This window comes from Lysobacter sp. Root690 (genome assembly GCF_001427785.1).
Classification (GTDB): domain Bacteria; phylum Pseudomonadota; class Gammaproteobacteria; order Xanthomonadales; family Xanthomonadaceae; genus Lysobacter.
The window spans coordinates 950394-999427 of record NZ_LMHM01000013.1; the positions used below are offsets into that span (position 1 = coordinate 950394).

General features: G+C 66.1%; 43 protein-coding genes and 2 tRNA genes. 38 read left to right on the top strand and 7 right to left on the bottom strand.

The features are described from left to right. Window positions 1-181: hypothetical protein (locus ASD86_RS27905; RefSeq protein ID WP_235567774.1), on the top strand; the 181-nt coding region annotated here is incomplete at its 5' end. A 107-nt stretch (window positions 182-288) separates the two neighbouring features. Here the strand turns inward: ASD86_RS27905 and ASD86_RS16130 are convergent. Then, a complete protein-coding gene (locus ASD86_RS16130; protein WP_056112529.1) occupies window positions 289-2148 on the bottom strand; it encodes a sulfatase-like hydrolase/transferase in 1860 nt (619 codons plus the stop codon). Window positions 2149-2428: 280 nt separating this feature from the next. Here ASD86_RS16130 and ASD86_RS16135 point away from each other — a divergent pair, with 280 nt between their 5' ends. Further along, window positions 2429-3364: a 2-oxoglutarate and iron-dependent oxygenase domain-containing protein gene (locus ASD86_RS16135; RefSeq protein WP_056112531.1), complete on the top strand. Its 936-nt coding sequence runs from the start codon at window positions 2429-2431 to the stop codon at window positions 3362-3364. A gap of 116 nt (window positions 3365-3480) precedes the next feature. On the opposite strand, the gene ASD86_RS16140 is transcribed toward ASD86_RS16135, so the two are convergent. The 3 genes from ASD86_RS16140 to ASD86_RS16150 form a co-directional block, all read right to left on the bottom strand. After that, entirely contained in the window at window positions 3481-4158 is a 678-nt protein-coding gene (locus ASD86_RS16140; protein ID WP_056112855.1) for a DUF6445 family protein, read from the bottom strand. 405 nt (window positions 4159-4563) lie between these two features. Continuing rightward, the gene (locus ASD86_RS16145; RefSeq protein WP_056112534.1) at window positions 4564-5727 is read right to left on the bottom strand and encodes a hypothetical protein; all 1164 of its coding nucleotides are present in this window, start codon (window positions 5725-5727) and stop codon (window positions 4564-4566) included. Window positions 5728-6277: 550 nt separating this feature from the next. Next, window positions 6278-6820, bottom strand: a complete 543-nt coding sequence (locus ASD86_RS16150) for a DNA-deoxyinosine glycosylase (protein ID WP_056112858.1) — start codon at window positions 6818-6820, stop codon at window positions 6278-6280. Window positions 6821-7001: 181 nt separating this feature from the next. On the opposite strand from ASD86_RS16150, the gene tpiA reads away from it, so the two are divergent. From tpiA to ASD86_RS26875, 32 genes are all read left to right on the top strand, one after another. Next, on the top strand, window positions 7002-7754 hold the full coding sequence (tpiA, locus tag ASD86_RS16155; RefSeq protein ID WP_056112537.1) for a triose-phosphate isomerase: 753 nt from the start codon (window positions 7002-7004) through the stop codon (window positions 7752-7754). A 73-nt stretch (window positions 7755-7827) separates the two neighbouring features. After that, a complete protein-coding gene (gene secG, locus ASD86_RS16160; RefSeq protein ID WP_056112540.1) occupies window positions 7828-8364 on the top strand; it encodes a preprotein translocase subunit SecG in 537 nt (178 codons plus the stop codon). A gap of 125 nt (window positions 8365-8489) precedes the next feature. After that, window positions 8490-8574: transfer RNA gene (locus tag ASD86_RS16165), tRNA-Leu, on the top strand. Window positions 8575-8742: 168 nt separating this feature from the next. Continuing rightward, complete coding sequence (locus ASD86_RS16170; RefSeq protein WP_036108557.1) at window positions 8743-9099, top strand: NADH-quinone oxidoreductase subunit A; 357 nt, start codon at window positions 8743-8745, stop codon at window positions 9097-9099. Further along, on the top strand, window positions 9090-9677 hold the full coding sequence (locus ASD86_RS16175) for an NADH-quinone oxidoreductase subunit B (RefSeq protein WP_056112542.1): 588 nt from the start codon (window positions 9090-9092) through the stop codon (window positions 9675-9677). Before ASD86_RS16170 ends, ASD86_RS16175 begins: the two co-directional genes overlap by 10 nt. Continuing rightward, a complete protein-coding gene (locus ASD86_RS16180; protein WP_056112546.1) occupies window positions 9674-10423 on the top strand; it encodes an NADH-quinone oxidoreductase subunit C in 750 nt (249 codons plus the stop codon). Before ASD86_RS16175 ends, ASD86_RS16180 begins: the two co-directional genes overlap by 4 nt. Window positions 10424-10443: 20 nt before the next feature. Continuing rightward, window positions 10444-11733 carry an NADH-quinone oxidoreductase subunit D gene (locus tag ASD86_RS16185; RefSeq protein ID WP_056112862.1) on the top strand — a complete coding sequence of 430 codons (1290 nt, stop codon included), beginning with the start codon at window positions 10444-10446 and terminating at the stop codon, window positions 11731-11733. 151 nt (window positions 11734-11884) lie between these two features. Continuing rightward, the gene (gene nuoE, locus ASD86_RS16190; protein ID WP_056112548.1) at window positions 11885-12412 is read left to right on the top strand and encodes an NADH-quinone oxidoreductase subunit NuoE; all 528 of its coding nucleotides are present in this window, start codon (window positions 11885-11887) and stop codon (window positions 12410-12412) included. Between the two features lie 11 nt (window positions 12413-12423). Further along, window positions 12424-13794: an NADH-quinone oxidoreductase subunit NuoF gene (gene nuoF, locus ASD86_RS16195; RefSeq protein ID WP_036108553.1), complete on the top strand. Its 1371-nt coding sequence runs from the start codon at window positions 12424-12426 to the stop codon at window positions 13792-13794. After that, a complete protein-coding gene (gene nuoG, locus ASD86_RS16200; RefSeq protein ID WP_056112552.1) occupies window positions 13791-16022 on the top strand; it encodes an NADH-quinone oxidoreductase subunit NuoG in 2232 nt (743 codons plus the stop codon). The genes nuoF and nuoG overlap by 4 nt, the downstream gene beginning before the upstream one ends. 15 nt (window positions 16023-16037) lie before the next feature. Beyond that, window positions 16038-17102, top strand: a complete 1065-nt coding sequence (nuoH, locus tag ASD86_RS16205) for an NADH-quinone oxidoreductase subunit NuoH (protein WP_056112555.1) — start codon at window positions 16038-16040, stop codon at window positions 17100-17102. 17 nt (window positions 17103-17119) lie between these two features. Then, complete coding sequence (nuoI, locus tag ASD86_RS16210; RefSeq protein ID WP_036108548.1) at window positions 17120-17608, top strand: NADH-quinone oxidoreductase subunit NuoI; 489 nt, start codon at window positions 17120-17122, stop codon at window positions 17606-17608. Window positions 17609-17616: 8 nt separating this feature from the next. Then, a complete protein-coding gene (locus ASD86_RS16215) occupies window positions 17617-18261 on the top strand; it encodes an NADH-quinone oxidoreductase subunit J (protein WP_036108546.1) in 645 nt (214 codons plus the stop codon). Beyond that, entirely contained in the window at window positions 18258-18584 is a 327-nt protein-coding gene (gene nuoK, locus ASD86_RS16220; RefSeq protein WP_036108545.1) for an NADH-quinone oxidoreductase subunit NuoK, read from the top strand. The genes ASD86_RS16215 and nuoK overlap by 4 nt, the downstream gene beginning before the upstream one ends. A 6-nt stretch (window positions 18585-18590) precedes the next feature. Then, on the top strand, window positions 18591-20756 hold the full coding sequence (gene nuoL, locus ASD86_RS16225; protein ID WP_056112557.1) for an NADH-quinone oxidoreductase subunit L: 2166 nt from the start codon (window positions 18591-18593) through the stop codon (window positions 20754-20756). A 19-nt stretch (window positions 20757-20775) separates the two neighbouring features. Then, window positions 20776-22293 carry an NADH-quinone oxidoreductase subunit M gene (locus ASD86_RS16230; RefSeq protein ID WP_056112562.1) on the top strand — a complete coding sequence of 506 codons (1518 nt, stop codon included), beginning with the start codon at window positions 20776-20778 and terminating at the stop codon, window positions 22291-22293. A gap of 158 nt (window positions 22294-22451) precedes the next feature. Next, a complete protein-coding gene (nuoN, locus tag ASD86_RS16235) occupies window positions 22452-23897 on the top strand; it encodes an NADH-quinone oxidoreductase subunit NuoN (protein ID WP_056112565.1) in 1446 nt (481 codons plus the stop codon). Between the two features lie 646 nt (window positions 23898-24543). Next, window positions 24544-24620, top strand: a tRNA-Met gene (locus tag ASD86_RS16240). A gap of 304 nt (window positions 24621-24924) precedes the next feature. Beyond that, window positions 24925-25545: a ribosome maturation factor RimP gene (gene rimP, locus ASD86_RS16245; protein ID WP_056112568.1), complete on the top strand. Its 621-nt coding sequence runs from the start codon at window positions 24925-24927 to the stop codon at window positions 25543-25545. Window positions 25546-25647: 102 nt separating this feature from the next. After that, complete coding sequence (gene nusA / locus ASD86_RS16250) at window positions 25648-27135, top strand: transcription termination factor NusA (RefSeq protein WP_056112571.1); 1488 nt, start codon at window positions 25648-25650, stop codon at window positions 27133-27135. Window positions 27136-27347: 212 nt separating this feature from the next. After that, window positions 27348-29990 carry a translation initiation factor IF-2 gene (gene infB / locus ASD86_RS16255; protein WP_056112574.1) on the top strand — a complete coding sequence of 881 codons (2643 nt, stop codon included), beginning with the start codon at window positions 27348-27350 and terminating at the stop codon, window positions 29988-29990. Between the two features lie 107 nt (window positions 29991-30097). Next, entirely contained in the window at window positions 30098-30499 is a 402-nt protein-coding gene (rbfA, locus tag ASD86_RS16260) for a 30S ribosome-binding factor RbfA (RefSeq protein WP_056112576.1), read from the top strand. Between the two features lie 343 nt (window positions 30500-30842). After that, window positions 30843-31775, top strand: a complete 933-nt coding sequence (truB, locus tag ASD86_RS16265; protein ID WP_056112580.1) for a tRNA pseudouridine(55) synthase TruB — start codon at window positions 30843-30845, stop codon at window positions 31773-31775. Window positions 31776-32044: 269 nt separating this feature from the next. Then, window positions 32045-32305, top strand: a complete 261-nt coding sequence (gene rpsO, locus ASD86_RS16270; protein ID WP_036108532.1) for a 30S ribosomal protein S15 — start codon at window positions 32045-32047, stop codon at window positions 32303-32305. A 260-nt stretch (window positions 32306-32565) separates the two neighbouring features. Continuing rightward, window positions 32566-34674 (top strand): polyribonucleotide nucleotidyltransferase, encoded by a 2109-nt coding sequence (gene pnp / locus ASD86_RS16275; protein ID WP_056112583.1) that lies wholly within the window; start codon window positions 32566-32568, stop codon window positions 34672-34674. A 371-nt stretch (window positions 34675-35045) separates the two neighbouring features. Further along, window positions 35046-37298, top strand: a complete 2253-nt coding sequence (locus tag ASD86_RS16280; RefSeq protein ID WP_162253680.1) for a DUF11 domain-containing protein — start codon at window positions 35046-35048, stop codon at window positions 37296-37298. A 939-nt stretch (window positions 37299-38237) separates the two neighbouring features. Then, window positions 38238-40760, top strand: a complete 2523-nt coding sequence (locus tag ASD86_RS16285) for a DUF11 domain-containing protein (RefSeq protein ID WP_162253681.1) — start codon at window positions 38238-38240, stop codon at window positions 40758-40760. Between the two features lie 27 nt (window positions 40761-40787). Beyond that, window positions 40788-40931 carry a hypothetical protein gene (locus ASD86_RS26870; RefSeq protein WP_157476728.1) on the top strand — a complete coding sequence of 48 codons (144 nt, stop codon included), beginning with the start codon at window positions 40788-40790 and terminating at the stop codon, window positions 40929-40931. A 10-nt stretch (window positions 40932-40941) separates the two neighbouring features. Further along, the gene (locus ASD86_RS16290; RefSeq protein WP_162253682.1) at window positions 40942-41688 is read left to right on the top strand and encodes a CPBP family intramembrane glutamic endopeptidase; all 747 of its coding nucleotides are present in this window, start codon (window positions 40942-40944) and stop codon (window positions 41686-41688) included. Window positions 41689-41888: 200 nt separating this feature from the next. Continuing rightward, entirely contained in the window at window positions 41889-42302 is a 414-nt protein-coding gene (locus ASD86_RS16295) for a hypothetical protein (RefSeq protein ID WP_157476730.1), read from the top strand. Between the two features lie 34 nt (window positions 42303-42336). Further along, complete coding sequence (locus ASD86_RS16300) at window positions 42337-42852, top strand: hypothetical protein (RefSeq protein WP_157476732.1); 516 nt, start codon at window positions 42337-42339, stop codon at window positions 42850-42852. 93 nt (window positions 42853-42945) lie between these two features. Next, window positions 42946-43248 (top strand): hypothetical protein, encoded by a 303-nt coding sequence (locus ASD86_RS26875; protein WP_157476733.1) that lies wholly within the window; start codon window positions 42946-42948, stop codon window positions 43246-43248. Window positions 43249-43338: 90 nt separating this feature from the next. Here the strand turns inward: ASD86_RS26875 and ASD86_RS16305 are convergent, their stop codons facing one another. The 3 genes from ASD86_RS16305 to ASD86_RS16320 all read right to left on the bottom strand — a co-directional run bounded on the left by ASD86_RS16305 (window position 43339) and on the right by ASD86_RS16320 (window position 45835). After that, window positions 43339-44451: a hypothetical protein gene (locus ASD86_RS16305; RefSeq protein ID WP_056112601.1), complete on the bottom strand. Its 1113-nt coding sequence runs from the start codon at window positions 44449-44451 to the stop codon at window positions 43339-43341. 56 nt (window positions 44452-44507) lie between these two features. Continuing rightward, window positions 44508-45038, bottom strand: coding sequence for a hypothetical protein (locus tag ASD86_RS26880; protein ID WP_157476735.1), 531 nt, complete (start codon window positions 45036-45038; stop codon window positions 44508-44510). Between the two features lie 146 nt (window positions 45039-45184). Beyond that, the gene (locus ASD86_RS16320; protein WP_056112610.1) at window positions 45185-45835 is read right to left on the bottom strand and encodes a TetR/AcrR family transcriptional regulator; all 651 of its coding nucleotides are present in this window, start codon (window positions 45833-45835) and stop codon (window positions 45185-45187) included. Between the two features lie 101 nt (window positions 45836-45936). On the opposite strand from ASD86_RS16320, the gene ASD86_RS16325 reads away from it, so the two are divergent. From ASD86_RS16325 to ASD86_RS16340, 4 genes are all read left to right on the top strand, one after another. After that, complete coding sequence (locus tag ASD86_RS16325) at window positions 45937-46596, top strand: hypothetical protein (protein ID WP_056112612.1); 660 nt, start codon at window positions 45937-45939, stop codon at window positions 46594-46596. Next, window positions 46589-47593 (top strand): NAD-dependent epimerase/dehydratase family protein, encoded by a 1005-nt coding sequence (locus tag ASD86_RS16330; protein WP_056112864.1) that lies wholly within the window; start codon window positions 46589-46591, stop codon window positions 47591-47593. The genes ASD86_RS16325 and ASD86_RS16330 overlap by 8 nt, the downstream gene beginning before the upstream one ends. 165 nt (window positions 47594-47758) lie before the next feature. Further along, window positions 47759-48409, top strand: a complete 651-nt coding sequence (locus ASD86_RS16335) for a DUF5671 domain-containing protein (protein WP_056112614.1) — start codon at window positions 47759-47761, stop codon at window positions 48407-48409. Beyond that, a complete protein-coding gene (locus tag ASD86_RS16340; protein ID WP_157476737.1) occupies window positions 48406-48846 on the top strand; it encodes a hypothetical protein in 441 nt (146 codons plus the stop codon). Before ASD86_RS16335 ends, ASD86_RS16340 begins: the two co-directional genes overlap by 4 nt. The last annotated feature ends 188 nt before the right edge of the window (window positions 48847-49034 follow it).

The following is a 49034-nucleotide window of genomic DNA, read 5'->3' on the forward strand; positions in this document are numbered from 1 at the left end:
AGGGGGGATTCGCTTTTCCTCCAAGCGCACCGCGTCGTGCGCGAAAAACGAATCCCCCGCGCTCCGATTCTTCGCATCCAAACGAACCGGCGCCGGGCGCTCGCCCCCTTTTCCAAAGTGGGCTATAGAGTTCGCGGATCGCCGCCATTACGCCGACGTGCAACGGGCGTCGTTCAATTGAGCGATAGACGACTCACGTTCGCAGCGCACCGATCGAAAACTCCACAGCGCACCGCTCGAAAACATCGAGCACGCAGCTCCAGCGCCCAAGGTTTTGAACACCCAACCTCAGCGCTGCTGAAACCGCGTCAACATCTCCCACGACTGACTCACCGCCGCCGGATCGACCTTCGCGTCCGGCAGCGGCCGGTAGTTGCGATCCACCACAGTCGCCGCGCCGTAGTTGTCGAACAGATAGATCCGGTCGCCCTGGCGGATGCCGCGCTGCGACCAGCTTTCGACCAGCAGCGGCCGCGCGTTCTGGGCCGGGCCGAACAAGTCGCGGCCGGTGCTGTAGTCGTTGGGATCGTTGCGGCAGCCCAGTGCGTGCTGCATCACGGTCGGCACGAAATCCTGATGCGAGGTGGTGTGGCTGAATTTGCGCGGCGGCTTGCCCGGCCAATGAAGCACGAACGGCGTGCGCAACTGGTAGTCGGAAAAATTGCCGTTGTGACCCCAGTAGTTCTGCTTGAGGTCGTTGAACTCTTCGCCGTGATCGCCGGTGATCAACACCACGGTGTTGTCGGCGAAAGGACTGGCCTGCAGGCTCGCCAGGAAATCGCCGATCAGCGAATCGCTGTAATGCACCGCGGTGCGGTAGCGGTTGAAGTCCGGGATCGGGTCGTGGTCCGGGCCGAACTCCAGCGGATTGATCGAGTCGGCCATCGGCTTGAACAGCGGCGGGTAGCCCTTGGGCATGTAATAGGGCTGGTGCGGCGAATCCAGGAACACGAAGCCGAAGAAGCGCTGGTCGGGCCGGGTCGCGGCGAGGTCGCCGCGCAGGCGGTCGATGATGGCGCGGTCGCGTTCGGCGCTGTGGCGTTCGCGCGGGCCGTTGACCACGTGATTGCGCACCTCCGAGAACACGGTGCGGTCGAACTCCGGGTTGTACAGCGGCGCGCTACCGTAGATGTGCATCGCGTAGCCGTCTTTCTTCATCTGGCCGATGAAGGCCGAGCCGCGCTGTTCGGCCAGCATCGGGTGCCAGTAACCGCCGGGCAGGCCGTACAGCAGGCCGAACAGGCCGAACCGGGTCGCGTTGCCGGTGCTGTAGTGATCGTCGAACCACTGCGATTGCTGGGCGTAGCGCCAGGTGTTCGGCATGACGGTCGGATCGAGCGCGTCGTGGCGCAGCGATTCGAGCAGGATCACCACCACGTTGAGCTTGGGCGCGGCCTGACAGTCCAGCGGCTTGCGCGGATACGCCAGCAGGCCCGAGCCGAGCACGGGCAGGGCGGAGTTGGGATTGCTCTTGACCCCGAAGCGGTGCAGCGAATCCTTCAAGGTGATCGGCTGCGCCCACGGGATGTACGGCAACTGCGACAACACCGCGCGATCGCCGCGCGCATCGTAGTAGGCGATCATGGCCTGGCCGAACAGCATCACCGCGAGCGCGACCCACCAGGCCCGCAGGATCTTGACCGCGCCCGGGCGCCGCTCGATCCAGCGCCAGCACAGCCACGCGGCGGCGATTTCCAGGGCCAGCACCGTGCCGATCGCCAGCGCGATCAAGCCCCAGACCGTGCCGGAAAACACCACCTGGTCCTGCATCGCGCCGCCGAACACCATGTTGGCGACCATCGCGTTGAGGTGGAAGCGGTACAGCGCGAACACCTTGGCGTCGGCGACCAGCAGACAGATCCAGGCGGTCTGCAGGATCACCGCGGCGACCGTCATCCAGCTCGCGCGCCGGCTCAAGCGCCCCAGCAGCAACGGGATCAGGCCGAGCAGGGCGCCGAAGAACACGAAGTGGCCGGGCAGGGCCAGGGTCAGGAAGAACGCCGCCTTCCAGTGCTCGGCGAGGTGGGCGAAGGGGATGTTCGAGGCGGCGATCGCGATCGCGACCGCCGCATTGCCCAGGGTGAAGCCGGTCAACCAGGCCAGGGCACGGCGTGCCGGGGTGGCGGGGCGAGCGGCGGGGTCTTGCATGCGGTGCGGGCCTCGGCGGGCAGTGTTGCAACCGGCGGGTATCGCCGGGTCGGGGGCGCGACTTTAGCCTGTCGCACAGCGCTAAAACACCACCTTTGGACGGTCCGTCCGATCTGTTCACGGCTTATGTGCCAACTGGTTCAGGCTCGGGCGATTTCGTTCATCCTCGGGCCGCCCAGCCGACCGCTTTCGATGTGCCGCCAGGTCGGGCTTGCGCGCCGATGGCGGCTTTGAGCGAAGATAGCGGTCTATTCGGACGAGACACCAACAGGACAATCACGTGAGTCAGATTCCCACCCTGGACATTCGCCGCTTCGACACCGACCGCGAGGCGTTCGTCGCCGAACTCGGCGCGGCCTACCGCGAATGGGGCTTCGCCGGCATCAACGGCCACGGCATCCCGGCCGAGCAGATCGATCAGTCCTACGACGTGTTCAAGCGCTTCTTCGCCCTGCCCGAAGAGGTCAAGCGCAAGTACCACGTCGCCGGCGGCGGCGGCGCGCGCGGCTACACCCCGTTCGGGGTCGAGACCGCCAAGGGCGCCAAGCACTTCGACCTCAAGGAGTTCTGGCACGTCGGCCGCGAGATCCCGCGCGACTCCAAGTACGCCGCCGAGATGCCGGCCAACCTGTGGCCCGACGAGATCCCCGAGTTCCGCGAGCAGGCCTATGGCCTGTACACCACGCTGGATAACCTAGGTTCGCGCGTGCTCAGCGCATTGGCCCTGCACATCGGCTTGCCGCAGACGTATTTCGCCGACAAGACCGATTCGGGCAATTCGATCCTGCGCCCGATCCACTACCCGCCGATCACCGCCGACGACATCCCCAACGAGCGCGCCGGCGCGCACGAGGACATCAACCTGATCACCTTGCTGGTCGGCGCCAGCGCCGCCGGCCTGGAAGTGAAGTCGCGCAAGGGCGAGTGGGTGCCGTTCACCGCCGACGCCGACACCATCGTGGTCAACATCGGCGACATGCTGCAGCGCCTGACCAACCACGTGTACCCGTCGACCACCCACCGCGTGGTCAACCCGCCCGGCGAGAAGGCGCGCCAGCCACGTTATTCGACCCCGTTCTTCCTGCACCCGAATCCGGATTTCCTGATCGACGTGCTGCCCTCGACGATCAGCGCCGACAATCCCAGCCGTTATCCCGAGCCGATCACCGCCCAGGGCTATCTGGAAGAGCGCCTGCGCGAGATCAAGCTGAAGTAAGCGTCCGCAGCGATTGCGTTCGTCGCGAAGCCGGCCTTGCGCCGGCTTCGTCATATCCGGCCCCGCGTTGTCCGGCCCCGCGCGAAGCCGCTCGCGGCCGGCTCATCGCGCCCGGCTCAGACCATCCAGAAGAACACCGCGGCCATGCGCATGGTGTCCAGGGTCCGACCCCAGTAGCCGCTGGCGCTGTGGATCAGATTGGCGCGGTACAGCAGCAGCCGGTTGTAGCGGTGCGGGACCACCACGTCCTCGACGAAGGCGTCGGGCGCGACAAAACGCGTGCCGAGGGCTTCGACCAGGTTGGCGTGCGGCGGCGACACGGTGTTGCCGCCGCGCTGGCCGTTGCCCAGGCGCTGGCGATAGAAACCGGTGCCGCAGTGGTCCGGCACCGACGGGTTCAGGTACAGCACCGCCGCATAGCGGCACATCGTGCGCGAGTCGGTGTGCGGGCGCGGCTCGCATTCGTCGATGCCGACCACCTGCACGCAGTTGTGATTGAGGGTCTGGCCGTCCGGCGCGGCGCCGACCCACAGGCGGGTCGCGCCGAGCGCGTCGCGCACCCGGGTCTCGACGATCGCCAGTTCGTCGTCGCTCAGGCCGGGCATGGCGCGCTGCCCGGGCCAGCTTTCGGGTTTGTACGGGTAGCCCTGACTCCAGTCGGTCTTGGCCAGGAAACGGGCGCGCACGCCGTCGGGGTCGGGCAGGACGTCGTCGACGACCCAGTAGTCGCGGCCCGGTGTCGGCTTGCGATAAGGCAGGATCGGCAGCAGCGGACGGGGCGGGGTCGGTTTCATGCCGCCCACTGTAACCACGCCGCCTACCGCCGCTCGCTGGATCGGCATTCTATTTGCGCCGATATTGCGACGTAGCGCCGCATCCTTTGTACGCAGCGTCGGCCGCGGGCGTGTCCGGCGTGTGGATCGTCGGTGACCGCAGTGCTCTTGCCGATGGTCGGGCGCTATGGCCACGAGGCCACCGGACTTCACCGCCGCGGACATGATGAAGCCGGCGCGGTGGCCGGCTTCGTCGAGGTATGGCGGGCATCCTTGCCCCAGCCCGCGGCCTCGATAGTGGGCCGCGCGGCGAGCCCGTCTCCGGGGCCCGATGAGTCGGCCGATCCCTCGGCCGCAAGCGCGATCGTCGCGATGGCGGCGGGCACGATTCCTCGCGCCCGCCGCCACGAGGCGGTCACGCCGCGATCAGCAACCGATCGCGGTGCACAGCGCGACGATGTTGTCGTCGTTGAAGCGAGCGCCCACCCAGGCGGTGCCGAAGGCGCCGATGTGCGGGCCGCTGACCACGCTGTTGACTTGATTGCCGGCGCTGGAGTTAGGCGTGTAGTTGATCAGCCACGCGCCGCCGCTGGCGCCGTAGGTCATGTCGCAGCCCTGCACCACCACGTTGGTGCCTTCCGACGCCGAGTCGTAGGTCTGGCCGGCGCAGATGTTGGTGTACTGCGTGCTCAGGTTGCTGGCGTAGCCGTGCGAGTAGGTGAACAACGAATACGGCTGATTCCAGGCGCGGCCGAGCCAACCGACATAGCTGGTCACCGGAATGCCGCTGACCTGCTCACCGGTCAGCTTGATCACCGCCACGTCCCAGCGGCGGGTGCCCTGGTTGATCCAGTTGGTCGGCACGCGCGCGGTGCTCCAGCCGAACTTGCCGTACGGCGCCTCGCCGTAACGCTCGGCCGGCACGAACAGGAAGTTGGAGTTCCAGCCCGAGCCGAAGGTGTAGACGCAATGCGCCGCGGTGGTCAGCACCGCGGTGCCGCTGGACACCTGCGCGGTGCAGTACGAACCGCTGCCGTCGGGCTTGGTGAAGTACAGCTTGCCGATCTTGTTCCACGGCGCCGCCTTCCACTGGGTGGTGTAGTAGTTGCCCAGGGTGCGGGTGTAGCCGTAGTGCGCGCCGTCCTTCTCCTGCGAGATCGAGACGTCCGGGGCGGCGCCCTGGCGCGCATCCAGCGCGTCGAGCTTGTCCCAGGTGGCACGGAAATGAGTGCGTGCGAGGTAGTTGCCGAACGCCGGCGCGTCGCCGCCCGGCGCGCTGCCGGCGGTACGGATCAGCTTGTCGGTCAGGTCGGCCGAAGCGGCGGGGCCGGCCTTGCTGTCGCGGTCGACCCAGATCACCGGCTTGGCCGCGGCGCGCTGGCGCGCGGTCGCGAACGGGTGGGCCTGGGCGCTCTTGGCGTTGAGCTGCTGCGACTTGGGCGCGTCGATCGAGGCGACGTCGCCGTAGGCGGTACGGATCACTTTTTCGCCGGCCATCGCGAGGGCGGCGGAGGAGAGCAGCGCGATGCCGCTGAGCAAGGCGAGCTTGCGGGACAGACGGCACGGGGGATTGATGCGATGCGACTTCATGATGGTGGAGCTCCTTGTGGTATCGCTTCCATTGGCGATTGACGGGTCGACGACTGTGGCGTTCGGCGCGCTCGACCCGAGCGGCGCGCCGGCGTTGAAACTCCGATCGACGAACGATTGCCGAGTGGCGGGCAACAGCCCGGCCTCCCACGCCGCCTGAAGCGCGGCGCAAGCGATCGTTCGGTGATTGGCGGCCCCCTTGTGGGCGGCTAACCCCAGGAAACGGCGGTGCGCGCGGTCGCAGGACAGCGCGGGAGCGAAGAAAAGCGGCGATCGCGGCCGCGCTGGCCGCCGGTCGGACACGTGTTCATCGGCCGCAAAGCCTTTGCCGGCAAGGGTTCTAGTTCGGTTGTCGGGGTCGAGGCACAAGGCCGCGATGTTTCATCGATGCAACGCGATTTTGGGCGCTGATGCGAGATCGGGCCGATGTGGGCGGCGGCTTGTGTGGGTTTCAGCCCCTGAGCTTTTCGCCCGCCCGGCACGCACCTCGGGTCCGGCAAGCCGCCATGGGCAATCCAAAGCGCGGGAGTGTTGCGATGGATCCGGCCGCTCAGGCCTCGCGCACTGCCACCCCGCCCGCGCGCAACGCCTCGCGCCAAGCGGACAACTTAGCCTCGTAACGCTGCGAGGCATTGGCCGGGCTGGTCGAGGGCAGGCGCAGCAGGGTCAGGTCCGGGCGCGCCAGCGGCTTGAGCACGAACCGACGGAAGCTGGCCTCGGCCTTGGCGCCGTTGAACAGCACCGTGGCGATCCGCGGGTGGCCGGCGAAGAAGCCGGTGAAATCGTTGGCGACCGCGGTGTCGTCGCGGATCGCCGAATCCAGGCTGCCTTCGCGCTCGCACTGGGCCAGCACGTCCCACAGCGCGATTCCGGCCGCGCGCAGGGCCTCGATCCGCCGCGGATACTCCAACTCCGGCCCGGCGCCGATCAGCGCGCCCATGATCGGCCAGAACCGGTTCTGCGGATGCGCGTAGTAGCGGTCGGCGGCCAGCGAGGCCGCGCCGGGCATGCTGCCGAGGATCAGCACCCGCGCCCGCGGCGATCGGATCGGGGCGAAGCTGCGCAGGACGGTCGAATTCGAAGTCGGACTCATGACCATGCAATGGGGACGAAACCGCGCCCGGTAAAGGCGGGGTGGGGCGGTCGGCCACGGGCGTGACGCCGGTCGCGGAGCGCGCCCGTCGACTGCGTCGCGGTTCGCCGCGCCGCGGCCGGGTTCGCCCAAACGCCGCCCAGCCGCTAGACTGCGCCGTCTTCGCACCAAGGGAGTGGCCATGCGCCGCAGAATCGTCGCCGGAAACTGGAAACTGCATGGCAGCCGCGAATTCGCATTCGCCCTGCTCGACGAAGTCGCGGCGCAGACGCCGCCGGCCGGGGTCGAGCGGGTGATCCTGCCGCCGCTGCCGTATCTGGGCGAACTGGTCGAACACTACGGTGAGCGCGGCCTCAACTTCGGCGCGCAGGACGTCAGCAGCAACGTCAAGGGCGCCTACACCGGCGAAGTCTCCGCGACGATGCTCAAGGAAGTCGGCGCGGTCTACGGCCTGGTCGGCCATTCCGAGCGCCGCCAATACCACAACGAAAGCAGCGAACTGGTCGCGCGCAAGTTCGCCGCGGCCAAGGCCGCGGGACTCGTGCCGATCCTGTGCGTGGGCGAGACCCTGAGCGAACGCGAGGACGGCAAGGCGCAGTGGCGCCTGCAGGAACAGCTCGCGCCGATCTTCGAACTGGTCGGCGTGCTCGGCCTGGACGGCGCGATCGTGGCCTACGAACCGGTGTGGGCGATCGGCACCGGCAAAACCGCCAGCCCCGAGCAGGCCCAGGAAATGCACGCATTCATCCGTAGCGAAATCGCGGCGCACGATGCTAGAATTGCTGGCTCGCTACCGATCCTTTATGGCGGTAGCGTGAAAGCCGACAATGCCGCCGCGCTGTTTTCCCAGCCCGACGTCGATGGCGGCCTGGTCGGCGGCGCCTCTCTGGTCGCAGCGGACTTCAACGCCATCGCGGCAGCGGCGGCACCCTGATCGCGACGTTCCGGCGAACCACTCCGGGCCGACGCGGTCGTAACGAGTTCCACCCAGCGAAGAATCCCTAACGATGCTGTTGTTCCTCAACGTCATCTATGTGTTGATCGCGATCGCCATGATCGCGCTGATCCTGATGCAACGCGGCGCGGGAGCGCAGGCGGGCTCGGGTTTCGGCGGCGGTGCGTCGGCGACCGTGTTCGGCGCCCGTGGCTCGTCCAACTTCCTGTCCAAGGCCACCAAGTGGCTGGCGATCGCGTTCTTCGTGATCAGCCTGTTCATGGCCTGGCAGGCGAGTCGCGTCACCACCGCCGCGCCGAAGGCGCTCGATCAGAGCCTGATGAATCAGCAGATCCCGGCGACCAAGGCCGCTCCGGCGACCGGTACTCCGGCCGCGCCCGCGACTGGCGTCCCGGCCGCTCCGACGGGTACGGCTCCGACGAGCACGGCTCCGGCCGGCACCGCGCCGAGCGGCGCGACCCCGCAGGCTCCCTCGGGTCAGGCCGCTCCGGCGCCCACGGGCACGGTTCCGGCCGCGCCGTCGGCGACGCCCGCGCAGGCGCCCGCTCAGCAGGCAGTCCCGGCAAAGCAGCCGGCTACTGGCGGCTGAGATAAACAGGTTAAAATACAGTTCCAGTATCCTGCCTCGGATGGCAGGATCGGTCAGCGATGACCAGGCGGCTTCGCAAAGCGCTTACGAAGTCCAGGCCAGGATGGCCGCAGGTTGGTAGCAGTGCCCAGATGGCGGAATTGGTAGACGCACTACCTTGAGGTGGTAGCGACTTAGGTCGTGGGGGTTCGAGTCCCCCTTTGGGCACCACATCCAACTGTCAGCTTTATCGAGTTATTCGCAACTCGCACCACGGTACGCAGGTGCGGCACGCACGGCGGGCCGCGCCGCGTGTCCACACGACTGGGCGCTGTGGCGCCAAGCCAAGGTCGCGGAAACGCGCCCATGTAGCCGAACAAGTAGCCGAGAGAACACCGCGTGCTGGCCGAATACCTGCCGACTCTGCTGTTCCTGATCGTCGCCGGTGGTATCGGCGTCGCCCTGTTGGTGGTAGGCAATGTGCTCGGGCCCAAGCGCCCGACCGCGGAGAAATTGTCTCCCTACGAATGCGGCTTCGAAGCCTTCGAAGACGCGCGCATGCAATTCGACGTGCGCTATTACCTGATCGCCATCCAGTTCATCATCTTCGATCTGGAAATCATCTTCATCGTGCCCTGGGCCACCGTATTCCGCGACCTCGGTCCGGTCGGGCTCATCGAAATGGGCATTTTCGCCAGCATGCTCCTGCTCGGCTTCGTTTACGTCTGGAAGAAGGGAGCGCTCGAATGGGAGTGATCCAAACCGTCAGCGACACCGTGTCGGGCCTGATGCACAACCCGATTCCGGAAGGACGCCTCGACGACATCCTGCGCCCGGAAGGCGAAAACCCGCTGCTGCAGCAGGGTTTCGTCACCACCAACCTGGACACGCTGTGGAATTGGGCGCGTACCGGGTCGATGTGGCCGATGACCTTCGGCCTGGCCTGCTGCGCGGTCGAGATGATGCACGCCGGCGCCTCGCGCCTGGACCTGGACCGTTACGGCGTGGTGTTCCGCCCGTCGCCGCGCCAGTCCGACGTGATGATCGTGGCCGGTACCCTGGTCAACAAGATGGCCCCGGCGTTGCGCAAGGTCTATGACCAGATGCCCGACCCGAAGTGGGTGATCTCGATGGGCAGCTGCGCCAACGGCGGCGGCTACTATCACTATTCCTACGCCGTGGTGCGTGGCTGCGACCGCGTGGTCCCGGTCGACGTCTACGTGCCGGGCTGCCCGCCGACCGCCGAAGCGCTGGTCTACGGCATCCTGCAGCTGCAGCGCAAGATCCGTCGCGGCACCAACTTCGGCGACAGCAAGCAGGGCGTGCGCGAATGAGCGGCGTTGCTCCGAGCAGCGCGCAGCTTGCCCAGCGCTTGAACGAACGCTTCGCCGGCGCCTCGGTCATCGTGGCGCAGCCGCGCGGCGAGATCACTCTGGAAGTGGCGCCCACCGAATGGCTTGCCGCGGCGCTCGCGCTGCGCGACGAATTCGGTTTCGAACAGTGCGTCGACGTCAGTGGCGTGGATTACCTGAGTTACGGCAGCGACGAGTGGGACACCGACGTGTCCTCGGAAGGCTTCTCGCGTGGCGTGGAAGGCAAGAGCGCCGGCCGTTTCCGCTGGGGCGAGTCGCCCAACGGCGCCGCCGATTCGCTGCCGGCGCGGCGTTTCGCCGCGGTCGCGCATCTGCTGTCGTGTCAGCACAATCAGCGCGTGCGTTTGAAGACGTTCGCGGCCGACGACGATCTGCCCGTGGTTGGTTCGCTGTGCCACATCTGGCCGGGCGTGAATTGGTTCGAACGCGAAGCGTTCGACCTGTACGGCATCGTGTTCGAAGGCCATCCGGACCTGCGCCGGATCCTCACCGACTACGGCTTCGTCGGCCATCCGTTCCGCAAGGATTTCCCGCTGATCGGCAACGTCGAAGTGCGTTACGACGCCGACAAGCGCCGGGTGATCTACGAGCCCGTATCGATCGACCCGCGCGTAGGCGTGCCGCGGGTGATCCGCGATGACGCGCGCTACCAGACCGCCCAAGGCGAGACGGCGCAGCGCGACGCCGCACAAGGCGAGGTGAAGTAATGAGCAACCCCGCCACCGACATGCCGCTCGTCAACAGCGGCACCTCCGGCCTCAACAACGCCGAGATCCGCAACTACACCTTCAACTTCGGTCCCCAGCATCCGGCCGCGCACGGTGTGCTGCGCCTGATCCTGGAAATGGACGGCGAAGTGGTGCAGCGCGCCGATCCGCATATCGGCCTGCTGCATCGCGGCACCGAGAAGTTGGTCGAGTCCAAGCCGTTCAACCAGTCGATCGGTTACATGGATCGCCTGGACTACGTGTCGATGATGTGCAACGAGCACGCTTACGTGCGCGCGATCGAAACCCTGCTGGGGATCGAGGCGCCCGCGCGCGCGCAGTACATCCGCACCTTGTTCGACGAAATCACCCGCATCCTCAATCACCTGATGTGGATCGGTTCCAACGCGCTCGACCTGGGCGCGATGGCGGTGTTCCTGTACGCGTTCCGCGAGCGCGAAGAGCTGATGGACTGCTACGAAGCGGTCTCCGGCGCGCGCATGCACGCGGCGTATTACCGCCCGGGCGGCGTTTACCGCGATCTGCCCGAGCGCATGCCGCAGTACAAGGAATCGCCGTGGAAGAAGGGCGCCGGCCTCAAGCGTTTCAACGCCTGGCGTGAAGGCTCGATGCTCGATTATCTCGACGCCTTCGCCGACGATTTTCCGAAGCGCGTCGACGAATACGAAACCCTGCTGACCGACAACCGCATCTGGAAGCAGCGCACCGTCGGCATCGGCGTGATTCCGCCCGAACAGGCCCTGGCCTGGGGCATGACCGGTCCGATGATCCGCGGCTCGGGCATCGCCTGGGATCTGCGCAAGAAACAGCCCTACGCCAAGTACGCGGAAGTCGATTTCGACATCCCGGTCGGCGTCAACGGCGACTGCTACGACCGCTATCTGGTGCGCGTGGCGGAAATGCGCGAGTCCACCCGCATCATCAAGCAGTGCGTGAAGTGGCTGCGCGCCAATCCCGGCCCCGTGATCGTCGACAACTTCAAGGTCGCCCCGCCCAAGCGCGAGGAGATGAAGGACGACATGGAAGCCTTGATCCATCACTTCAAGCTGTTCTCGGAAGGCTACTGCGTGCCGGCCGGCGAGACCTACGCCGCGGTGGAAGCGCCCAAGGGCGAATTCGGCTGCTACCTGGTCTCCGACGGCGCCAACAAGCCGTTCCGCTGCAAGCTGCGTGCGCCGGGCTTCGCGCATCTGTCGTCGATGGACGAAGTCGTCAAGGGCCACATGCTGGCCGACGTCGTGGCGATGATCGGTACTTACGACATCGTGTTCGGCGAGATCGATCGGTGAAGGCGGGAATCGGGAATTGGGAATCGGGAATCGATAAAGCTGAGGCTGCACGAGTTCGCGCCGAGCATCGATCGCCCCGGATTTTTCGATTCACCGCGTCCCGCTCCAACCGATTCCCGATTCCCAATTCCCGATTCCCGGCTTTACCCCTATGAAAGCGACAGGCAATTTCGAGGCCGCACAGCACGTCGATCCGATGGTGGCACTGTCGGACGGCACGCGCGCGCACATCGACCACTGGCTGGCCAAGTTCCCGCCGGACCGCAAGCGCTCGGCCGTGTTGCAGGGGCTGCATGCGGCGCAGGAGCAGAACGGCGGCTGGCTGACCGATGAGCTGATCGCCGCGGTCGCCAAGTACCTGAGCCTGCCGCCGGTGTGGGCCTACGAGGTCGCGAGCTTCTACTCGATGTTCGAGACCGAGAAGGTCGGCCGCAACAACGTCGCGTTCTGCACCAACATCAGCTGCTGGCTCAACGGCGCCGAGCAACTGGTCGCGCATGCCGAAAAGAAGCTGGGCTGCAAGCTCGGCGAATCCACCGCCGATGGCCGGGTCTTCCTCAAGCGCGAGGAAGAATGCCTGGCCGCGTGCTGCGGCGCGCCGGTGGTCGTCGTCAACGGTCATTACCACGAGAAGCTCGACGCGACGAAAGTCGACGAGCTGCTCGATGGCTTGAAGTGAGGTCGGGCGAGATGGCTCACGGTCACCACGACTATTCCAAGGGCTACGGCCCGGTCGGCCCGGCTCCGCAGGAGCACCAGGTCGTCTATACGACCCTGCACTACGACACGCCGTGGTCGTACGAAAATTATTTGAAGACCGGCGGCTACAGCGCGCTGCGCAAGATCCTGACCGAGAAGACCCCGCAGGACGAGATCATCAACGCGGTCAAGGCCTCGGGCCTGCGCGGCCGCGGCGGCGCGGGCTTCCCGACCGGCCTGAAGTGGAGCTTCATGCCCAAGGGCAGCGGCACCCAGAAGTACATCCTGTGCAACTCGGACGAATCCGAGCCTGGCACCGCCAAGGATCGCGACATCCTGCGCTTCAACCCGCATTCGGTGGTCGAGGGCATGGCGATCGCCTGCTACGCGACCGGTTCGACGGTGGCCTATAACTACCTGCGCGGCGAATTCCATCACGAGCCGTTCGAGCATTTCGAGCAGGCGTTGAAGGAAGCCTACGAGAACGGCTGGCTGGGCAAGAACGTGCTCGGCAGCGGCGTGGACATCGACATCTACGGCGCGCTCGGCGCCGGCGCCTACATCTGCGGCGAAGAAACCGCGCTGATGGAATCGCTGGAAGGCAAGAAGGGCCAGCCGCGCTACAAGCCGCCGTTCCCGGCGAATTTCGGCCTGTTCGGCAAGCCGACCACGATCAACAACACCGAGACCTATGCCTCGGTGCCGGCGATCCTGCGCAATGGCGCGGAGTGGTTCTTGAACCTGGGCAAGCCCAATAACGGCGGCCCGAAGATCTTCTCGGTCTCTGGCCACGTCAATAATCCGGGCAATTTCGAAATCCGCCTGGGCACCCCGTTCGCCGATCTGCTGCAGATGGCCGGCGGCGTGCGTAACGGCAACAAGCTCAAGGCCGTGATTCCCGGCGGTTCGTCGATGAAGGTGCTGCCGGCCGAACAGATGCTGGCCTGCACGATGGACTACGACTCGCTGCAGAAGGCCGGTTCCGGCCTGGGCTCGGGCGCGGTCATCGTGATGGACGAAACCGCCTGCATGGTGCGCGCGTGTCAGCGCATCGCTCGGTTCTATTTCAAGGAAAGCTGCGGCCAATGCACGCCGTGCCGCGAAGGCACCGGCTGGATGTACCGCATGCTGACCCGCATCGTCGACAAGCACGCGACCTTGGAAGACCTGCAGATGCTGCGCGCCGCCGCGGGCCAGATCGAAGGCCACACCATCTGCGCGTTCGGCGAAGCCGCGGCGTGGCCGGTGCAGGGCTTCCTGCATCACTTCTGGGACGAGTTCGAGTACGCGATCGTCAATAAGCGGTTCCTCGTTGATGATCAGGCCGCGGGCACCGTGGTCGAGAAGAAGGTGGCTGCATGAGCGCCCAACCGGTAAACCCCAATCTGCCGCCCGATCACGTCACCGTCTTCATCGACGGCGTCGAGATGGCCGCGCCGAAGGGTTCGATGATCATCCAGGCCGCCGACAAGGCCGGCATTCCGATCCCGCGTTTTTGCTATCACGACAAGCTGGCGATCGCGGCGAACTGCCGCATGTGCCTGGTCGAAGTCGAGAAGATGCCCAAGCCGGCGCCGGCCTGCGCCACCCCGGTCATGGACGGCATGAAGGTCGTCACCCGCAGCGAAAAGGCGTTGAAGTCGCAGCGCAACGTGATGGAGTTCCTGCTGGTCAACCATCCGCTCGACTGCCCGATTTGCGATCAGGGTGGCGAGTGCGAGCTGCAGGACCTGTCGATGGGCTACGGCCGTTCGGTCAGCCGTTTCTCCGAGCGGAAGCGCGTGGTGCCCGATGAGGACATCGGTCCGCTGGTCGCGACCGAGATGACCCGCTGCATCCAGTGCACGCGCTGCGTCCGCTTCACCGCCGAAATCGCCGGTACCTACGAACTCGGCGGCATGTACCGCGGCGAGAACCTGCAGATCGGCACCTTCGACGGCAAGCCGCTGACCACCGAGCTGTCGGGCAACGTCATCGACGTGTGCCCGGTCGGCGCGCTGACCAACAAGGTGTTCCAGTTCAAGGCGCGTCCGTGGGAACTGACCGCGCGCGAGTCGCTCGGTTATCACGACGCGCTCGGCAGCAATCTGTTCCTGCATCTGCGTCGCGGCGACGTGCTGCGCACCGTGCCGCGCGACAACGAAGCGGTCAACGAGTGCTGGCTGTCGGACCGCGACCGCTATTCGCACCAGGGCCTGTACGCGGAAGATCGCGCGCAGCGTCCACTGGTGAAGGACAACGGCGAGTGGCGCGAGGCGTCGTGGGACGAAGCGCTGGCGCGCGCGGCGAAGATCCTGCACGACAACGCCGGCGACAACCTCGGCGTGCTCGCGCATCCGGCGACCTCGAACGAAGAGGGCGCGCTGCTCGCGCGCCTGGCCGAAGCACTGGGTACCGGCAATATCGATCACCGCATCTCGCAGCACGATCTGTCCGACGCCGCGGTCGCCGAAACCTTCGCCATGCCGGTCGCCGAGATCGACCAGGCCGATGTCGTGGTGATCGTCGGCAGCAACCTGCGCCACGAGCTGCCGCTGGTGCATCAGCGTATCCGCAAGGCGTTCACTCGCGGCGCCAAGATCCACGTGGTCAACCCGGTCGATTTCGACTTCACCTTCGACATCGCCAGCAAGCGCATCGTCGCGCCGTCGCAGCTCGCCGCCGCGCTCGGCGACGACACGCTGCGCGAAGTCGCCAAGGCCGGCAACCACGTCGCGATCATCGTCGGCGCGCTGGCCGAAAACGGCCCGTACGCGGCCGCGATCCGCGCCGCGGCCGCGTCGTTCGCCGATGCTACCGGCGCCAAGCTGTGCCGCATTCCGCAGGGCGCCAACGCGGTCGGTCTCGCCCAATACGGCGTGCTGCCGAGTTCGCGCGACGCCGCCGGCATGCTCAGCGATGCGCGCGGCGCCTATGTGATCTACGGCATCGAGCCGGGTCTGGATTTCGCCGACACCCAAAGCGCGCTGCGCGCGCTCGGCGCGGCCCAGGTCGTGGCCTTCAGCCACTACGCCTGCCGTTCGACCAAGGCCGTGGCCGACGTGATCCTGCCGATCGGTCTGCTGCCCGAGGTCGATGCGACCTTGACCAATCTCGACGGCATCGCCCAGAACGCAGCGGCCGGCGGCAAGCTGCCGGGCGAAGCGCGTCCGGGCTGGCGCGTGCTGCGCGCGCTCGGCGGCGAGTTGAACGCCGATGGTTTCGCCTTCACCGATCTGGCCGGTCTGCGCGCCGGCATCGCGCCACGCGCCGTCACTCCGGCCGCGGGCCGCGCGCCGACAGTGGCGGGCGAGGGGCTGGAAGTCGCGGTGTCGACCGCGATCTACCGCAGCGACGCCACCGTGCGCCGTGCGCCGGCGCTGCAATCGCATCCGCTCAACCTGGAACCGCGCGCCGTGCTCAATCCCAACGATGCGGCCGCGCTCGGTTTCGGCGACGGCATGGTCGGCAAGTTCAGCGCCGACGCCGGCACGGCGACACTGCCGGTGGTGCTCAGCGCGCAGGTCGCGCCGGGCACGGTATGGATCGAAAGCGGGCATGGCGCCACCGCACCGCTGGGTGCCGGCCGCGTGCAGGCGGGGAGGGCTTAAACCATGGCCGATGGAATGTTCTTCACCCAGGTCGTCGACCCGACGCGCGAATGGTTCCTGTCGTTCGGCATGGCCGGCGCGGTGGCCTGGATCGTGCTCAAGATCCTGCTGATCGCGATGCCGGTGATCATCACCGTCGCGTTCTACGTGGTCTGGGAACGCAAGCTGATCGGCTGGATGCACGTGCGCCGCGGTCCGATGTACGTCGGCATGGGCATCCTGCAAGCGTTCGCCGACGTGTTCAAACTGCTGTTCAAGGAAGTGATCCAGCCGGCCAAGGCCGAGCCGTTCCTGTACAAGCTCGCGCCGCTGCTGACCCTGGCGCCCGCGTTCGCGGCCTGGGCGGTGGTGCCGTTCGACGCGAAAGCGGTGCTGTCGAACGCCAACGCCGGCCTGCTGTATCTGCTGGCGATGACCTCGCTGGGCGTGTACGGCATCATCCTCGCCGGCTGGGCGTCGAACTCGAAGTACGCCTTCCTCGGCGCGATGCGCGCCGCCGCGCAGGTCGTGTCCTACGAAATCGCCATGGGCTTCGCCATGGTCGGCGTGATGGTCGGCGCCGGCAGCCTGAATCTCACCGACATCGTGATGGCGCAGTCCGGCAACGCCGGCGCACTGGAATGGTTCGCGCTGCCGATGCTGCCGCTGTTCGTGGTGTATTTCATTTCCGGCGTGGCCGAGACCAACCGCGCGCCGTTCGACGTGGTCGAGGGCGAGTCGGAAATCGTCGCCGGTCACATGGTCGAGTATTCGGGTTCGGCGTTCGCGCTGTTCTTCCTGGCCGAATACGCCAACATGATCCTGATCAGCTTCCTGACCGCGCTGTTCTTCCTCGGCGGCTGGCTGAGCCCGTTCCAGGGCCTGGGCATTCCGTTCCTGTCGGTCGACGGCTGGTGGTGGCTGTTCGCAAAGGTGTTCTTCTTCGCCAGCTGCTTCATCTGGTTCCGTGCTTCGTTCCCGCGCTACCGCTATGACCAGATCATGCGGCTGGGCTGGAAGGTCTTCATCCCGCTGACCATCGCCTGGATCTGCGTAGTCGCCGTCATGGCGTACTACAAAGTGTTCCTGCCGAACGTGTAAGGACAGGCATCCTCGACATGAATCGCATCGTTTCCTACTTCAAGAGTCTGCTCCTGATCGAGCTGATGCAGGGCCTCGGGCTGACGCTCAAGTACCTGTTCAAGCCCAAGTACACGCTGATGTACCCGATGGAGAAGACCCCGCAGTCGCCGCGTTTCCGCGGCATCCACGCGCTGCGCCGTTATCCCAACGGCGAAGAGCGCTGCATCGCCTGCAAGCTGTGCGAAGCGGTGTGTCCGGCGCTGGCGATCACCATCGACTCGGAAAAGCGCGCGGACGGCACCCGCCGCACCACGCGTTACGACATCGACCTGTTCAAGTGCATTTTCTGCGGGTTCTGCGAGGAGTCGTGCCCGGTCGACTCGATCGTGGAAACGCATATCCACGAATACCACTTCGAACAGCGCGGACAGAACATCGTCACCAAACCGCAGCTGCTGGCGATCGGCGACCGTCTCGAGACCGAGATCGCCGAGCGCCGCGCCGCCGACGCCGCCTTCCGCTGAGTACTGATATGGATCTCGCCCAGATCGCCTTCTTCGTCTTCGCCGCCGCGGCCACGCTGTCCGCCGTGGCCGTGATCAGCGTCAAGAACCCGGTCCATGCCGCGCTCAGCCTGGTGCTGACGTTCTTCTCGGTCGCCTGCGTGTGGATCATCGCCGGCGCCGAATTCCTCGGCGTGGCCCTGATCCTGGTCTACGTCGGCGCGGTGATGGTGCTGTTCCTGTTCGTGGTGATGATGCTCGACATCGACGTCGCGCCGCTGCGGGAAGGCTACGTGCGCTACTTGCCGGTCGGCCTGCTGGTCGCGGTGGTGATGCTGGTGGAGATGGTCACCCTGATCGGAGTCAAGGCCAGCATCGTCGCGCCGCTGACCGCCGACGCCTCGGGCGGTTCCAACACCAAGTGGCTGGCGATGGCGTTGTTCACCGACTTCCTGCTGCCGTTCGAGGTCGCCGCGGTGATCCTGACCGTGGCGGTGATCGCCGCGGTGATGCTGACACTGCGCCGCCGCCCCGGCGCCAAGCACCAGAATCCGAGCGAGCAGTCGCGGGTCCGCGCCAGCGACCGCGTGCGCATGATCAAGATGGACGCGACGAAGCCGGCCGTGGTCGAACCCACGCCCGCCGAGCCCGCCGCGCAGGAGGCCAAGCCATGAACGAATTCATCGGGTCGGGTCTAGCCCTCGGCCACTATCTGGCCTTGGGCGCGGTGCTGTTCTGCATCAGCGTCGCCGGCATCTTCCTCAATCGCAAGAACGTGATCGTGCTGCTGATGTCGATCGAGCTGATGTTGCTCGCGGTCAACATCAATTTCGTCGCGTTCTCGCGCCAGTTGGCCGATCCGGCCGGTCAGGTGTTCGTGTTCTTCATCCTCACCGTCGCCGCCGCCGAGGCCGCCATCGGCCTGGCGATCCTGGTCACGCTGTTCCGCAACCGGCGCACGATCAACGTCGCTGAAATCGACACGATGAAGGGCTGATCCGGCATGGAACCCGCAATCTCCAAGTCCATCCTGCTCGCGATCGTGCTGGCGCCGCTGCTCGGCGCCATCATCGCCGGCCTGTTCGGACGCAAAGTCGGCCGCGCCGGCTCGCACACGATCACCATCCTCGGCGTCGCGGCCAGCTGCGCGATGTCGATGTATGTGCTGTGGCAACTGGCCGGGCAGGGCGCCTCGCCGTTCAACGAGAACGTCTACACCTGGTTCCAGATCGGCGGTTATGAGGCCCACGTCGGCTTCATGGTCGACAAGCTGACCGCGATGATGATGGTGGTCGTCACCTTCGTCTCGCTGCTGGTCCACATCTACACCATCGGCTATATGGCCGAGGACCCTGGTTACCAGCGCTTCTTCAGCTACATCTCGCTGTTCACCTTCTCGATGCTCATGCTGGTCATGAGCAACAACTTCCTGCAGCTGTTCTTCGGCTGGGAAGCGGTGGGCCTGGTGTCGTACCTGCTGATCGGTTTCTGGTTCAAGAAGCCGACCGCGGTGTTCGCCAACATGAAGGCGTTCCTGGTCAACCGCGTCGGCGACTTCGGCTTCCTGCTCGGCATCGCCGGTGTGCTGTCGATCCTGGGTTCGCTCGACTACGGCACCGTGTTCGCCAACGCCGGCACGCTGGCCGACAAGACCATTCCGGTCTGGAGCGGCAGCCTGAGCCTGTTCGGCCACACCTGGACCTTGCTGGACCAGCCGGTCGAATGGTCGGCGCCGACCGCGATCTGCATCTGTCTGTTCATCGGCGCGATGGGCAAGTCGGCGCAGGTTCCGCTGCACGTGTGGCTGCCTGATTCGATGGAAGGCCCGACTCCGATCTCGGCGCTGATCCACGCCGCGACGATGGTGACCGCCGGCATCTTCATGGTCGCGCGCATGTCGCCGCTGTTCGAGATGTCGCAGACCGCGCTCAACTTCGTGCTGTTCATCGGCGCCACCACCGCGTTCTGGACCGGCCTGATCGGCATCGTGCAGAACGACATCAAACGCGTGGTCGCGTACTCGACCCTGTCGCAGCTGGGCTACATGACCGTCGCGCTCGGCGTGTCGGCATACTCGGCCGCGGTGTATCACCTGATGACCCACGCCTTCTTCAAGGCGCTGCTGTTTCTGGCCGCCGGCTCGGTCATCATCGGCATGCACCACGAGCAGGACATGCGCAAGATGGGCGGACTGCGCAAGTACATGCCGATCACCTACTGGACCAGTCTGCTCGGCACGCTGGCGTTGGTCGGCACGCCGTTCTTCGCCGGCTTCTACTCGAAGGACACCATCATCGAAGCCGCCGCGCATGCCGCGCACGGCGAGCACGCCAGCTGGATCTCGCAGTACGCCTACTGGGCGGTGCTGCTGGGCGCCTTCGTGACCGCGTTCTACAGCTTCCGCTTGCTGTACATGACCTTCCACGGCAAGGAGCGTTTCCGCGACGCGCATGCCGGGCACGGTCACGACGACGCACATGCGCATGACGACCATGCCGCGCATGCGCACGACGACCACGGCAAGCACGACGATCATGCCCACGGTCACCATGGCGCGCACGAGCCGCACGAATCGCCTTGGGTGGTGACCCTGCCGCTGATCCTGCTGGCGATCCCGTCGGTGCTGATCGGCTTCTTCACCGCCGGCCCGATGCTGTTCGGCACCGACTGGCTCGGTCACGAGAAGCAGCTGCCGTTCTTCCTCGGCGCGATCGACCTGTCGGCCGCGCGCGACACCATCGCCCAGGTCGGCGAAGAAGCCTGGCACGGCCCGATCAAGTTCGCGCTGCACGGCTTCACCGCGCCGGCGTTCTGGCTCGCCTTCTCCGGCTTCGCGCTGGCCACGATCATGTACCTGTGGAAGCCGGAACTTCCGGCCAAGGCCGCCAAGCTGTTCAAGCTGCCGATCCGCATCCTGGAAAACAAATACGGCATGGACAATCTCTGGATCGACGGCTTCGCCGGCGGCGGCATGCAGGTCGGCAAGGCCTCGCGCGCGATCGACAGCAAGCTGATCGACGGCGCGATCGTCAACGGCAGCGCCGGTCTGGTCGGCTTCATCGCCAACCTGACCCGCCGGGTCCAGTCCGGTTACCTCTACCACTACGCCTTCGCGATGATTATCGGCCTGATTGTGCTTCTGGCCGTCGTCATCCGGTTCTGGCAATAACCACACAAGGACCCGAGACGTGAGCCCCGTGCCCTTGCTTAGCCTCCTGATCTGGCTGCCGATTCTCGGCGGCTTCGCCACCCTCGCGTTCGGCAACGAACGCGCCAACGCCGCGCGCTGGTTCGCGCTGGTCGTGGCCATCGTCACCTTCGGCCTGAGCCTGACGATGTTCACCCATGGCGACTTCACCAGCGCGACGATGCAACTGGTCGAACAGCGCGCGTGGATTCCCAGCTATGACATCCGCTATCACCTCGGCGCGGACGGCATCTCGGCGGCGCTGATCGCGTTGACCACGCTGACCTCGACCCTGGTGCTGATCAGCGCCTGGACTTCGATCGACAAGCGCGTCAGCCAGTACTACGCCGCGTTCCTGATCCTCGAAGGCCTGATGGTCGGCGTGTTCTCGGCGCTGGACTCGCTGCTGTTCTACGTCTTCTTCGAAGGCATGCTGATCCCGATGTTCATCATCATCGGCGTGTGGGGCGGTCCGCGCCGCGTGTACGCGTCGGTGAAGTTCTTCCTGTACACCTTCCTAGGCTCGGTGTTCATGCTGGTCGGGTTGATCTACCTGTACCTCAAGGGCGGCAGCTGGCAGCTCGCGGACATGTACGCGCTGCAGCTCACCGCGACCGAGCAGATGTGGATCTTCTTCGGTTTCCTGATCGCGTTCGCGGTCAAGGTGCCGATGTTCCCGGTCCACACCTGGTTGCCGGACGCGCACGTGGAAGCGCCGACCGCCGGTTCGGTGATCCTGGCGGCGATCATGTTGAAGATCGGCGGCTACGGTTTCCTGCGCTTCGTCCTGCCGATCGTGCCCGATGCCGGCCACGAGTACGCCGGGCTGGTGATCGGCCTGAGCCTGATCGCGATCATCTACGTCGGCCTGGTCGCGTTGGTCCAGGAGGACATGAAGAAGCTGATCGCGTATTCGTCGGTCTCGCACATGGGCTTCGTCACCCTGGGCACCTTCATCGCCTTCACCCTGGTCCATAACGGCGACGTCCACGGCAGCGATGCCGCGCGCCTGGGCCTGCAGGGCGCGATGGTGCAGATGATCAGCCACGGCTTCGTGTCGGGCGCGATGTTCACCTGCGTCGGCGTGCTGTACGACCGCATGCACAGCCGCATGATCAAGGATTACGGCGGCGTGGCCAATGTCATGCCGTGGTTCGCCGCGTTCGTGGTGCTGTTCGCGATGGCCAACTCCGGTCTGCCGGGCACCTCGGGTTTCGTCGGCGAGTTCATGGTGATCCTGGCTTCGTTCCAGGCCCATCCGCTGATCGCCTTCGGCGCGGCGACCACGCTGATCGTCGGCGCGGGCTACACGCTGTGGCTGGTCAAGCGAGTGATCTGGGGCGAAGTGGGCAACGCGCACGTCGCCGAGCTGGAAGACATCAACCCGCGCGAAGCCTTCGTGCTGGGTGTGTTCGCGGCCGGTGTGCTGGTGCTCGGCCTGTGGCCCAAGCCGCTGACCGACCTGATGGAACCGGCGATCGCCAATCTCGCCACCCAGATCGTCGCCAGCAAGTTGTAAGCGCTGCGCGGGCCTCGGCCCGCGCGGTGGAGAAATGAGTAGAAGCGAGCAGTGAGGAACGAGTTGGAAGCGCGGACGCCGCAGCTCACTTCTCACTCCTCTGAACTCGTTCCTAGAGCAAGGCTCGAACCGGGCCTGATCCGCCAAGAGATTCACTAATGAACATGCCCGTACGGACCTTCGCCGACCTGATGCCCCTGCTGCCCGAATTGGTGGTGGTCATCGGCGCGTTCGCGCTGCTGATGCTCGATCTGTTCGTCGAGGAGCGCAATCGCATCGTCACCCACGTCGCCTCGATCGTCGTGGTCGCCATCGCGACCGCGCTGATCGCCTTCGACGTGGGCGGGCAGGGCACGGTGCTCAGCGGCATGTTCGTGCGCGATACCGCCGCCGACGGGCTCAAGCTCGGCATCGGCGTGGTCGGCATCCTGTCGCTGATCTACACCTGGCCCTACCTGCGCGCGCGCAACCTGTACAAGGGCGAGGTCGCGGTGCTGATGCTGTTCGCGATCGCCGGCATGATGTTCCTGGTCTCCGCCGGCAGCCTGGTGATGGTCTACGTCGGCCTGGAAATGCTCGCGCTGTGTTCGTACGCGCTGGTCGCGGTGGATCGCGACAGCCCGCTGGCCTCGGAAGCGGCGATCAAGTACTTCGTGCTCGGCGCGCTGGCCTCGGGCCTGTTGCTGTACGGCCTGTCGCTGATCTACGGCGCCACCGGCAGCCTGATGCTCGACCAGATCGCGGTCGCCGGCTCGGTCGGCCCGTCCTCGCTGATGATGGTCACCGGCGTGGTGTTCGTGGTCGCCGGCATCGCCTTCAAGTTCGGCGCCGCGCCGTTTCATATGTGGCTGCCCGACGTCTACCAGGGCGCGCCGACCCCGATCACCTTGTTCATCGGCGCCGCGCCCAAGCTGGCCGCGTTCGGCATGACCTACCGCCTGCTCGATGTCGGCGCCGCCGGCCTCGACGATCACTGGCGCCTGCTGCTGGCCGGGCTGGCGGTGATCTCGCTGGCGATCGGCAACCTCAGCGCCCTGGTCCAGACCAATATCAAGCGACTGCTCGCGTATTCGACCGTCTCGCACGTCGGCTTCCTGTTCATCGGCATGGCCGGCGGCGGCCCGCAGGGCTTCGCCGCTGCGATGTTCTACGTGATCAGCTATTCGCTGATGACCGCGGCGGCGTTCGGCGCGATCATCGTGATGTCGGGCCGCGGCTTCGAGGCCGACAAGATCGACGACTACAAGGGCCTCAACGCGCGCAACCCGTGGCTGGCCGCGATGATCCTGTGCGTGATGGCCTCGCTGGCCGGCCTGCCGCCGTTCCTGGGCTTCTGGGCCAAGCTGGCGGTGCTCAAGGCCGCGCTGCACGGCGACATGCTGTGGCTGGCGATCGTCGGTGTGGTGTTCGCGGTGGTCGGCGCGTTCTACTACCTGCGCGTGATCAAGGCGATGTACTTCGACGAGCCCGAGGGCAAGATGCCGGCGCCGAGCGAAGACCGTCCGCTGCGGGTGGTGTTCGCGGTCAACGCGCTCGCGCTGCTGACCCTGGGCCTGACCTGGAATCCGATCATGGAATGGTGCCTGCGTGCGTTTCAGGCCTGATCCGGGCCAAGCGTATTGATTCGCCATCGGGCCGGCTTTATGCCGGCCCGATGCGTTTTGGGGCAGTGAACTTGCAGGAGCGGCGTATGCAGCGACCGCGATACTTCGCTCGTGGCGTAGTTACGGCGAGATTCGACACCCCGTGGTTGCGGCTCGCGCTGCTCCTACAGGGGCGGCCGAAGTGCGGCGCAACGGACTGCAACCGCGACGCTGCGCTCGTGGGGCATTCCCAGGTAGGAGCGGCGCAAGCCGCGACCGCGACACCGCGCTTACGGCGCTTACGGCGCTTACGGCGCAGATTACGGTGCGCTGGCTACGAAGCAGGTTCGGGGTGATTGGCGCCCGCGGCCGTGGCTCGCGCCGTTCCTACCCAGGCCGCTGCAGCGCAGATGCCATGATCGTCGCGCCGACGGCGACGCACGCGCCTGACGCGCCCAGCGCCTCGCGATTCTTCGCTTGCATGCCATTACCGAAAAAAGACTTGAAATATTTTGAACACGCTCTATTATTGCGGGCTCACGCAACGACATCGTTTCCACGCAGTTTCTCGCGGAAACAAACGGTCTCGAAGCGGCAGGCGCGAATCAAGTAAATCTGATTAAACGCTTGCAGGAAGTTCCGCCGGCCGTTATAGTGGTCGGCCTGATGCGGGGTGGAGCAGTCTGGCAGCTCGTCGGGCTCATAACCCGAAGGTCGTAGGTTCAAATCCTACCCCCGCTACCAGCTTCGGCTGATGGAAAGCCTCTCACGAGGCTTTCTTTTTTGGCCGCAGGCTTGGGCTTTGTGATCGCGCTCTGCTCGCGCGAACACACCGAAATCCAGTTGTACGGACAAGGGGCCCAATGGGCCCCTTGTTGTTTTTCGGTTTCCTCAATTTGCTACGTACCACGCAGTCGCTTTTTCGATTGCGCCGGAGCACGCAACCATTCCGGAAACCTCGCGTAACGAAGATGGGTTGCACCACCAGTCGCACCCCGATCGAACAACGCTACACACCTACCTATAAGCGCTAACGGAGAGCTGGCGAGTGACGGATAAGGCAACGCAAATCGCCGCATTGCTGGCCCCGACGGTCGAGTCGCTGGGCGTGGAATTGCTCGGTATCGAATATCTGCCGGCGGCGGGCAACGCGACCCTGCGCATCTACATCGACGTGCCGGCCGCGCATGTCGACGCCGAAGGCGAACAGCCGCGCTCGGTCACGATCGAGGAATGCGAAGCGGTCAGTCGCGAAGTGTCGGCCCAGCTCGACGTCGAAGACCCGATCAGCAGCAACTACACCCTCGAAGTCTCTTCGCCCGGCATCGACCGTCCGCTGTTCACGCTTGAGCACTACCGCCGCTTCGTCGGCGAGACCGCCAAGGTCACGCTGAAGCTGCCGCACGAAAACCGCCGCCGTCTGCAGGGCGAGATCGTCTCGGTGGAAGGCGAGCAGGTGGCGTTCGCGATCGAAGGCATGCCCGACGGCAGCCATTTCACCGTGCCGTTCAGCAATATCGACAAGGGCCGCATCGTGCCGGACTGGGCCGCGCTGGGTTTCGCGCCGAGCAAGGGCGAACCGCCGCCGGCCCGCGCCGACAAACCCAAGCCGAAAGCCCGCCCGGGCAAGAACAAACCCTCGAAGCCGGGAGCTTCGCGAAAGAAATAAACAAGCATTCAGCAGTACCAGAATTTAGAGCGGTACCAAGCTTCAGCCTATTACCAACCCGAATAGCCGGCGGCCGCGAGCCGACCCGTGCGGAGTGACGAAATGAGCAAGGAACTGTTGCTGGTGGTGGATGCGGTCGCCAACGAAAAGGGCGTGCCGCGCGAGGTCATCTTCGAAGCCATCGAAGCGGCGCTGGCGTCGGCCGCGAAGAAGCGCTACCACGACGAAGACGTGCTGGTGCGCGTGAGCATCGACCAGAAAGACGGCAACTACGAAACCTTCCGCCGCATGGAAGTCGTCGCCGACGACGTGGTCATGGAATCGCCGGACCGGCAGATCCGCCTGATGGACGCGATCGACGAAGTCGAGGGCGTGGAAGTCGGCGACTACATCGAAGAGCAGATCGAAAACCCCGATTTCGGCCGTATCGCCGCGCAGGCCGCCAAGCAGGTGATCGTGCAGCGCGTACGCGAAGCCGAGCGCGCGCAGGTCGTCGACGGCTGGAAGGATCGCGTCGGCGAGCTGGTCACCGGCATCGTCAAGCGGGTGGAGCGCGGCAACATCTATGTCGACCTCGGCGGCAACGCCGAAGCGATCATCCCGAAGGACAAGGGCATTCCGCGCGACGTGCTGCGCGCCGGCGACCGCGTGCGCGGTTTCCTGTTCGACGTGCGCACCGAGCCGCGTGGCCCGCAGCTGTTCATCAGCCGCGCGGCTCCGGAATTCATGATGGAGCTGTTCAAGCTGGAAGTGCCGGAAGTCGGCCAGGGCCTGGTCTCGATCAAGGCCTGCGCGCGCGATCCGGGCGATCGCGCCAAGATCGCCGTGCTCGCGCACGACAACCGCACCGATCCGATCGGCGCCTGCATCGGCATGCGCGGTTCGCGCGTGCAGGCGGTGTCGAACGAACTCAACGGCGAGCGCGTCGATATCGTGTTGTGGTCGGACAATCCGGCCCAGTTCGTGATCAACGCGATGGCGCCGGCGGAAGTGCAGTCGATCATCGTCGATGAAGAAAAGCACTCGATGGACCTGGCGGTCGCCGAGGACCGTCTGGCTCAGGCGATCGGCAAGGGCGGGCAGAACGTGCGTCTGGCCAGCCGCCTGTCGGGCTGGCAGCTCAACGTGATGACCCAGGACCAGGTGACGGCCAAGTCGGAAGCCGAGCAGAATTCGGCCCGCCAGCTGTTCCAGGACAAGCTCGAGGTCGACGAGGAAATCGCCGGCATCCTGGTCTCGGAAGGCTTCAGCACGGTCGAGGAAATCGCCTACGTGCCGGTCGGCGAGCTGTTGGCGGTGGAGGGCTTCGACGAGGACATCGTCGAGGAACTGCGCGCCCGCGCCCGCGACGCCCTGCTCAACGAGGCGCTGGCCGCCGAGGAAGAGCTCGACGAGCACCAGCCGGCCGCCGACCTGGTGTCGCTGGAAGGCATGGACGAGGCGCTGGCCTTCACCCTGGCGGCGCGCGGCGTGGTCACGCGCGACGACCTGGCCGATCTGGCGACCGACGAGTTGACCGATATCGAAGGCGTCGACGAGGAACGTGCCGCCGCCCTGATCATGGAAGCGCGCAAGCACTGGTTCGAATGAGGTGAGATGCGTCGCAAGAGGCCCGGCGAGGCGTCTTGCGGCAAACCGAGAATCGGCCAGTGGCCGGTCTCGGATTCGCAGGATCGGGCATTGGCCCGGTCCGCGGGCAGGCCAGAAGGCTTGCGCGAGCCGGTGCAAGGGCGCGCGCGGGGCTAGAATGGCGCCATCACGCGCGGGATGCGTCCCGCGCCAAGAAGGACACGGAAAACCGAATGTCGCAGCAAACCACCATCCGCAAGCTGGCCGAACTGGTGAACACGCCGGTCGAGAAGTTGCTGGAACAGCTGGCCGAGGCCGGCATGAAGTTCAGCGGCCCCGATCAGGTCGTGACCAGTATCGAGAAAGTCAAGCTGCTCGGCTTCCTCAAGCGCTCGCACGGCAAGGCCGATAAACCGGCCGAAACCGACGAAGCGGCGAAGAAGATCACGCTCAATCGCAGCCGCAAGCAGGAAATCACCGTCGGTGGCGGCAAGAACCGCACCACCGTCGATGTGGTAGTGCGCAAGAAGGTGACGCTGGTCAAGCCGAACGACGGCCCCATGTCGCCGAGCGATGAGCGCGCCGACATCCTGCGCAAGCTCGAAGAGTCCAAGCAGCGCAACCTCGCCGAGCAGGAAAAATTGGCCGCCGACGACAAGCGTCGCGCCGATGCCGCCGCGGCGGTGCGACAGGCGGCCGAAGACGCCGCGCGCGCCAAGGCCGAGGAAGAGCACAAGCTCAAGCTCGCCGATGCCAGCGCGGCCGCGCCGAGCGTCAGCGATACGCCGACGGCGGCGACGCCGGCGGCGGTGCGCAAGCCCGCGGCGGCGCACGGTCACGGCCATCCCAAGCCGCCCGCGCCGGCCACGCCGGCGCGCGTCGACCACAACGCGCCGCGCAACAAGACCCGCGGCTCGCACGCGATGGTCGCCGGGGTCGAGGACGACGATGCGGCCAACCGCTTCGCCGGCCAGTTGCACCTGAGCCCGTCGGATCGCGCGCGTCGCACCACCAATTCGCGCGGCAAGGGCGGCAACCGTCCGCAGCAGCGTCGTTCCAACGAGCAGGCGCGCTCCGGCGGCGGTCAGCACGGCTTCTCGCGTCCGACCGCGCCGATCGTGCGCGACGTCGCGATCGGCGACACCGTCACGGTCGCCGATCTGGCGCAGAAGCTCGCGCTCAAGGGCGGCGACGTGGTCAAGGCACTGTTCAAGATGGGCGTCATGGCGACCATCAACCAGAGCATCGACTTCGACACCGCCGCGCTGGTCACCGAAGAGCTTGGCCACACCGTGGTCCGCACCAACGCCAATGCCGCCGAAGACGCGCTGATCGCGCACGCCGAGGAAGTGCAGGGCGAGAAGGTCGCGCGTCCGCCGGTGGTCACGATCATGGGTCACGTCGACCACGGCAAGACCTCGCTGCTGGATTACATCCGCCGCACCAAGGTCGCCTCCGGCGAAGCCGGCGGCATCACCCAGCACATCGGCGCGTACCACGTCGAAACCGCTCGCGGCGTGATCAGCTTCCTCGACACCCCGGGCCACTCGGCGTTCACCTCGATGCGCGCGCGCGGCGCCAAGCTGACCGACATCGTCGTGTTGGTGGTCGCCGCCGACGACGGCGTCATGCCGCAGACCCGCGAAGCCGTGCAGCACGCCAAGGCGGCCGGCGTGCCGCTGATCGTGGCGATCAACAAGATCGACAAGTCCGGCGCCGATCCGTTGCGGGTCAAGAACGAACTGCTGGCCGAGGAAGTGGTCGCCGAGGATTTCGGCGGCGACACCCAGATGGTCGAGCTGTCGGCCAAGACCGGCGACGGCGTCGACGATCTGCTCGACGCGATCTCGCTGCAGGCCGAAGTGCTGGAACTGCGCGCGGTGCCGGTCGGCCGCGCCATCGGCACGGTGATCGAATCCTCGCTCGACAAGGGCCGCGGCCCGGTCGCCACGGTGCTGGTCCAGCAGGGTCAGCTCAAGAAGGGCGATTACCTCGTGTGCGGCGTGCAGTACGGCCGCGTGCGCGCGCTGTTCGATGAAACCGGCAAGCAGGTCGAAGAAGCCGGTCCGTCGATTCCGGTGCAGGTGCTCGGCCTGTCGGGCGTGCCCGATGCCGGCGACGACTTCGTCGTGGTCGAGGACGAGCGTCTGGCCAAGGACGTGGCGCAACAGCGCGACGCCAAGCGCCGCGAATCGCGCCTGGTCGCCGCCGCCGGCAACCGCATGGAAGACATCATGGCCCAGATGGGCAAGGGCGAGGGCCAGCTGAGCCTCAACCTGGTCATCAAGGCCGACGTGCAGGGTTCGGTCGAGGCGCTGCGTCAGGCCCTGGTCGCGCTGTCCAACGATCAGATCCGCATCAACGTGATCAGCTCGGGCGTCGGTGGCATCACCGAGTCCGACGCCAACGCCGCGGCCACCGCCAAGGCCACGGTGATCGGCTTCAACGTCCGCGCCGACGCATCCGCTCGCCGGATCATCGAAGGCAACGGCGTCGACCTGCGCTACTTCTCGATCATCTATGACGTGATCGACCAGGTGAAGCAGGTTGCGTCGGGCATCCTCGGCGTGGAAATCCGCGAAGAGATCATCGGCATCGCCGAGGTTCGCGACGTGTTCCGCAGCTCCAAGTTCGGCGCGGTCGCCGGCTGCATGGTGGTCGAGGGCGTGGTCAAGCGCTCCAAGCCGATCCGCGTGCTTCGCGACAACGCGGTCGTATTCGAAGGCGAACTCGAATCGCTGCGCCGCTTCAAGGAAAACGTCGACGAAGTCCGCAACGGCACCGAATGCGGTATCGGCGTGAAGGCCTACAACGACGTCAAGCCGGGCGACCAGATCGAGTGCTTCGAGCGCATCGAGGTTCAGCGCACGCTGTAAGGCCGGGAATCGGGAATGGGGAATCGCCGAAGGCGGTTCCCCATTTCTCCGATGCTCTCCCCGCTTTTTACGATTCACGACTCCCGATTCTCGATTCCCGGACACCAATGCCTAGCAGCAAATCGTTCCACCGCACCGATCGCGTTTCCGCACAGCTGCGTCGCGAGCTGGGCAAGATCGTGCATGAAGCCGTGCGCGAGCACGGCCTGCCGTCGGTCAGCGTGTCCGACGTGGAAATCTCACGCGACCTGGCCCATGCCAAGGTCTTCGTCACCGCGCTGCAGCCCGAGCGTTCGCTCGAGGCGGTCAAGGACCTCAAGGAACTCGCGCCGAACCTGCGTTACCAGCTCGGCAAGGCGATGAAGCTGCGGCATGTGCCGGAGCTGCATTTCCATTACGACGACTCGGTCGATCGCGGCGAAAGCATCGACAACCTGTTGCGCGATCATCCCGATCTGGTCGATCGCGAAGACGGCGGCGAAGGCGAGGGCGGCGGCAAGCCGGAGTGATCGGTCGCCAGTCGGTCTGACTGGACTGGCGGGCCCATCGAGTGCTCGGGCCGAAGGCCATCGCCTTGGGCGACAGCGGCGGCCACCGAGCGCTGCCGCACACGCCCGATCGGGCGCAATATGGCAGCATCCTCATGACGCGGCCCGAGGCCGCTACAGCGGTGGCGTTGCGTCGCCCGCCTTGGCGGTTCGCGAACGCGGCCGCCGCTGGCGGACAGGCATTCGGCGGCTCGGGACGGACAATCTGCCGCGCTTGGCGGCGACATCATCGGCGCCATCGGAGTGTCCGGCATGCAATCGGTACAGGACGCGCAAATCGCGCAGGCACGGGCGGACGGGTTGCTTGAACACGACGCGTAAACGCAATTGGCGCAATGTCGACGGCATCCTGCTGCTCGACAAACCCCAGGGCCTGAGTTCCAACCAGGCTCTGCAACAGGCGCGCCACCTGTTCCGCGCCGAGAAAGGCGGCCACACCGGCAGTCTCGATCCGCTGGCCACCGGCCTGTTGCCGCTGTGCTTCGGCGAGGCGACCAAGATCGCCGGCCTGCTGCTCGGCGCGCGCAAGGCCTACACCGCCACCGCGGTCCTTGGCCTGACCACCGACAGCGACGATGCCGATGGCGCGCCGCTGCTCGAACGTCCCGTACCCGAACTCGACGATGCGGCGATCGAAGCCGCACTGGCGCCTTTGCGCGGCCCGATCCGCCAGCGCGCGCCGATCTATTCCGCGCTCAAGCAGGGCGGCGAACCGCTGTACGCCAAGGCCCGCCGCGGCGAAGCGATCGAAGCGCCCGAGCGCGACGTGGTCGTGCATGGTCTGAGCCTGACCGGCCGCGACGGCCCGCGCCTGGAACTGCATATCGAATGCGGCTCGGGCACTTACGTGCGCAGTCTGGTCCGCGACCTCGGCGAGACCCTGGGCTGCGGCGCTCATGTCAGCGTGCTGCGGCGGCTGTGGGTCGAGCCGTTCATGCAGCCGCGCATGATCACCCTGGAGCAACTGCGCGCGCTGGCCGAGCAAGGCAGCGACGTCGCCCTGGACGCCCACCTGCTGCCGATCGAAGCCGGCCTGAGCGAATTCGCCCGGGTCTCGATCGATCTGGCCGCCGCGCACCGGCTCGGCCAGGGCCAGGCGGTGGCCTGCGAGGCCGGCGAGCCGGGTCAGGTGGCGATCTTCGGCGAAGCCGGACGCTGCCTCGGGCTGGGCCTGCGCCAGGCCGACGGCCGGCTGCAGCCGCAGCGGCTGTTCCGCTGGGCCGCGCAGGGCGGTTGATCGGTCCTGAACGGGGGCGGTCGGCGTGACGCGAGTCGTGGCGATACACGTCCGCGATAGCCGATCCGCACCAAACCACGGTCGCAATCGTAGCCGCGGGCTGTTACAATTCCGCCGCTTTTCAAGCACTTCGCACCGGCCCTCGGTTCGAAGGCCGCTTGGACGGCAATCCTCACTTAAAGCAAGCGGCGGGCCAGGCGGTGCGTCGGGGCGGTAACTCCGCGACCGATTCGCTTCTGCGGGCCCCGCATCTACAGAGAACATAAGTCATGTCGATCGACACCAGCAAGGTTATTGAAGACAACAAGCGCGGCGCCAACGACACCGGTTCGCCGGAAGTCCAGGTCGCTCTGCTCACCGCTCGCATCGAGCAGCTCACCGGTCACTTCAAGCAGCACAAGCAGGATCACCACAGCCGTCGTGGCCTGCTGATGATGGTCAACCGCCGTCGCAGCCTGCTCGATTACCTCAAGCGTAAAGATGCCGAGCGTTACAAGGCCCTGATCGAGAAGCTCGGTCTGCGCCGTTAATCGGACACCCAACCGCGGCGCAGCGATGCGCCGCGGTTTGTTTTGGCGGGCATGAAAGTCCGCAGGCTCTGCAGGATGCAGCGCCGCCAGCGCCGGTACGCAAGCGCGACCGTCGAACTGGACCGGCCCCACGAGGCCACGTGCGACGCTGCGCACCGGGACGCGCGCGAGACACACCAACCCTAGGTCGCTGCGCCGGCGGCCGACCGGAGCGGGGCAAGGGCCCCGACCGGAACGCATAGATACCGAAGGAACCCAACGTGGCAAAAATTACCAAGACCTTCCAGTACGGCAACCATCAGGTAACCCTGGAGACCGGCGAAATCGCCCGTCAGGCCGGCGGTTCCGTGATCGTCAAGATGGACGACACCGTATTGCTGGTGGCAGCCGTCGCCGCCAAGAGCGCGCGCGAGGGCCAGGATTTCTTCCCGCTGACCGTGGATTACCAGGAGAAGTTCTACGCCGGCGGTCGCATCCCGGGCGGCTTCTTCAAGCGTGAAGGCCGCGCGACCGAGAAGGAAACCCTGATCTCGCGTCTGATCGATCGTCCGATCCGTCCGCTGTTCCCGGAAGACTACAAGAACGAAGTCCAGATCATCGCGACCGTCATGTCGATGAATCCGGAAGTCGACGGCGACATCCCGGCGCTGATCGGCGCGTCCGCCGCGCTGGCGCTCGCCGGCACCCCGTTCCAGGGCCCGATCGGCGCGGCCAAGGTCGGTTACAAGAACGGCCAGTACCTGCTCAACCCGACCGCGACCGAACTGGCCGACTCCGAGCTTGAGCTCGTCGTCGCCGGCACCTCCAACGCGGTGCTGATGGTCGAATCCGAAGCCAAGATGCTATCCGAAGAGGTCATGCTCGGCGCGGTGATGTTCGGCCATCGCGAAATGCAGAAGGTCATCAACATCATCAACGAGCTGGTCGTCGAAGCCGGCACCAAGCCGTCGTCGTGGGAAGCTCCGGCCAAGAACGACGCGCTGATCGGCGCGCTCAAGGAAGCCGTCGGCAGCCAGCTCGACCAGGCCTTCCAGGTGCGCGACAAGCTGCAGCGCCGCGACGCCATCAGCGCGATCAAGAAGGACGTGCTGCAGGGCCTCGCCGGCCGCGCCGAAGCCGACGGCTGGCACGGCGCCGAGCTGTCGAAGGAATTCGGCGAGCTCGAGTACCAGACCATGCGCAACTCGGTGCTCAGCACCAAGGTCCGGATCGACGGTCGCGCCCTCGACACCGTGCGTCCGATCGCTTCGCGCGTCGGCGTGCTGCCGCGTACCCACGGCTCCTCGCTGTTCACCCGCGGCGAGACCCAGGCGATCGTGGTCGCTACCCTGGGCACCGCGCGCGACGGTCAGATCATCGACGCGGTCTCGGGCGAGTACAAGGAACACTTCCTGTTCCATTACAACTTCCCGCCCTACTCGGTCGGTGAGTGCGGCCGCATGATGGGCCCGAAGCGTCGCGAAATCGGCCACGGCCGCCTCGCCAAGCGCGGCGTGCTCGCGGTGATGCCGACGATGGAAGAGTTCCCGTACACCATCCGCATCGTCTCGGAAATCACCGAGTCGAACGGCTCGTCCTCGATGGCCTCGGTCTGCGGCAGCTCGCTGGCGCTGATGGATGCCGGCGTGCCGATCAAGGCGCCGGTCGCGGGCATCGCGATGGGTCTGGTCAAGGAAGACGATAACTTCGTCGTCCTGTCCGACATCCTGGGTGACGAAGATCATCTCGGCGACATGGACTTCAAGGTCGCCGGCACCGCCACGGGCATCTCGGCGCTGCAGATGGACATCAAGATCCAGGGCATCACCGAAGAGATCATGAAGGTCGCGCTGGACCAGGCGAAGGCCGGCCGTCTGCACATCCTCGGCGAGATGGCGCATGCCCTCACCGAGTCGCGCACCGAGCTGTCCGAGTACGCGCCGCGTCTGCTGACCATGAAGATCCATCCGGACAAGATCCGCGAAGTGATCGGCAAGGGCGGCTCGACCATCCAGGCGATCACCAAGGAAACCGGCACCCAGATCGACATCCAGGACGACGGCACCATCGTCATCGCTTCGGTCAACGCCGCCGCCGCGCAGGCCGCGAAGGCGCGCATCGACCAGATCGTGTCGGACGTCGAGCCGGGCCGCATCTACGAGGGCAAGGTCGCCAAGATCATGGACTTCGGTGCGTTCGTGACGATCCTGCCGGGCAAGGACGGTCTGGTCCACGTGTCGCAGATCTCCAGCGAGCGCGTCGAGAAGGTCAGCGACAAGCTCAAGGAAGGCGACATCGTCAAGGTCAAGGTGCTGGAAGTCGACAAGCAGGGCCGCATCCGCCTGTCGATCAAGGCCGTGGAAGAAGGCGAGGGCGTCGCGGCCGAGTAATCGCCGCGGCTCATCGTCGGATTCGGAAAAACGGGCTTCGGCCCGTTTTTTCGTTTGCGGCCGTCTCTGTCGGAATGGCCGACGGGTTTTCCGCGCCGCCTGCGCTCATCGAGCGCTACCCGCATCCACCAGACCAACTCGCCGTCCCCCTCCGATCGGCGGCGAGCGCTGCGGTCGGCCACGCCATGTCCGGGTCGCCGGGCTTTCGGCGATAGCAAGCAATAAGGCGGATTTCGCCTCGGCAATGCTTAGGGGATGCAATGGGTAAGCGATCGGGGAAGGTGAGGCTGCGCGCGGGTGTCGCGGCCTCGACGGCAGGCTTGGACCGCGGCGCGGCGACTCTCGCGTCGCGGGCGACGGCGTCGCCGGGCTTGCGGCGGGCAACGCTCGCGGTGTTGCTGGCCTGCGGTCTGGGCGCGGTCTCTCCCGTCTACGCGCAGGCGGTCATCTTCCAGGAGACGTTTACCGGAGGTCGCCTCACTTCGAACGGCAATCCGGTCACGCCGACCAGCAATCCGGCGGTGATCACCAACTTCACCGGCGCGTCCAACATGACCTATGCGGCCGGCGCGGCCTGGACCACCAATTGCAACGGCTTCGTAACGTCATGGTCGATGACCGACAACAATGCGGCGGGCACTGCTTCCTGCGGCAGCCAAGCGATCTGGAACCGGGTGCAGGGCCTTGCGCTCGTCCTGGGTGCTTACGAGGCAAATCTTCCGGCCGGACAAGACGCCACCAACGCAGGCGCCGCGGCAACCGCGAACCTGGCCCTGACCGCTTTCACCAGCGGCGATCCGGGCGCTCCCAATACGGTGATCTCCAACGCGGCTACGATCGCGCTGCCGCCCATTCCGCCGGGCGGCAACAGCCGTTTCGTGACCTTCCGTTTCATTGCGTCCGCTCAGAGTTGCGCGGTAAACCCTCCCTTGGTCACCTTCTCGCTCAACGGCACCCAGCTTGGTGCCGGCAATACCAATTTGTGCACCGGGGGATCGGATGTCAGGACCTACAACATCCCCGCCAAGGGCGTGGCCGCCGCGAACAGTGCCCGGGTAGCGACGTTCTTTCCGGCCGGCACCGGGGCCCGGCTGGTCAACGGCGCCATGACCTTCAGCGTGGTCAACCGGCAGGCCTCGGGCTCCGGCAACGACTGGGCCTGGGACAACTTCAGCGCGGTGGACGTCTCGCCGACATTGTCCAAGGCGGTCGACGGGATCGACTACGTCACCGAGACCAAGCGCATCACCTTCACCATCACCAATACCGCGGGCGACAACCAGCTCAAGAACGGCTGGGCCTTCACCGAGACCCTGCCGGCCGGGGTGACGATCGCGGCCACGCCGAACATCGTGGTCGGCGGCACGGCCGGCTGCTCGGCCACCGCCAACGCCACCGCCGGCGGCACCACGCTCACCGTCAGCAACGGCAATCTGCCGGCCGGCACCCCCAGCGGCAACGGCGGCACCGCCACCGCCTGCACGATCGCCGTGGATGTGGTCAGCAACACCGCCGGCGTGTTCAACAACGTGGTCAACAACGGCGACGGCGCGGTGGACAACATCACCACCTCGACCGGCCTCAATCTGGCGTTGCAGACCGTGCCGATGGAATGGGTGGTCAACCGCTTGACCGTCACCAAGATCTCGCTGAACACCACTGGCAGCTTCAGCTTCAGCGGCAACAACGGCATCGCCAACCACACCATCGTCACCACCGCGGTCGGCGCGCCGGGCACGGCGGGCGCGGCGCAGACCTTGACGATCGCGAGCCTGACCGCGGACACCACGGTCACCGAAACCACGCTGCCGGCCGGTTGGGACGTGAGCGGCACGCCGGACTGCACCGGCCTGGCGGCCGGGCAGAGCGCGACGTACACCGCCGCCACGCGCACCCTGACCTTGCCGTTCGCCGGCCTGTCGGTGACCACGGGCGGACGCCAGATCCAGTGCACCTTCACCAACGCGCCGCGCGCGGTGAACCTGACCTTGCGCAAGCAATGGGTCGCCGCGGTGGTCGGCGACGATGCGACGATCACCGCCTCGCGCGGCGCAGCGGTCATCGACACCTTCGATTCCGATGCCGGCGCCGCCGACGAACTCGATACCGATGCCACGCCGACGGTGAGCTTCGTCGGCGACACCCTGACCCTGGCCGAGACCCTCGCGGCCGCGAACGGCGGCTTGTACGACACCACCTTGGCCTGTACTGGCGCCGCCGATACCAATCCGGCCGACGGCTTGAGCGTCGGCGCGGCCGATACGGCGATCGTGTGCACCTACACCAACACCCATCGCAGCACCGACCTGTCGATCACCAAGACCAATACACCGGCGGCGGGTCCGCTGGATCAGGCCGGCGACACGGTCAACACCGCGCAGACGACGACCTACACCCTGGTGGCGACCAACAACGGCGCGACCCCGATCACCGGCGCGGTGGTGCGTGACGCGCCGACCGCGGGCATCACCTGCGCGCCCGGCAACCCGGTGACCATCACCGGCGATGGCGTTCCGCCGGGCTCGTTCACCGTCGCCGATCTGACCGGCGCCACCGGCATCGTGCTGGCGACGCTGGCGGCGGGTCAGAGCGCGACCTTGAGTTTCAGCTGCCAGGTGAATTGAGGACGACGTGGATTAGACGCCGCCGGTCGGCATGCCGCCCGCGGCGACGCGTCCAGGCGCCTTTGGCGCTTCAGCTTGAGACAGCTCCGGCCGGCGGCCTGTCCGTGTCGGACGAGCGAACGTGAGCACTCGCCAGGTCGTGCGCCGGATACCCGGGCAGGGCTGTTTGGTCTGTCGAGCAGGCGGACCCGCCGCATAAGGGACGGCAGCGACCGGCAAGCACGCTGCGCTCTCCAGCCTGCTTGATCGCGTATCGCAGCCCCGCCGGCGAGCGGCCGGGCCGGGTACGACACGTGCCCGGAAACGATGCCGTCGAATTCGTGGGTCGAATCGCTTCGATCCGCACGGACGCATCCGTCGATAAGTCACTGCTTGGACAAGAGGCAAGGGCATGCCCTGGTCGGCGCTCGCTCATGCGACCGCGTGGAAAAAGTGCCTAGAGGCACTCTTTTTATGCTTGCGAACGACATCGGCGATCACGACCCCGTTCCGGCTCAGGACGCGACGCGCTTTCGGGCGACCTTGCCCGCTCCGGACGCTTCGGCTGCGCGGCGCCATGCCGAAATGTCGGGTTTGTTTTCGCACTTAAATGTATTTATTGTGTTGACGGAATGTAATTTCCGTGCGACCCCGAAACCAGGTGTCTTCGATTCGAGCGTCGCTGTTCGGATGGGTCCTTGAGCGAGATCAGACAGCCAAGGCGCTGACGCCGCTGGTCCGGCGGTATCCGGGGGAGTGGGTATGGCTCGCGGTCATTCTCAGTCAATCGCAAAGATTCGGCGTGCCGATGACGTTCGGCCGCAGCAGTGGCCAGTCAGGCACGAAGCTGAGTCGACGCGCGCGCGCGTGGCCACAAATCCAGGCGTCGGCGGCTTTCATCCGGGCACGGCAATGGCGGTTCGTGGCGGTCCGCGGACGATCGGCCGGGCGCTGCGGAAGTTGCTTCTGGCCGCCGCGTTTTTCACCGCCACCGCGCATGCGCAGACGGCCATCTATCAGGACACTTTCGACAGCGGCAGCGCGACGCCGACCTCGGTCGTGCGCATCACCGGCTACACCGGTCCGGCGCCCAACAATGTGGTCTATGCCGCCAGCGCGGCCTGGACCGTTCAATGCAACGGTTGGGTGGCGTCCTGGAATTCACCGGCGAACGCACCGGCCGCGAACCCGCAGATCGCCGATTGCGGCAGTGCACTGACCTGGCATCTGGCCACCAATCTCGCCGACACCCTGGGCATGTACAACCTCGGCATCACCACCAGCAGCGCCGCGTCGCGCGACAACATCGCGCTGACCGCGTTTACCTCCGGCAATCCGGGTAACGCGGCCGGCAACAACACGATCATCGAGAACACCACGCCGATTCCGTTTCCCGGCGTTCCGCCGGGTGGCAGCGGCCGTTTCGTCACCTTCCGCTTCACCGCGGCCGCGACCTCATGCGCGTCCGCTCACCCGCTGGTGACGTTCTCGATCCTCAATCCCACCGAGACCCAACTCGGCGCCCAGCTCGATCTGTGCACCGGCGGAGTCAATGCGCAGACCCTGGCCAGCGCCAGCCATGGGGAAGGCCCGACCACGGCCCGTGTCGCCACCTATATCCCGAGCGGCGCGAGCGGCAACGTATTGCTCAATGGCACGTCCCTGCGGTTCCGCGTGCGCAATCAGCAGGCCTCGGGCGTCGGCAACGACTGGGCCTGGGACAACTTCACCGTGCTGGACGTGTCGCCCACGGTGACCAAGAGCGATCCGGGCATCCGCTATGTCGGCGTGGCCAAGCCCTTGACGTTCACCATCACCAATACGCCGCAAGACAACATGAGCAAGGTCGGCTGGGGTTTCACCGATACCTTGCCGGCCAATGTCGTCGTCGCCGCGACGCCGGGCGCGGCGACCACCTGCGGCGCCGGAACCACGATCACCGCGGCCGGCGGCGCGAACACCATCGCCGTGGCGAACGGAACTCTCGCCGCGGGCACCGCCGGCGGCACCGCCAGTTCCTGCACGGTGACGGTCAACGTGGTCAGCAACACGGCCGGCAGCTATACCAATGCCGCGGCCAACTTCACCGCGTCGACCGGACTCAACCTGCCGCCCGCGCCGATCACGATGGAATGGGTACTCAACCGCCTGACCATCACCAAGCTGTCGCAGGGCGGCATCGGCACGTTTGGCTTCAGCGGCAACAACGGCATCGCCAATCACAGCATCGCCACCGCGGTACCGGGCACCGGCGTCGCGGGCGCGCAACAGGCGCTGACCGTGGCCAGTACCACGACCAATACCACCTTCAGCGAGACCACGCCCTCCGCCGCGTGGGCGCCCGCGTCGGTGACCTGCGCGGGCTTGGCCGCGGGGCAGTCCGCTTCGCTGGCCGGCGCGACCGTGACCATACCCTTCGCCGGGCTCAGCCTGGTCAGCGGCGGCCGCGACGTGGCCTGCACCGTCACCAACACGCTTACCAGCCTCACCGTGGTCAAGCGCGTGGTCAACGATAACGGCGGCGCGGCGACCGCGGCCAGCTTCGGTCTCCAGTCGCGCGCGGTGCGCGGAACCGGTCCCGGCGGCAGCAACGCCATCACTTTCAGCACGCCGCCGGTCGTCGCCGGCAACACCTCGACCTATACGTCCGATGTCATCAACTTCACCCCGGACGCCAACCCCGAATGGCTGCTGGAGTCCGATATCTCCGGCTATGCCGAGGGCAGTTGGAGTTGCACCGGCGCCGGCGTGACCCAAGGTGGAACCGCGTTCGACAACGGCAGCTTCACCATCGCCGCCGGTTCGGCCGCGACCTGCACGATCACCAACGACGACATCGCTCCGCGCGTGACCGTCACCAAAGTGTCGAACGACGGCGTCGGCACGTTCAACTTCACCGGCAGCAACGGCTTCGCCAACCAGGCCATCACCACGCTCACCGCGGGCACCGGCGTGGCCGGCGCCGCTCAGAACCTGGCCGCGGCGGGCGTCGCGACGACGATCAGCGAGGTCGCGCCGCCGGCCGGATTCGCGTTGCAGTCGATCGCTTGCAGCGGACTCGGCGCGGGCGGCACGTTCACGCCGACGATCAACGGCGCCGCCGGCGGCAACGTCGTGTTGAATGCCGCGGCGACGGCGCCGGGCTCCGATATCCAATGCGTGTTCACCAACGCTTCGAACGAGGCGGACCTTTCGGTCGTCAAGACCAACAACCAAACCACGCTGAGCCGCGGCAGCCAGACCACGTATACGGTTACGGTTCGCAATGGCGGCCCCGCGGCGGCGAACGGTTCGGTGGTGCGCGATACGCCGGTGTCGAATCTCGACAACTGCAGCGTGATCGCGTGCGTGCCGGTGGGCGCCACGCCGGCCGCGGCGTGCCCCGCCACGCCCGGCGATCTGCTGACGCCGGCGGGCGCCGTACTGGGGCCGTTCGCGGCCAACAGCGCGGTGCAGTTCACGGTCCAATGCACGGTGAACTAGCCGGCTTGAACGATCCAGGCGCGGCTTATGTCGCACCTGGATCGTGTCGAGAACGCTACGAACATGCTCGTGCGCGACGACATACTTTCCGATGAAGCCGGCGATGGCCGCGACGGAACCGGCGTCGCCGCGAAATACCCCGGGTTAGACTGGCGGCATCGCGGTTTTTGAGATGGACGGGATGGGTATTCGCCCCGGGATGCGTTTGGGTGGCGTCATCTGGCTGGCCGGCATGGTCGGGGTGATCGTGCTGACGCTCACCGTCGTTCCGCAGGTTTTGCTCAAGGCGCCGGTCCGGGTTCCTGTGTGGTTGATCCTCACCGCGAGCCTGGTCCAAAGCGGCGTGCTGCTGGCGCTGGCGGTTTGGGCCGGTGTCGCGCTGTCGCGCCCGTTGGGGCTCAGGGCGCCTGTCTTGCAAGCGATCGCTGATCGATCGAGTTGGTGGAGCGCGGCAAAGCCGCAAATTGTTCCCGGCCTTATCGGCGGCCTCGTCGCTGGCGCGATGTTGGTGGCGGCGGTGAACGCCGCGCCCACGGCGTTGCGCGATGCGGGCGCCATGTTGACGATCCCGCTCGCTGCTCGGCTGCTCTACGGCGGCATCACCGAAGAGATCCTGATGCGTTGGGGATTGATGACGCTGTTGGCCTGGTTGGGCTGGCGCATCCTTGCGCGCGGCGCGGGTATGCCGCGGCCGGTCCATCTGTGGAGCGCCGCGTTGGTGGCCGCGTTGCTGTTCGGGATCGGTCACCTTCCGGCGATCTCGGCAATGGGTATCCGGCTCGACCCCGAGGTGGTGACTTACGCGACAGTCGGCAATGCCGTCCCCGGGTTTGTGTTCGGAGTGCTCTATGCGCGTTGGGGACTGGAATCGGCGTTCCTGGCGCACGCGCTCGCGCATGGGGTCGCGGTGGGCGCCGGAGCGGTCTGATCTTTCCGGCTTCGTCGTATTGAGCCACCGCGGCAATCGACGGCAGTTTAAATCGACCAGGGTTTGCAGTACGCAGGTTCGACCTGCCCGCGAAACCGATTCAAGGATCATCGGCAATGGCCGTTACCCAGCAGTTGGCTCGAATCAGTACCCGCAGAGCATCTTGCGCACGCGGTAGCGCGGCCGCTTTGGAGTCCATCGTGTCCCTGGATATCAGCGAGAACGACGCGTTCGCCGACTTCGACTGGTCGCCGCAGGTTCTGTATTGGTCGCTATATGCCATAAACGAAGCGGATTTGGCCGCGGTAGTGGAACAGGCGTTCGACGGCGCGGAACTGCTCAATGCCGATTACCCGGACGGAACGCCGCCCCATCAGGCTTACAGTGAAATCACCATGCATCAGCACGACACGGTTAAGAAGATCGCGACCGAACTGTCGCGTCTGCCCATCGCGTCGATGACGAAAACCTGCGCTTCAGTGCGTGCCGCTCACCCTGATCGTGAGCTCCCCAACGATTTTCCCGCGTATATCCAGCAGCATGCGTCCGCACTAGTTAAATTCTATGCGGCGGCGAGTGAGAGCGATCAGGTTGTCATAACCTGGTGGGACTGATGTTGATCGCGGTTCACGCAATTGGAATGCATCCATGAAATCTACACTTGGTCCGGCACGATGGAATCGACTGATCGCTCGCTTGCGCGTCGGCCGGACCGGTATTGCCACGATGCGCGCGAGCAGGCCATGGGCATTGCTTGCGATGCTCTTGGTTGCAGGTTGCGCCACCACGCAGGACTTCGATTCCAGCGGGGCATGCAGCAAGGAAAACAGCGAGTTCTGCGACGTCTACGACGTGGCCGCCGCTTCCGAACGCGACCTGCGATCCAACGACGCCACAGTCGCCGTCAACTGTCCGATGCATTTCGATAGGCCTCCGGCCGCGGCGATCATGCCCGAGTGCGTCGCCCTGGTCGGTGCGGCGCTGGTTCTGCTGAACAATCGTTTCTCCGAGGATCTGCAGCCCGTCGATCCATCGGCGGTGCGCTACAGCGATCAGGCCTCATGCCTGGATACGTTTGTTTCCGGGCGCGAGGGTTCGGATTGTTTCACCTCCATCCGCGCCAGCATTGCGATGAAGTGGATCACGCCACCGCGCAAGCGATGAATCGCTCCGCAGGCAATCTCGTATGGCCTTTCACCGCCGACCGAAGCGGTCGCTCGCGACCGAGTTGGCATCGACCGCGTTCCGGAAATCCGCTTGAACCTCATGTCTGAAATCACCCATTACACCCTGAAACGACCGCGCTGCCCGTGTTGTCGCGGCGAAGGTGCGTTGATCCTCGCGTGCTGTCCGCGGTGTCGCGCGCTGTTCGCTGTGTGCGATGAAACCGGTGAGATGGTCGATCTGCGACGGCCCGAGGTCATCGCATTCGCCTGTCCCGGCTGTGCCCAGCCGATGGCGACCTTCGCCGACATGGCGCCGGCGTCGTATGCGCAATTGCGAGCGTTGGGCTATGCGGACAGCCAGGTCAGTGCGAAGTCGGGCAGGGTGTTCAACTAAGACTCGGCGGAAACAACGCGGTGGCCGCTGCGTGGTATGAGAGTCCGAGCCGACCGAGCGGTCGGGCACGACCGCTCGATTCGAGCGTCCTCAGACGTTCAACGAAACCGGCTTGCGCTCTTGCTGTTGATCGGCGGCCGCTACCTGCTGGGTACGCGCTTGCTCGGCATTGTTCGCCGCCACCTGCACCGAGGTGCCGCGCGCTTCATTCTCGCTGACGCGGGCATGCGCCGGGCCGAGCGGGCCGGTGCTGCCCTCCATCACGAAGTAGTTGCGGTCGGGTTGGCCGTCGGCGTCGCTGACCGGTTTGCCGATCTCGATGCTGGCCACGCCGGACAGGCCCTCGCGGCTCGCGCCGGCGTAAAAATTCGCGGCCAGACCTTCGTCGCGCAAACCCTTGGCGTCCATTGCCGCGACCACTTGTGCGTACATCGGGTCCTGACGCATCCGCTCGACGCTGCCCGATGGGTCGGCCGCGGCCAGACGCGTCTCGGGCTGGCCGGGTGCGGCCGGCGCGGTGTTGGCGCTGATCGAGGTATCGGTGGACACGACCCCGGGCGTGCGCAGATGCGGCCCGATCACTTCGTCCGGCGCGAGTCCGTGCTGGCCCTTGGCGACCCGATCGCTCCACTCGAGCTGACCGTTGCGATCGATCACCACCAGCTTGCCTTGGTTCAAGGATTGCTCGACCAGATCGGCGAGTTCCTTCGGCGTGGCGTTGGGATGACCGGCGCCGATCGAACGCCCGATCTGGTTGTTGTACAGGTCCATCGCTTCGCGATTGGCGGTGTTGCCCGGCACGCCTTCGTGCGCGGTGGCGAAGGCCTCGGACCATTGCGAACCGTACTTCTGCGCCATCTGCGCATTCCAGTAGGCGTGGCGGAACGCATCGCGGTGACCGTCGTTGCCTTGCCATTCGCGCGCGCGGTCCGGCGGGATATTGGCCGGCAACGGATTGTCGGGAAAACGCGCGACGCCTTCGCTGAAAGCCAGCTTGCGGATGCCGTCGAAATCCTTCAGCCCCATCAGACCGTGGTCCTGGGTGAGCTTATCGAGCAGAGCGCCCTCGGTCTTGGTGACCTTGACCGAATCGGTGAACGGAATATCGACCGCGCCGTACAAGCGCGGCCGATAGTCGATCATCTGATCGTCGGCGACTTGGTAAGTGGTGCGCACATTCGCCAGATCGGGCCGGGTCGGCATGGCAGGCTCCCTGATTCTTCAATCGTATGCGTCGGTCGTGTGAGTGGCGGCGCGGCTCAGCGGCGGCCCCAGCGATGGGTGGCGACTTTCCCGTCCTGGTACTGGATCTGGTAGAACTCTTCGTCGACGCCGTACTGGGCCACGCCGAGTTCGTACATGTCGGTCGAGGTGGCGGCGTCAGTGGAATCGGGTTCGCCGAGCAGGGCGATGACTTGCTCGCGCGGCATGCCGACATCGATCGATTTTTCCAGCGCGGCGACCATGGTCCCGCGCCGGTTCTGCTGGGCGTCGGCGCCGCGTTGGGATTTCCAGCTGGCGGAATCGAATGAGCTAGTCGTTTGCATGGTGCAGGCCGATAGGAAAAGAGTGAGGAGTACGGCGCAGCGCAGCGCGCTTGCGCGCACCGGGCGGAGTTGCAGGAAAGACGTCGCTTGTCGCGATCGCGCGGTGAGCGTCGCGCCCGGCATGGCCGTGGCAGCGTGGTTGAACTGGCGAGTAGTCAACTGAGTCCTTGTCACATTCGCGGCCGTCTCGATCCGGGTTAAGTGCGGCTGGGCGCGAACATAGCACAGCCCATCCGTATTCATTTTCACCATCGAACGTGGCGAACGGGCTGTCGATCCGTCTGGCCGGAGTGGGGCGAGAACTGCGTTTTTGCCGGTCTTCGATCCATGCCACGATCGAACAGGCGGGGCCGCGAATCCGTTACGCCGTGCCGCCATGCCGTAACCGCTCAACCCGCGGCGCGTCTGGCCTTCTTGTCGTTCGCCTTGATGGATTTGGTTTTATCGCCGACCTGCACCTCGCCCTCAAGCAGCCGCTGAAACAACGGCGCGAGCAGTTCGATCAACTGTTCCGGTTTGGCATCGGCCAAGGCCGACAGCCCGATCATCTGACGCATGACCTGCACGCCCGCGACCAACGACAACACCAAGGCCGCGCGCTGTTCTGCGAGCGGTCCGTCGAGCGCGCTGGCAAGCGTGTGCTGATGCCCGCGCTCGATTTCCTCGCGGCCGATCTGCGCCGCGCGTTCGCTCGATGCGGAGTGCAGCATGATCAGGAAACCTTCCAGCGGCGTGGCGCCGCTGCGGGTGATCTCGACCAGCGCGGTGGCGAAGTCGCGGCCGATGTCGGACGAAGCGAGGTGGGTCGGAGTGAGGATGATCGGTCGCGCCATCGACTCGGCGATCACCTCGGCGAACAGTTTTTCCTTCGAGCCGAAATAGCGATTCACCAGCATCGCGGTGACCCCGGCGCCCTGGGCGATCTCGCGCACGCCGGCGCCGTCGTAACCCGAGCGGGCGAACGCCTCGCGGGCCGACTGGAGGATGGCCTGGCGGGTCGTGGCGGCGTTGCGGCGGCGTGGGCTCGGGGTCTCGGACATGGGTTAAGTATACAGTGGTAGACAAGACGATATCGCTAAGTATACTGCTGTAGACAAGACGCGGCCGCCCGGTCCGTCGCCGACGCTGCAGGAACTTCACCATGACCGCCAACGCCCTGTGTGTACCGTCCGACCGCCTTCAGTTCCTGCGCAGTTGGGCCGCCGATCCCTTGCGGATCGCGGCGATCGCGCCGTCCGGCCGCGCCTTGTCGCGGTTGATCACGCGCGAGGTCGAGCCGTCGCAGGGGCCGGTGCTGGAACTCGGCCCCGGCACCGGCGTGTTCACTCGCGCCTTGCTTGAGCGCGGGGTAGGCGAAAGCGAGCTGACCCTGATCGAGACCGAGGCCGATTTCGGCGACCTGCTGCGCCGGCGCTTTCCGCGCGCGCGAGTGCTCAACCTGGATGCGGCGCGGCTTGCGCGCGCCCGGGTGTTCGCCGCGCCGGTGGTGGGCGCGGTGGTCAGCGGTCTGCCGCTGCTGTCGATGCCGCTGCGCAAGGTCATGGCGATCCTGACCGGCGCGTTCGTCTACCTGCGCGCCGACGGTGGCTTCTATCAATTCACCTACGGACCGCGTTGCCCGGTGCCGCGGCCGGTGCTTGAGCGCCTGGGTCTGAAGGCCACTCGCATCGGCGGCACGCTGCGCAATCTGCCGCCCGCGTCGGTGTATCGCATTCAACGTCGCGCGCCTGGGCGTGAGCTCTCGCATCGGTCGAGTTCGCCGCTGATACCGGTTTTGCGTCTGGAGCATGGCCGTGACTGAGATCGTGCTGGTCACTGGCGGCACCGGCTTCATCGCCGGCCACTGCATCGTGGAACTGCTGCAACGCGGCTTCGACGTGCGCACGAGCGTGCGCAGCCTGGGCAAGGAATCGGCTTTGCGCGCGTCGATCGTCGCGGCCGGCGCCAGCGTCGAGCGCTTGACCGCGGTGGTCGCCGATCTGACCGACGATGCGGGCTGGGACGCGGCCGTGGCTGGATGCGACTACGTACTGCATGTCGCCTCGCCTCTGGGCGGCGGAACCCCGGCCGATCCGGACGCGATGATCGCGGCCGCGCGCGACGGCAGCCTGCGCGTATTGCGCGCGGCGGCGAAGGCCGGGGTCAAGCGGGTGGTGATGACTTCGGCCGCGGCCGCCGCGCGCCCGCCGCCGGGCTCCGATGCGGTCAGCACCGAAGCGATATGGTCCGATCCGAGCGATCCGGGCTTCGACACCTACCGTCGTTCGAAGGTATTGGCCGAACGCGCGGCCTGGCAGTTCGTCGCCGAGCATCCCGGCGCGATCGAACTGACCACGGTGCTGCCGGGCGCGGTGTTCGGCCCGGTGCTGACCCGCGACAACCTCGGTTCGGTGCAGATCATCCAGCGCCTGCTCGAAGGCCGCCCGCCGGGTTTGCCGAGGCTGGGCTTCTCGATCGTCGACGTGCGCGATCTGGCGCAGTTGCATGTGCGGGCGATGCTCGCGCCCGAAGCAGCCGGTCAGCGGTTTCTGGCGACCGGCGAGTTCCTGTGGATGAAGCAGGTCGCCGCGGCCTTGCGTGCGGGCCTGGGCGCGCAGGCGAGTCGGGTGCCGACTCGCGGCCTGCCGGATGCGCTGGTCCGCATGCTGGCCTGGTTCCTGCCGCACTTGAAGTTGATGACGCCGCTGCTGGGACGCAAGAACGCGGTGTCTTCGCAGAAAGCACGCGATCTGCTCGGTTTCGCGCCGCGGCCGGCGGCGGTCACGGTGGTGGATTGTGCGAGAAGCCTGCAGGGATAAGGCGCAAGGCTCGCGACGCACTGGCCGACCCATGCGTTTCGCATTCTTGCGCAACGTAGTCCGTCGAGTATCCACCGGGTAGCGTTCCGCGCTACCTCGACGACGCGCTGCGAACCGCGGCGGCTTGCTGTTAGATTCCAGGCGTCACTCAATGGAGTCGCCCGCATGGCCTCGGCAAGTCTGGAACTGGACGGCTTCGTACGCGAAGCCTTGTTACGTGGGCAATCGAAACAGGCGACCGCGCAGGCGCTGGCGGCGGCGGGCTGGAGTCCCGAACAGACCCGCGGCGCGCTCGACGCCTACGCCGATGTCGACTTCGTGGTGCCGGTGCCGAAGCCGCGCGCTTCGTTGTCGGCGCGCGAGGCCTTCGCGTATCTGGTGATGTTCTCGACCCTGTACTTCGTCGCCTATCACCTCGGCAGCTTGGTGTTCGACCTGATCAACCTGAGTTGGCCGGATCCGGCCGACCACAGTTACGGCTTGTGGTATCGCAATGTCGCCGATTCGCTGCGCTGGTCGGTGTCGGCTCTGGTGATTTCGTTCCCGGTGTTCGCGTTCGTCTCGCACCGGGTCGCGCGCGATGTCGCCCGATACCCGATCAAGCGCCTGTCGCCGGTGCGGCGATGGTTGACCTACCTGACTTTGTTCATCGCCGCGACGGTGTTGATCGGCGACATGACCTCGCTGGTCTACAACCTGCTGGGCGGCGAATTGAGCGTGCGCTTCGTGCTGAAGGTGCTGGTGGTGGCGGTGATCGCCGGCACCGTGTTCGGCTACTACTTGTGGGATCTGCGTCGCGAGGAGAGTCAGGCATGAGCGCATCGGTCGGACGTGGGCTGCTGATCGCGGCCGGAGCAGTGATCGTCGCGGCGATCGCGATGGCGGTGGTGAAGATGGGCGGACCAGGCGCGCAGCGGCAGATGCGCCTGGACGAACGACGGGTGCAGGATCTGAGCCGAATCGATCAGGAACTGCGTGGCTATTTCGACGCACACAAGGCCTTGCCGCCGGACCTGGCAAAACTGGCCGCGCAGCCGGGTCTGGCGCTGCCCATCAACGACCCGGACACGACCGCGCCGTACGCGTACCAACCGGGACAGAACGGCCGCTTCCGCCTGTGCGCCAGATTCGCCACCGACACCGCGCAAGAACCGACCCAGATGCGCGATCCGATGCAATTGGGCGACAAACAGTGGCGGCATCCGGCCGGCGATCATTGCTACGAACGCGATGCGTCCGCGGACAAGTCTTAAGTCACGGTCGCTATCGTCACCGAAGCGATCGCATCGTCAAGCCGCTGTCTGGCCTGAACTTGTGCTTGGCTTAAGTTCGAAGCAATGCCTACCTTTCAGCGCTGCGAGGCCGCTGACTTGCGAGAACAAGAGGACACCCGAAGGGCGGCGCACATGGATGTGCGCCGTGCGCCACCGAGACAGGATGT

Coding starts and splice junctions, on each gene's coding strand:
- ASD86_RS16215 (WP_036108546.1), top strand. CDS start 17,617: ATGGATCTCGCCCAGATCGCCTTCTTCGTCTTCGCCGCCGCGGCCACG.
- nuoL (WP_056112557.1), top strand. CDS start 18,591: ATGGAACCCGCAATCTCCAAGTCCATCCTGCTCGCGATCGTGCTGGCG.
- ASD86_RS16325 (WP_056112612.1), top strand. CDS start 45,937: ATGACCGCCAACGCCCTGTGTGTACCGTCCGACCGCCTTCAGTTCCTG.
- ASD86_RS16320 (WP_056112610.1), bottom strand. CDS start 45,835: ATGTCCGAGACCCCGAGCCCACGCCGCCGCAACGCCGCCACGACCCGC.
- secG (WP_056112540.1), top strand. CDS start 7,828: ATGCTGTTGTTCCTCAACGTCATCTATGTGTTGATCGCGATCGCCATG.
- ASD86_RS26870 (WP_157476728.1), top strand. CDS start 40,788: ATGTCGCACCTGGATCGTGTCGAGAACGCTACGAACATGCTCGTGCGC.
- nusA (WP_056112571.1), top strand. CDS start 25,648: ATGAGCAAGGAACTGTTGCTGGTGGTGGATGCGGTCGCCAACGAAAAG.
- ASD86_RS16290 (WP_162253682.1), top strand. CDS start 40,942: ATGGGTATTCGCCCCGGGATGCGTTTGGGTGGCGTCATCTGGCTGGCC.
- ASD86_RS16130 (WP_056112529.1), bottom strand. CDS start 2,148: ATGCAAGACCCCGCCGCTCGCCCCGCCACCCCGGCACGCCGTGCCCTG.
- ASD86_RS16175 (WP_056112542.1), top strand. CDS start 9,090: ATGGGAGTGATCCAAACCGTCAGCGACACCGTGTCGGGCCTGATGCAC.
- nuoK (WP_036108545.1), top strand. CDS start 18,258: ATGAACGAATTCATCGGGTCGGGTCTAGCCCTCGGCCACTATCTGGCC.
- nuoI (WP_036108548.1), top strand. CDS start 17,120: ATGAATCGCATCGTTTCCTACTTCAAGAGTCTGCTCCTGATCGAGCTG.
- nuoH (WP_056112555.1), top strand. CDS start 16,038: ATGTTCTTCACCCAGGTCGTCGACCCGACGCGCGAATGGTTCCTGTCG.
- nuoN (WP_056112565.1), top strand. CDS start 22,452: ATGAACATGCCCGTACGGACCTTCGCCGACCTGATGCCCCTGCTGCCC.
- ASD86_RS16340 (WP_157476737.1), top strand. CDS start 48,406: ATGAGCGCATCGGTCGGACGTGGGCTGCTGATCGCGGCCGGAGCAGTG.
- infB (WP_056112574.1), top strand. CDS start 27,348: ATGTCGCAGCAAACCACCATCCGCAAGCTGGCCGAACTGGTGAACACG.
- rpsO (WP_036108532.1), top strand. CDS start 32,045: ATGTCGATCGACACCAGCAAGGTTATTGAAGACAACAAGCGCGGCGCC.
- ASD86_RS16300 (WP_157476732.1), top strand. CDS start 42,337: ATGAAATCTACACTTGGTCCGGCACGATGGAATCGACTGATCGCTCGC.
- nuoE (WP_056112548.1), top strand. CDS start 11,885: ATGAAAGCGACAGGCAATTTCGAGGCCGCACAGCACGTCGATCCGATG.
- tpiA (WP_056112537.1), top strand. CDS start 7,002: ATGCGCCGCAGAATCGTCGCCGGAAACTGGAAACTGCATGGCAGCCGC.
- rbfA (WP_056112576.1), top strand. CDS start 30,098: ATGCCTAGCAGCAAATCGTTCCACCGCACCGATCGCGTTTCCGCACAG.
- nuoF (WP_036108553.1), top strand. CDS start 12,424: ATGGCTCACGGTCACCACGACTATTCCAAGGGCTACGGCCCGGTCGGC.
- ASD86_RS16140 (WP_056112855.1), bottom strand. CDS start 4,158: ATGAAACCGACCCCGCCCCGTCCGCTGCTGCCGATCCTGCCTTATCGC.
- nuoG (WP_056112552.1), top strand. CDS start 13,791: ATGAGCGCCCAACCGGTAAACCCCAATCTGCCGCCCGATCACGTCACC.
- ASD86_RS16180 (WP_056112546.1), top strand. CDS start 9,674: ATGAGCGGCGTTGCTCCGAGCAGCGCGCAGCTTGCCCAGCGCTTGAAC.
- ASD86_RS16145 (WP_056112534.1), bottom strand. CDS start 5,727: ATGAAGTCGCATCGCATCAATCCCCCGTGCCGTCTGTCCCGCAAGCTC.
- ASD86_RS16185 (WP_056112862.1), top strand. CDS start 10,444: ATGCCGCTCGTCAACAGCGGCACCTCCGGCCTCAACAACGCCGAGATC.
- ASD86_RS26880 (WP_157476735.1), bottom strand. CDS start 45,038: ATGAATACGGATGGGCTGTGCTATGTTCGCGCCCAGCCGCACTTAACC.
- ASD86_RS16150 (WP_056112858.1), bottom strand. CDS start 6,820: ATGAGTCCGACTTCGAATTCGACCGTCCTGCGCAGCTTCGCCCCGATC.
- ASD86_RS16335 (WP_056112614.1), top strand. CDS start 47,759: ATGGCCTCGGCAAGTCTGGAACTGGACGGCTTCGTACGCGAAGCCTTG.
- ASD86_RS16305 (WP_056112601.1), bottom strand. CDS start 44,451: ATGCCGACCCGGCCCGATCTGGCGAATGTGCGCACCACTTACCAAGTC.